We start from the raw sequence: 56247 nt of genomic DNA on the forward strand, positions 1-56247 counted from the left end.
ACGGCGACCGAACTCGCCCGCGAGCACGCGATTTCGCCGCCGGCGATTACGACCGAAGGGGCGCGCTCGGTGCTGAAGCGCCTCTGTGAGGACGCGGGACTCGAGGTCGGCGGCGAGTACCTGACACCCAGCGGCGTTCGCGCTGAAACAGGTGGTGACGGTGACGAGACCGGCACCAGCCGTCAACGCGTGCGATGCGAAGCGACACGGTCGCGACCGACGCTACGGACGCCGAACGGAGAGCGCTCGATCGCGGTTCCGGTCGACGAGTTACTCGAGATCAACATACTCTCTCACAGCACGCGATCCAGTGGGCAGACGGACTCCGAATAGGAAGCAGTAGTAGCCCCAGTAGCAAGACTAGTAGACGCGGCCGACGGCGGACGGTGCACCGAGATCTGTTTTAGGATTAGGAGACGCGTCGCGAGACGTGGTCGTTCGAGAACTTCGAGTGACAGAAATTCGATAGAGAACCGTACAGAGGGGGGCGTCTACACCAGCAGCCAGATAATTACCGTGAGAATGATCGTCAACAGTAGGACCGTCGTCCCGATTCCAGCACGGAGGTGGATCGTCGATGGGCGGCCACCATCAGCGTGCTGGCGTTCCGGTACGTCGACCATCGGGAGCCGGCGAGCGGTTTCGTCGACGGCAAGCACTGGGTTGTTGCCGGCCCAGTAGCAGCGCTTGACGCCGCTGACGACGGCGTTGTCGACGGCAGCGTAGAGGTCGGTAATCGCGAGCATCGTGCCCCGGCCAAGGTAGTAGCCGGTCGGGTTCACGACCAACGACGGGTCGGAGTAGTCCATCTTCGAGAGCGGCTTGCGGATGAGTTTGAAGCCGATAACGGAGATGACGATCAGGATGAGAGCGTCCTGAAGGTGAGTGTCACTGTAGGGCTCGAGTTCGTTGATGGCCATGTCTGGAATACTGATCCCGTCGACCAGCGGCAACAGGTCGGCAAAGACCGGCCAGCCGATCGCCGGCAGTCCGAGCAGGACACAGGCACCACCGACGGAGAACATCGCGACCGTCTGGCCCGTCCTCGAGTCCTTGACTGTGTAGTCGGATGGGCCGTGCAAGAAGACGTAGTAGCCGAGCTTGATGAACGAGAGGAACGTGCCGATCGCACCGATGAACAGCAGCCAGTACAGCGCCTGGTACTCGCTGCCGCCGTAGTAGGCTGGATCGGCCGCGTCGAGCACCATCCCCTTGCTGATGAAGCCGCTGAAGCCGGGCACAGCGGTAATCGAGAGCGCACCGATGGCGAACGCGATTGCGGTCAGCGGCATCTCACGCCAGAGGCCACCGAGCTTGTAGAGGTCGTTCTCACCGGTTCGGTAGATGACGACCCCGACGGCCATGAACAGCAGGCTCTTGTAGAGCACGTTGTTGAACAGGTGCCCCATCGCGCCGGCGATCCCGATCGCGGAGCCGATTCCGATACCCGCGACCATGTAGCCAAGCTGTGCCTGGATGTGGTAGGACAGCAGCGCGCGCATGTCGTGCTGAAGCAGCGCGAAGACGACGCCGTAGACGGCCATCGCCCCTCCCATGTACGCGAGCAGGAGGTTCCCCTCCGGAATCGCGCGGTAGAGCACGTAGGCGCTCGTCTTCGTCGTGAAGGCCGCAAGGAACACCGACGCGGCGAAGTGCGGGCGCGGGTAGGTGTCCGGTAGCCAGGTGTGGAAGCCGACGAAGGCAACGTTCACACCGATGCCGAGCACCGCGAGCAAGAGCGGAATGCCGTCAGCGAAGCCGACCGTCTCTCCCGCTTCTGTGACCATAGCGAACGAGCCGACGGCGGCGTACTGTGCGATCACCGCGAACAGCACCAGGCTCCCACCGATACCGTGGGCCAGCGCGTAGCGGTAGCCCGCACGGACCGCGTCGCCACCGTACTGCCAGACCAGCAGCGTGCTCGTCAGCGCCATGATCTCCCACATGAACACCAGCACGAGCCAGTCGCCCGCAAAGGCCGCACCGAGCGCGCTCGCGACGTACGCCAGCGCGATGGCTGCCAGTTTGCGCGAGGCCTCACTCGAGTACGCGTAGATGACGGCGAAAGTGCCGAGGAAGCCAAGCGCGATCCCCATCATCCGGGTGAAGTCGTCGATGAGGAACGGGTGGATGTCCTGGAACCCGAGGAAGGTGCGGGTGAGGTGGGCACCTTCGGGTGCGAGCAGCGAAATTGCGACGACCGAAGCGAGGCTCAGTGTGCCGACCGCGAAGCCGAGGAGTCGCGGCAGAACGAGCACGAGCAGCGCGGCTGCGAAGACGATCAGCGGTGGATACGCGTAGGCCAGGATGTCGTAGGTTGCGTCGATCATATTAGGCTAGCACCTCCGCCAGAATCTCCTCGTGGGAGAGTGCACTCAGTTCGGACCACTCCATGCCGAAGACGCCCTCGACGATGTAGATCACGAGGTCGAGGAAGACCGCGTAGTCGGGGATCACGCCGAGCGTGACGGCACCGACAGCGATGACCGTGATCGGCATGAGCATGAGCCACGTGCTCTCGGAGAACGGCGAGTGCCGTGTCCAGCCACCTGGCGGCGCACCGCCGTGGTGGTCGTGGTGATCGCCGTGGTCGTGGTGGCCTTCGGCGTGATCTGCGTGTGCACCACGGTTACCTGGGACATCGGCGTCGCTTGGGTATTTGTCGACGGCGTACTCGTAGTCGTCGTCAGCCTCGTCCGCATCTGGCTCCGACTCGAGTGGTGTCCCAGCGCCAGCGGCCTCCGTTTCGCCAGCGTCGTCGTCGGCGGGGCGTGGCTGGCCGCTTGGGGGTTTGTCGTCGGTCTCATCGTCACCAGCTGCGCCCTCGTCTTCGTCAACCGGGTTCCCACCGTCCGTGGCCACCTCCTCACCGAAGTAGGACTCGCGCTTCCCGCCTGGCGGGAACTCGAGGAGCGGCTTGGCGTCGTGGCGGTCTTCGCTCTCGAAGAACGCGGTGTAGACGACGGGCCAGAGGTAGGCGATGTTGAGGATGCCTGAGAGGATCAGCGCGCTGGCGAAGAGCCAGTAGCCGCCGCCGACGTCGGCGGAGCCGATCAGCATGTAGAACTTGCTGACGAAGCCGGCGATGAGCGGCATGCCGGCCATGCCCGCCGCGCCGATAGCGAAGGCGGACATGGTCAGCGGCATCCGTTTTCCGATCCCGGCCATCTCGCTGACGTAGTCGGTGTGGGTCTCGACGTGGACTGCCCCTGCACAGAAGAACAGGGTGAGCTTCCCGAACGCGTGGGCGGGGATGTGGAACAGCGCCCCGAGGATCGCGAACGGATGGAGCATCGAGAGTCCGAGCACGATGTAGGATAGCTGCGCCGTTGTCGAGAACGCGAGCCGGCGTTTGAGGTGGTCCTTGCGTAGCGCGATGATACTGGCTGCGGTCAACGTAAAGGCGGCCAGAATCGCCACCGGCACGTTCAGCCCGACCTCACCGATACCCGGGACGTTGAGCGGTAGGTCGTGAATCAGCCCGGGTCCGAAGACCTCGAGGATGACTCGCGCCACCCCGAACGCACCGGACTTGACGACCGCCACGGCGTGGAGCAGCCCGGAGACGGGCGTCGGTGCGACCATCGCGTCGGCAAGCCACGAGTGAAGCGGCATGACGGCGGCCTTGACACCGAAGCCGGCGATCAGCAGGAAGAACGCGGCCTGTGCGAAGACGGGTTCAGCCTGTGCGGCCTCTGCAAGTGCGTCGATGCCGCCGGATTCGAACGCGGTCGTCGCGCCGTCGGCGGTCATACTGGTGAGCCAGTAGGTGAGGACCGTCCCGGCGAGCAGGAACACCCCGCCGCCAAAGAACGTGTAGGTGAGGTACTTGCGACCGGCGATCCGGGCCTCGTCGTCTTCGTTGTGTGCGACCAGCGGGTAGGTGACGAGCGACAGCAGCTCGTAGAAGATGAAGATCGTCACCAGGTTGCCGGCGAACGCGATACCGAGCGCGGCCGAGAGGCTGGCCGCGAACGAGGCGAAGAACCGGGTCTGGGCGTGTTCGTCCAGCCCGCGCATGTAGCCCGCGGCGTAGAACGACGTGAAGATCCAGAGGAAACTCGCGAGCAGTGCGAACAACATCCCGAGCGGGTCGGCGCGCAGAACGAAGTCGATGCCGGCGAGGAATTCGATACCGAGCGATTCCTGCAGGCTCCAGTAGTAGGTCGTGCCGTCCAGCACGTCCGGGAGCATACTGAGGATGATCCCGAACTTCGCCAGCGCGGCGAGGACGGACCAGCCCTCGCGGACGTTCGGATAGCGATACGACGCGATGATCAGTACCATCGCGACCGCCGAAACGAGGACGGCAGCGAGCGGTAAGATGGATTCTTCAGTCATTCGTTGAACACCTCCGTCGCGAACGGATCGAGAAGGTCGTAGAGTTCACCACCCGCGAATCCGAGCAGGACCGCGACGATGGCGGCGACGATAACGAGCGCGAGCATGCCGAACGAGACGGCGTCGGGGTTGCCGCGGCCGATGCGGCCAGCGTCAGTGAACGCACTGGCACCAACGTTGCCAGCAGACTCGTCACCGTGTTCGCTCCCGTGCGCGTCGTCACCGTCTCCACCCTCGTGACCACCGTCAGTCGCAACCGGACCCGACGGATGCGGTGATTCGACCGGCGTCGCCGGCGTGAAGTACATCTTCTCCAGCAGGCGGGCCGAGTAGGCGAGCGTCAGCATGGTGCTGAGCAGGATGACGGCCGCGACGGGCCACATCTCGGCCTGCACCGAGCCGACGGCGATGTACCACTTGCCGATGAAGCCGGCCGAGGGCGGGATGCCGATCAACGCGATCAGCAAGAGCGCCGTCCCGCCGGCGACGAACGGTCGGTTATCCGCAAGACCGGCGTACTCGTCGACGGTTCGCGCACCGTAGCTGACCGCGATCACGCCGGCAGCGGCGAACAGTCCGGCCTTTATCACTGCGTGACCGAGCAGGTGGATGATCCCCCCGATCAGGGCCGTCTCCGTGACGAGACCGAACGCCGCCACGACGAGACCGAACTGCGCGACCGAGGAGTAGGCGAACATCCGCTTGACGTCGGTCTGAATGACAGCGAGCGTGCTACCTGCGAGCACACTCAGACAGCCGACCGTGACGACGATTTCCGTCAGGTACGGCGTCGACGTGAGGAACTCCGGCCCGAAGACGGTGTACATCAGCCGTCCGAGCGCGTACGCGTACGCCGTCGAGACCAGCGCCGCGATGACTGGCGTCACACCGTCAGGCGCGTGCTGGTAGGCGTCCGGTTGCCAGGTGTGCAGCGGCCACTGGGCGACCTTCAGCGCGAAGCCGACGAAGATGAACGCGAACGCAGCCTGCATCAGGACGAGGTTCTGCCCGCCCTGCGCGAGCACCTCGGGCATAATCTCCGAGAGCACCTGCATGTTTAGCGTCCCGGTTGCCATGAAGATGAAGCCGACACCGATCAGGTACAGCGACGCACCGACAGTGCCGAGGATCAGGTACTTCAACGCCGAAACTGCCGACTCGGGACCGTCTCCGCTCGCGATCAGGGCGTAGGTTGCGAGCCCGACGATCTCGAGGAAGACGAACATGTTGAACACGTCGCCGGTCAGCGAGAGTCCGAGCAGGCCACCCGTCAGCAGCAGGTAGCCTGCATAGAACGTGTTCCCGCGCGGTCCACCGACGCGCATGTACGCAAGGACGGCCGTTGCGGTGGCAATTACCAGCAGCGCGATCAGCGTGGAGAACTCGTCTGCGACGAGTTGAATCCCAAACTCACGTGGCCAGCCGCCGAGTTCGTGGGTGACCATCCCCTCGCTGTAGACCGCACTCGCGAGGTACGCTGTCGCAGCGAGTAGTCCGGTCGTCGTGAGGGTGGTAACACCCCAGCCGGTCCGATCGAAGCGCAGGCCGAGCGCGATCGGAACGGTGGCCATGAGAATCGGCACCGCGACCAGCAGCGGCAAGATGAGATCGACGTTACTCATCGGCACGCACCTCCCGGAGGGTATCCTCACGGAGCGTTCCGTACTCCGAGTGGATCCGGACGATCAATGCAAGCCCGACCGCCGTGAGTGCAATGCCGACGACAATTGCAGTCAGCACGATCACGTGCGGGAGCGGACTGGCCATCGCGCCGGGGTCGCCCTCAGTCGGAACGATCGGTGCCGAGCCGCCCTCGACGTAGGCGACCGCGACGAAGAACAGGAAGATCGCCGTCTGGAAGAGGTTGACCCCGATCAGCTTCTTTACGAGGTTCTGGTTGGCGATCATCATGTACATCCCGACACCCATCAGGACGAACATCAGGGCGTAGGCGTAGCGCGAGGCGAGCAGTTCAATCATCGCGTCCCACCTCCGGACCCGTGTGAGACGAGTCGGTCTCGTTGCTGTGACGCTCGGGCGTAAACCCCGCCGCTGTCGCGAAGAACAGCGTGATCACTGCGCCGGCAACGATCAGTGCAACACCACCGACCTCGATGGCCTCCATGCCCCAGTAGTGTGCGATCCCGAAGGTGTCGGCGATCGCATCGTACTCGAGGAAGTTGCCGCCGAGAGCCATGGTGAACAGCCCGGTTGCGATGAAGATGGTGACACCGCCGGTGATGAGGCCGGCAACGAAGGAGTTTTTGACCCACTTTCGGGTCGGGTCGATCCCGAACGCGAAGGCGAGCATCAGGACGGTGACGCCGATGATGGCGCCGCCCTGGAAACTGCCACCGGGGGTGTCAGCCCCGTGGAGACTCAGGAACATCCCGTAGGTGAGCGTAAACGGTGCAATAATTCGAACGGAGGTCAGAATGACCTGACTCTCCGAGTAGGTATCTGTATTCGTGTTCGAATCTGGCTGCGACATTAGGTGAACACCTCCCGTTTCAGCACGAGCAACACGGCGATTGCGGCAGCGAAGACGACGACAGCCTCACCGAAGGTGTCGAACCCACGGTAGGAGGCGAGCACTGCGGAGACGGCGTTCTGTGCCTCAGTGTCACCGAACGTGTTCTCGATGTAGTAGAGCGACGGCGTCTCCGTGAGAACGCCCTGTTCGCCCCAGACTGGTGCGGACTCCGTGCCGACGGCATACATGTCGGGCAAGAGGGTCCCGAGCATCAGGACGAACGCACCGACGACGATGACCGCCGGGACGTTGACCCGCTCGAAGAGCCGATCCGTCGAGGGCCGCGTCGTGCGCGCGATGGTTAACAGCAAGAGGATCGTCGTCACGCCGGCACCGATTGCGGCCTCCGTCATGGCGACGTCAGGTGCGAGCAAGAACGTGTAGAGAATTGCCATCCCGAGGCTGTAGGCACCGAAGACGACGATTGCGGAGAGGACGTCTCTGAACAGTGCCGTAGCGACGGCTGCCAGCACGATGAAGAGTGCAAGCGTGTAGGCGACAGCGGTTCCGATCATTGTGACTCACCCTCGTCTGGGGTCGATGGATCCGGTTCGACGTCGACCTCTGTCTCCTCAGTCAACGGGACGATCCCGGACTCGGCCGCAGAGCGTGCGATCGCGTGTGCGGCCGTCGGGTTCGTGATGAACACGAAGAACAGCAACAGCACGGCGTAGATCGCCATGCTGTCCCAGCCGAGTGCGAGCGCGACGGCCGCAAGCGCGAGTCCCGCGCCGAGCGTGTCCGTCTGGGACGCGGTGTGGGCTCGCGAGTAGATGTCTGGCAGACGAATCACGCCTACTGCAGAGACGAACGTGAAGAACAGTCCGAACGCGAGCAGGACGATGATGGCCCAGAATCGAACCTGTTCGATCACAGCACACCACCTCGCTCGACGGTGAACTTCGAGATGGCGATCGCCATCAGGAAGTTAAGCAGCGCGTAGATCAGGGCGATGTCGAGGAACCACGGCTCTCCGAGCCCCGCTGCAAGCAAGGCCAGAATAACGACCGTGTTCGTCCCGAGCACGTTCACCGCCAGCAGTCGGTCCTGGGTCGTTGGGCCGGCAACGGCGCGGTAGAACATCATGATCGCCAGGACGACGAACAGCGCCGCCGTGACGAGGAAGATATCGTTGAGCAAGTCTGCAGTCACAGTTCGTCACCTCCGATAATTTCCGTATCGCCGCGCTCTTCCGGCGTCGGAATACGAGCGCCCCGCCGTCCGTGGAAGACGAAGCGAACGGCACGCTCCAGTGACCCCTCGAAGAGATCCTCCCGAGCCGTCGGGATCAGCGTGTGAATAATCAGGCGCTGGTCGTCCGCTCGAACCGTAAGCGTTCCCGGCGTCAGCGTGATGCTGTTCGCAAGCGCGAGCAGCGGGAGTCCGCTCCGAACCCGCGCGTTGACCCGGGTCATCGTCGGCTCGATCGGCATCGAGGGCCGCAAGATGACGAGCGAAATCGCGAGATTCGCCTTCACGATCTCGAAGAGAAGATACGGCACGTAGGCTGCAAACCGCAGCGTCCGGACCGGCGACCCGATCCGGTCAAGCGGGAACGCGAACGTCACGTGTGCAAGCGAGACGGCGACGATTCCGGCGACTGCCGCACCGGTGACGAGATCGAACCAGTACGTTGGATCCCCGAGGACGAGATAGAACCCATAGGAGATCCAGAACATCGCGAACATCTTGTCAAACCGCTCGGCCCCGTCACCGACCAGTCGCTCGTGGCGTGCGGGTCGTTCGACCGGTGCTTCGTTGTACGCCAACCCGACGCTCTCGAGTTCCCGCTCGAGTGGCTGGAGCATCTGTGCCGTCGTCCCCGGCTGGTACTCCGGGTCGAGCACCAGACGATCGATGTCGTTCGCCGCGGCGTACGAATCGAACGTCCGTGCGTAGTCACGCGGCCCGAACAGATACTCGTCCTCGCCGAGCACGGCCGTTTCGATGTCGATCGTCGTGCTCGTCGAATCCGCGCTCGCGTCCTCTCGGACCCAGCTCTCGGCCTTCGAGAGCAGTTTCTCGGCCTCCTCCGTCAACGACTGCCCCTCCGGCATCTCCATATCGTGGGGCAGTGCGACGACGAGGTGGAACTCGAGTGTCTCTGCCTCGCCGGGACACGATTGGACGGCGTACCCAACCGTCTGTCGGACGGTGACCGTGTCAGACAGCGGTATGAGCACTCGTTCAGCCGCCACGGCGCAACCCTCCTTGTGACCGTCGTTGGATACTCATGGCTCTTGTTGGTAGTCGAGTCAAGCGGTAGCCATAGGAAAACGATTTCGTTATCTGCCGGTTGGCGCGCTGTTTCGAGTGGATTTCCCACGACAATAGTTCAGAAGAGTATCACGTCATGTGCCATGTGACCAATCAGTCTGGATTGAGATGGGAGGTGTTTGGAAGAGAGGGTGTGGAAGGGAGGGTGTGGAAGAGAGGGTGTGGAAGGGAAGGGAGGACACAGAACACACTGCTGCACCCACTGGTGTGGTATGACATAACACTTTTAACGTGAAGCGGAAACGGTTCATTCAATGGCTACACTTCTGCGTGACGCAGTACAGCTTACCGAAAGCCAACAACTCGTCCGCTCGAGCATCGGCGATATCTGCGCTGACTTCGACCACGAATACTGGCGCACGCGCGCTGAGACGGGCGAGTATCCCCACAAGTTCGTCGACGAACTCGTCGAGCACGGCTGGATGGGGATTCTCGTTCCTGAAGCGTATGGCGGCGCTGGCATGGGAACCCAGGAGACGGTCGTGATGATGGAGGAAATCGCCGCGAACGGCGGCGGCTTCAGCGCGGCTCAAGCGGTCCACGGCGGCGTCTACAACTCCGTGCCGATCGTGGAGTACGGCGGCGAGGACCTGAAATCGAACCTGCTCCCGCGAGTCGCCGACGGCGAGGCCTCGATTCAGGCCTTCGGACTAACAGAACCGAACGCCGGCTCGAACTCGACGGCGATCGAGACGCGCGCTGAGGCGAGTCAGGACGGCGACGAATACGTCATCAACGGCCAGAAAATCTGGACCTCTCGGGTCGATGTCTCGGATTATCTCGTGCTCGTCGCACGCACCACGCCACTCGAGAACGTCGAGAAACGAACCCAGGGTATCTCGATGTTCCTGGTGGATCTCGAGGATGCCTACGATCAGGACGCCCTGGATATCGAGTCGATTCCGAAATCGGCGAGCGACTTCGTCCACTCCTACGAACTCTGGTTCGACGACTTACGCGTGCCCGCGGAGAACCTTATTGGCGTCGAGGGCGAGGGCTTCTACCAGGTGCTAGACGGGCTCAACGAGGAGCGACTCGTGATCGCCGCCGAGTGTCTCGGGTTAGGACGGCTGGCACTCGAGCGCGCGGTCCAGTACGCGACCGACCGCGAGGTGTTCGGCAACCCGATCGGCTCGAATCAGGCGATCCAGCACCCGCTTGCAGAGGCCTACGCGCGGCTGCAGGCAGCGAAGCAGTTGACGTACAATGCCGCGGATCGGGCGGCCTCAGACGAGAACGTCGACCTGGGAGCGTACGCGAACGCGGCGAAGTTCCTTGCGGCCGACGCGGCGTACCAGGCGGCCGACGCGGCGGTCCAGACCCACGGTGGGTTCGGCATCGCGACGGAGTACGACGTCGAGCGGTACTTCCGGGAGGCCAGACTGACGCGGCTGGTGCCGATCACCCAGCAACTTGCGCTGAACTATCTGGGTGAGAAAGTGCTGGGGCTGCCGCGTTCGTACTGACGCTGATACTGATCCTGTAATGACACTATACTGACACAGATTCCCATCGGAGAACGAGCACGACCCACCACCCACAACCCACCACCCACCACCGGATCCCACACCACCCACAAACACCTCCCGCCACCGGATCCCACACCACCCACAAACACCCCCCACACCCACCACCCACACCACACAAATGACAGACGACACCGAGACCGACTCCGACTCCGACTCCAACCCCAATCAGAACGAATCGACCGACAAACAGCTCATCTCCGGCTGGCACGGGCGCTACTACGAGGATTTCGACGTAGGGGATGTCTACAAACACCCCTTCGGACGCACCGTCACCGAGACGGACAACGTCTGGCTGACCAACGTAACGATGAACCTCAACCCGATGCACTTCAACGAGGCCTACGCCGCCGAAACCGAGTTCGGCGAACGCCTCGTCGACGGCACGTTCGTCATCGCACTGGCGGTCGGCATGAGCGTCATCGACGTCTCCGTCAACGCCACCGCGAACCTCGGCTACGATAACATTCGTCACCACAACCCCGTCTTCCACGGCGACACCGTCTTCGCCGAGAGCGAGGTTGTGAGCAAACGGGAACTCGAGTCCCGCGACCACGTCGGCATCGTCGAGACGGAACTTCGGGCGTACAACCAGCACGGCGACCTCGTGCTCTCACTCGAGCGGACGCCGATGGTGTTGAAGCGCTCGCACGCCGAGCCATCGGCCGCGGAGCCGCCGGGGTGGCCAGAGGGAATTGGCACCCAGCCGGAGGACTGCTAAGATGCAGGCACTCGACGATATCACGGTCGTCAGCCTCGAAAGCGGCATCAGCGCACCGCTGTGTACACGACTGCTCGGCGACTTCGGCGCGGAAGTCATCAAGGTCGAGCGCCCCGGACTCGGCGACGTCAACCGCCACTGGGACTCGGTGGTCTACGGCGATTCCTCGGCCCACGCCTGGGTCGACCGCAACAAGCTGAGCATCGAGTTGAACCTGAAGGCCGAGCGAGGGACCGACCTCTTTCACGAACTGGTCGAAGAGGCAGATGTCGTCGTCCAGAACTACTCACCTGGCGTCGTCGAACGCCTTAGCGTCGGCTACGAGGACGTCTGTGAGACCAACGAGGAGGTCATCTATCTCAACGTCTCGGGCTACGGGCGAGACGGCCCCTACAGCGACCGCAAGGCCTACGACATGGTCATGCAGGGCGAAACCGGGCTGATCCAGATGAACGGCTCGCCGGACGCGCCGGCCAAGATACCCCTGAGCGTCTGCGACATCAACGCGGCGACCTACGGCACCATCTCGACCCTGCTCGCGCTCTTCCACCGCGAGCGAACCGGCGAGGGGCAAGAGATCGACGTCACCATGTTCGGCGGCATGCTCTCCTGGCTGGGCTACTTTCCGCACAAGTACTGGCACAACGACGAACTGCCCGAGCGGATCGGGATGCGCCACCACCTGCTGACACCCTACGGTCCCCACGAGACGGCCGACGGCCAGTACGTCAACTTCGCGATTCTCAGCGAGGCCCACTGGGAAACACTCTGCGAAGACGTACTCGAGTCCCCCGGCCTGCTCGCAGACGAGCGCTTCGCAACGAACGAGCAGCGCGTCGAGCACCGCGACGTACTCGAACCCACAGTCGAGTCGCTCATCGCCGAGCAGCCGCGAGACTACTGGGCCGAACGCCTCGCGGACGCGGGCATCCCCTGGGGTGACGTCAACGAACTCGACGACGTTCTCTCGCACCCCCAGACCGAGCATCTCGACCTCGTGAAGGAACTCGAAACCGAGGAGGGGCCCGTCAAGTACGTCGATACCCCAATCGAGTTCGGGGCACTCGAGTTCGCCCGCGAGCCGATGCCCGACCTCGGTGAGCACACGGCGGACGTTCTGTCTGCACTCGGCTACGATGCCGACGAGATCGAAGCACTTCGGACAGCGGAGGTGATCTGATCGATGGCCGAGCGCAACCACGAGCACGCGAACGACAACGAGAACGAACGAGCCACGGCAGCCGCCGAGCTCGGCACGTTCGTCGCCGAACTCTCGGCTGCGGACGTCCCAGACGAGGCCCTTCGGCTGGCCGAGCGAGCGATCCTCGACACCGTTGGCGTGACGCTCGCGGGAGCGGACACCGAGGCCGCGACCGCAGCGCTCGCCGCTGTGGGCGACTCGTCGGGGAATGCGACGGTCATTGGACGTGAGGAAACACTCGGCCTCACGGACGCTGTCTTCGTCAACGCGACGGCCGGCCACGCACTCGACTTCGACGACGTCGCGCTGGCCGCGATGGACGGTCACCCGAGCGTCCCCATGGTCGCGCCGCTGCTCGCCGTCGGCGAGCGCGAGGGGGCAAGTGGCCGCGACGTGCTCACAGCGTACGCCGCCGGCTTCGAGGCCCAGTGCTACGTCTCGCGGCCGATCAGCCCCGGCCACTACGAGGGCGGCTGGCACGCCACGTCGACTATCGGCGTCTTCGGTGCCGCCGCGGCAGTCGCCTCGCTACTCGACCTCACTGCTGCGGAAACGACCCACGCGCTTTCGGTCGCCGCCTCGATGCCCGCCGGGCTCAAGCGGAACTTCGGCTCGACGACCAAACCGATTCACGCCGGACAGGCGGCTCGCTCTGGCCTAACCGCGGCGCTACTCGCAGCCGAGGGCGCGACGGCGGATCCGACCGCCATCGGCGGCAACCGCGGATTTGCCGACCTCTATCGCGGCGACGACGACCCCGATTTCGACCGCTTCCCCGAACTCGGCGAACGGTGGGCTCTCCTGACGGATGGTATCGACGTGAAGAAGTATCCCTGCTGTTACTACACCCACGCTGCGATTTACGCGGCAAGTGAACTCGCACGTGAGCAGCAGCTACAGCCCGAAGCCATCGATGCGGTCGACGTTACTGCCTCGCAGGGAGCAGCGGACGCGCTGCACCACGACGATCCACAGACCGGACTCGAGGCGAAGTTCTCGATGCCGTACCTGCTCGCCAGTGCGTTGGTCCGCCGGAGCGTCGGCCTTGCGGCGTTCGAGGCGAAGACCATCGCCCAGCCAGCAGTTCAGCAGGTCCGAAAGCGGGTGTCACTGACTGTCGATTCGGATCTGCCGTACGACTCGAACGAGGCACACGTCACGGTTCGAACGCGGTCAGGAGAGACGTACGAGAGACGACAGGAGCGGCCACCGGGGACCCACGAGGAACCGCTGTCGACCACAGCACTCCACGAGAAATTCAACATGTGTGCCGCGCACTCGCCCGAGGCGGTCGACACCGGGACGGCACGCGACGCGTTGAACAACGTTCGAATCGCAGGAAACGTCGCCGACGTACTCGAGTTGCTGTAGCAACGCTCCGGGACGTTTACGTATCGTCCGTTCGCAGTACTGGCAATGACGCTGTACTCGCGAGTTCGCCCCCTCGCGTTCAAACTGCCGGCCGAGACGGCCCACGACCTCGGGAAGCGAACGCTGCGGGCCGCACAGTCGACGCGACCGACGCGGGCGGCGCTATCGACTGCGTACCAGTACGACCATCCCGCACTCGAAGTCGACCTGTTCGACACCACATTTCCGAACCCCGTCGGCATCGCCGCCGGCTTCGATAAGAACGCCGAAGTAACGCACGCACTGGAGGCGCTCGGCTTCGGTTTCGTCGAGATTGGTACCGTCACCCCCTACTCGCAGGACGGCAACGACCGGCCGCGGCTATTCCGCCTGCGCGAGGACGAGGCGATGGTCAACCGTATGGGATTCAACGGGCAGGGAATGGAGGCAGTCAAGGCCCGACTCGAGGAAGACGGCACGCCGGGCTTCCCCCTCGGCGTGAACATCGGCAAGATGAACTCCTCGACCGAGCGCGAGGCCATCGAGGACTACCGGCGCGTCTTCGACCGCCTCTCGCCGTTTGCCGACTACGTCGTCGTCAACGTCTCCTGTCCGAACACGCCCGACGAGTTCGACGAGGCCTCGCCCGAGCACCTCCGGGAGATTTTCGAGACGATCGACGCGGAGAACGATTTGGACGTCCCAATCCTCGTCAAAATTGGCCCCGACGAACCCGAGGAGTCGATCCTCGACCTCGTCGACATCGTTCAGGAGTTCGACGTCGACGGAATCGTCGCCACAAATACGTCGACTGCGCGCGAGGGACTCGCCTCCGCAAAACGCGAGGAGTGGGGCGGCCTCAGCGGCAAACCCGTAGAGGGGCGCTCGACCGCAGTCATCCGGACGATTGCCGACCACACCGACGGCGACCTCCCGATCATCGGCGTCGGCGGCGTCGACTCCGCCGCGAGCGCCTACCGCAAGATTCGAGCCGGCGCATCGCTCGTCCAACTCTACACCGGCTTCGTCTACCAGGGTCCCTCGACCGCGAAGCGGATCAACCGCGGACTCGTGCGACTCCTCGAACGCGACGGCTTCACGTCGATCGAGGAGGCTGTTGGAGCCGAACTCGAGTGACCTGTAGACCTACGATCTGTCATACAATCAAAAATTTCATGCTCCAACGGCATATTTGCAGCACCGATATCTATGAATTTGAGACGGTTGGTAAAACCGCTGGTGATGGATACGTGCGTGTTGGGTGTGCTAACCGTCGCGCTCGTGTATGGTCTCACTCGTTCGGGACTCCTCATCGTCGGACTGGCTGGCCTTGGTATCATCTGTATAGCGGTCGGTGGCGGGACTGCTGGACAGGTCACTTCGGGTCAGTCTGGATACGGTGAGTATGGCGAGGTAGGAACGCCGGTCGATGATACGGGAATCTGGTCGGGAGTTTCCCCTGACGCTCCGTTCCAGGTACGACTCTTTTTTTACGGGGTTGGACTCGTTCTCTGGAGTCTCATCGTTCTTCGACTGTTTTCGTCGAACCTGCAGTGATCCCACGCCCACGCTGGAACGACTCCCCGCCCACCGTTCAATTCGCGCTCTGTATCGAATACGCGACTCGTGGCAGACAGCAAGTGGACCGACGGCTCTACTGGTAACCACTCTCACCAGCACTTCCGCTGAGCGTGTCAGACTGTTTGCTCTCTAATACGATTTCCCGGATTGTGGCTTCAGAACGCCTTTGTCGCCGAAGTAACCCGTTTTCGACTCAGGGCTCGACGAGTTCAGACTGTCGCGCCGCTTCTTCCGCTCGCTCGAACAAGTCGTCCGGTTCGTACTCGAGTAGCGGCTCGAGTCGGGCGTTGGTTTCGGCGCGGTCGGGGGCGACGCGGTTACAGCCGGCGTTGATCGTCGACTGGGTGAACGTGTCGATCTCGCGGGCTTTGGCGACGATGTCGGCTTTGTCCCAGGTGAGCAGCGGGCGGTGGATCGGCAGTCGGGTCACGCGGCTGGTGACGCCGAGGTTCTGGAGTGTCTGGCTCGATTTCTGTCCGACCGCTTCGCCAGTGACGATGCCGTGGGCGTCGACGCGGCTTGCGAGGTGTTCCGCCGTGCGGTAGAAGAAACGGCGTAGCGAGAGCATCCGGCCCTGTTCCATCGTCTCGACGAGCAGGTCGACGGTCTCACCGCCGGGAACTGTGTAGACCTGCATGTCGAAGTTGGGTGCGTAGCGCGAGAGCGTTCGGACGGTTTCCATCGCGCGGACCTCGTGGTCGATGCCGCCGTAGGCACCGAGATCGACGTACACCGGCACGATTGGGCTGCCGCGTCGCATCATTTCGTAGGCTGCGACGGGGGAATCGATCCCGCCGCTGATCAGCGCGATGACCGGCTCCTGGGCACCGAGTGGAAGTCCGCCCGGTCCCGGCACTTTCTCGAGGTAGATGAACGCGAAGTCTTCCCGAACCTCGACGCCGAAGGTGAGGTCCGGGTCGTCGAGGTCGACTTCGGGCTCGAACTCGTCTTCGACGGCGTCCCAGATGGCGGTGCCGCCCTCCCGGGCGAGGTCCTCGCTCGTGTAGGGGAGGGTCTTGTCGGCGCGGCGGGCGTCGACCGCAAAGCTGCCGCCGTCGTAGCACGCCTCGGCGGCCTCGGTGAGCGCGGCGCAGATTTCTCCCTTCGCGGTGTCGACGGTTCGGACGGCGCTTGCGGAGACGACGCCGAAGGCGTCCGCAGCGGTCGCCGTGGCGGCCTCGACGTGTTCTTCGTCGGTGTGAATCAGGGGTCGGTTCCACCGACGTTCGACCTCGCCGGGGATCGAGCGGTCCGCGAGGAGGGCAGTAAGATTCTCCGCGAGACAGTCCTCCATGTACCGCTTGACTGTGTTACTCTTGGTGTTGACGTCCCCGTGGCGGATGAGGACGGTATCGGCTCCCGGCAGGTGCATGGACAGCGCTATGAAGGCGCGCCATAAGGGGGTTACGAGCGACGATCGGTGACCGGGTCGGCGCACTCACCTCGACAGTGAGTCGGCTTTCTACCGCCGCTAACTGCTGAGCAGAAGGAGAGAAACTGCGAAACGCAACCGAAAGCGAATCGAATCGAGCGCCGAGTTAGAACGTCGTCAGTTCGCCGTCGATAACCTTTCGCGTAATGTCTGTGACGTTCGCGAGTTCGTCGTCGACGATCGCTTCGATCTCGTCCTGAACGTCTGCGAGTTCGACGTCGTCAGCCGTGACGACGTGGATGTCGGCGACGTGTGGCTCGTCGATCGGACGGCCGATCTGGGAGAGTAGGCGCACACGCATGTCGCGGATGCCGTCGACTTCGGCGACGACTTCCTCGGCGATCTGCGTCGAAAGCAGGTTGTAGATCTTGCCAATGTGGTTGACCGGGTTCTTGCCACTCGTCGCCTCCATCGACATGGAGCGATTCGGCGTAATGAGTCCGTTCGCGCGGTTGCCGCGGCCGACGGAGCCGTCGTCGCCCTGCTCTGCCGAGGTGCCGGTGACGGTGAGATAGATCGAGCCCTCCTCGTAGTCGTCGGCCGTGTTGACGTGGACGTTGACCTCCCGGTCAGTGTGCTCGGCCGCGACTTCGGAAACGAACTCGCGAACCGATTCGACGGCGTCTGCGTACGCATCGAGGTCCGCGATGTGCTCGTCGATCATCGCCGCCGCGACGGTAACATCGATCGTGTCGCCCTCGCGCTTGCCCATAATCTTCACGTCTGGGCCGACGTATGGGTTCTCGTCTGCGAACTCACCGTTCAGGCGCGCCTCGGCCTCGGAGACGATCTGCTCCGTCTCCGTCAGTGGTGCGTGACCAACGCCGAAGCTCGTGTCGTTGGCCATTGGGACGCTCACTTCGTCCTCCCCGAAGACGTCCTGCAGGTCACCACTCCCCTCACCGAGCTTCACGTCGACGACGATATCCTCGCCGTACTCGAGTTGCGGGATGGTCTCCTCGAGGTACTCGCGCGCTGCGCGCAGTGCGATCGTTTCGGTCGGGATGGTCTGACCCTCGTAGTGTTTGGTCGCACGACCGACGATCAGCAGATAGATGGGGTCGACGACCTCGCCGCCGCCGAAGGCGGGGGCGGCTTCGCCGGCGACGAGCTGCGTCTCGTCTGTGTTGAAGTGCAGCACTTCGCCGACACGGTCCAGATACTCGCGTGCGAGTGCGCCGGCAACGCTCTCTGCGACGCCGTCACAGATCGAGTCCGGATGTCCGATCCCCTTTCGCTCGACGATTTCGACCTCCTGATCTTCGACTGCCTGTCGGTCGATTGGCTCGACCCGAATGTTCCGCTCGCTCATTGCCGGCTCTAAACGGAGCGTGGTTCTATAACTTGCGGAAACAGATCAACGGCGGAAAATACCTGGCAGTTATCCACCGATCGACTGCGTTCGGCGGGCAATCGGGCGTTAGGCGTCAAGCAAGAGCCCGAGATACGAGGTCCGGAGCTGATCGTCAGGGTCGAGGCCGAGGGATTCGAGTACAGTGTACGCGCCGGCGCGGGCGGACTCGAGTTCGGTCTCGCTCTCGACCTCGGTTTCGACCTCGACGTACTCGCCGACGTCGTCGACGGTGTCGAGAGTAATTGTGAAGTCTGTCGAGAGAGTGGAGGCTGACTCTGTGGCGTCCGTCTCGGCGAGTTCGACCGTGTAGCGCTCGCGTTCCTTGCGAACCGTCGCGGCTGGCTCGAAGCCGAGGTTCGACAGAATCGTATCGAACGTTTCACCGTCACCGATGGCAGTTTCTGCCTCTTCGCGGGTCTTCGACTCGTCGTCGACGAGCGGTCCCTTGTAGGTGACGCGTGTGTCGCCGTCGTGTCCGTCGGCTCTGTTTTGATCCGAATCTGAACGACGTTCCCGCCGAATCCGGAGCGCTTCGTCCGTCTCGGCGAACGTCCGGTGTGGAGCATCGTAGTACGTGTCGGTCTGGATAACCGTTCCCGCCGGTGTCGCATCGAGTGCTGTGCTGTCGTCTTCGTCTCCGATTCCGTCGTCGTCCTCAGCATCGGTTCCGTCCTCGAGTAGCAACCGAACACGGTCGAGTTCCGCGGGCACCTTCACTTCGACCTCGTACATGGCCGTTCGAACGGGTAGCGGCCGTAAGTATCGGTCGTTCTCGTCGGTAGCCACAGCTACCAGTCGCCGCGTGGACGCGTTCTCGGGCCAAAGCGTCGTACTTAAATGTCGACGGCGGGACGTACAACGTATGACCGAGGAACAGGAGGCCGAGCTCGATGAGCAGGCCGATGACGTCGAAGCGGAAGCCGACGAAGACGCAACCGAAGCCGAGGGGCTTCAGGACGGCGACTTCGTCGAACTCGAGTACACTGCATACACCGCCGACGGTGACCAGCTGGTCGACACGACCGACCCAGAGGTCGCCGAAGAGGAGGGTGTCGCAGACCAGAACCAGGAGTTCAAACCACGCACGATCGTCCTCGGCGAGAGCCACATCTTCGAGGGTGTCGAGGAAGCCATCGTCGGCTCCGAAACGGGCGACACCGGCAGCGTAACGATCGACGCCGAGGATGCCTTCGGGGAGTACGACCCCGACAACGTCCAGACGGTCAGCGCCGAGAAGATCGACGAGGACGACCGCTACCCCGGTGCGAACGTGCAGGTCGACGGCCAGCAGGGCTACATCAGCACGATCATCGGCGGCCGCGCGCGTGTGGACTTCAACCACCCGCTGGCCGGCGAGGATGTCGAGTACGAGTTCGAGGTTCTCGACGTCGTCGACGACCGCGAACAGCAGGCTGCCGGCCTCTTCGAGATGTACCTCGGCCTCGAGCCAGAACTCTGGATCGAGACTGACGACGTCGAGGAGGAAGTCCCAGTCGAGCCTGACGAGGACGCAGATGAGGACGAAGACGCAGAGCCTGAGTTCGAGACTGAGGTCGTCGAGAAGGAGACGCTCTACCTCGAGGCCACGCCACAGATGACCATGAACCAGCAGTGGATGATGGGCAAGCAGCAGATCGGTCAGGACATCATCGACCAGATCGGTGTCGACCGCGTCATCGTCCAGGAAGTCATCGACGGCATGGGTGGCATGGGCATGCCCGGCATGATGGGTGGTATGGGCGGCATGGGCGGTGGCGACATCGAGGAAGCACTCGAGGACGCCGATGTCGACGCCGACGAGATCGTCGACGAACTCGAAGGCGCAGAAGAGTAACCCTGCGACCAGCGGTTTCAGTTCTTGCGGTTTCAGACAGTATCAGTCTCGACTGTGGTGGTTCCGCTGAGCCGAACGTCGGGTCTGTGTAGCGCGCAAACAGTGTCACTTGGAGCTGAAATCGCGGGAGCTGAGACCGATATCAGGACCAAGACCAGAAACAGGAACTAAAAATGGGGCGCGGGAACGGCGAACTCAGGCGATATCTCGACTCGTATCGATCGCCACCTCTTCAGTCAACTCGAGTTTGATCGCCTCGGTCGGCTGGCTGCCGCCGCGGAACTTGGGAACGGTGAGGTGGTTCTCGAGTTCGGCACCGGAGATTGCGGTCTGGAGATCGAAAACCGCGTCCGCTGCATGGAAGGTTCGAGACCGGTTCGTCGGTTCGTCGCCTTTCAGGCAGTGGAGGACGGCGATACCGTTTTTCTCGAGCATCTGAGTCTTGAGGTCGTTGAGGAACGAGATAAACTCCTCGCGGTCGGTGTGCTCGAGAACGTCCATGGTGTCGATGATCAGGTTCGCACCATCGGGAAGGGCGTTGATGAGTTTCCGTGTTTCCGTGATCGGGGCATCGCTGCCGACGTGTCGAATTGTCGGGTTGCCGACGTCAGACGGCGAGTTCTCGACGGCGTGGCGGACAGCATCGGTCGACCGTTCGGTCGAGAGATACAGCGTGCCACGTGCCGCGGTCAGCTCGTACAACAGGAGTTCCGATTGACTGGCGGGGGCTGCAGTGTACGCGACGAGACAGCCCGGCGGGAGCCCACCGTCGAGTTTTCGATCCAGCACGTCGATCCCGGTCTCCAGCCGTTCTACCATACGGATATCGTGTCTTTCTGTAGTTCGTGCATAATTCTTTGCCTTTGTAGTACTGTCACGCCAGGTGGTGAATCGAGACGGCGACGCGGAATGGTGGGATTCAAGAGGAATGCAAGAGCCAACACGAACGAATGCGCCACGATCACCTCATCACGAGCAAACAACTCTCGCGGGCGGACATCGAGACTGTCCTCGATCGGGCAGCCGAGATCGCCGACGATCCGGATGCCGTCGCCAACCGCCACGCGAACGCCGTGCTCGGCCTGCTCTTTTTCGAACCAAGCACACGGACGAAGATGAGCTTCGAAACCGCGATGAAGCGCCTCGGTGGCTCCGTCGTCGACATGGGCTCGGTCGAGTCCTCGAGTGTCAAAAAGGGGGAGACACTCGCGGACACCGTCCGCGTCATCGAGGGCTACGCCGACTCCCTCGTCCTTCGTCACCCCAAACAGGGAGCCGCCGCGATGGCATGCGAGTTCGTCGACGTCCCACTGCTGAACGCCGGCGACGGCGCGGGCCACCACCCAACCCAGACGATGCTCGACCTCTACACGATTCGAGAAAACGCAGGGCTGGACGACCTCACCATCGGCATCATGGGCGATCTGAAGTACGGCCGCACCGTCCACTCGCTGTCCTACGCGCTCACCAACTTCGACACACACCAGCACTTCATCAGCCCCGAGAGCCTGCAACTGCCTCGCGAAGTCGTCTACGACCTCCACCAGCAAGACGACACCCAGATCCGCGAACACGAGGCACTCGAGTCCGTCCTTCCCTCGCTCGACGTGCTCTACGTCACGCGGATTCAGCGCGAGCGGTTCCCGGACGAGAACGAGTATCAGAAGGTCGCCGGCGAGTACCAGATCGATCTGGAGACACTCGAGGACGCGAGTGACGACCTGACGATCATGCACCCGCTGCCGCGGGTCGACGAGATTGCGCCGGAAATCGACGAGACGGAGCACGCGGCGTACTTCGAGCAGGCACACAACGGGGTGCCGGTGCGGATGGCGCTGCTTGATCTGTTGCTGTCAGGAGGTGAGACCGATGAGTGACGATCACGATCATCACGACGGCAACGCGGACCACGAACTGCGCGTCAGCAAGATCCAGGACGGGACCGTCATCGACCACGTCCGCGGTGGCCAGGCGCTGAACGTGCTCGCAATTTTGGGCATCGACGGCAGTAAAGGCGAGGAGGTCTCCGTCGGAATGAACGTTCCCTCGGACCGCCTCGCGCGCAAGGACATTGTCAAGGTCGAGGGCCGCGAACTGAGCCAGGACGAGGTCGACGTACTCTCGCTGATCGCACCCGATGCCTCGATCAACATCGTCCGCGACTACGATGTCGTAGAGAAACACCGCGTCGAGCGTCCCGCCGTCGTTGAGGGTGTCCTCTCCTGTCCGAACGCAGACTGCATCACGACCGACGGCGAGCCGGTCACCTCTCGGTTCGAGGTACTCGATGACGCCGTCCGCTGTTCGTACTGCGAAACGATCACGCGCGAGGGTATTGCAGAACTGATCGATACGAACTGAGTGCCACCAGCGAGAGGTGGTGGGGCAGCAAGGCGGTGATCGGCGACGTGAAGGTGGAGTCCACTCTGTCACGTTGCCGCCGATTCTCGCTGTGCAAAAGAGGGGCCGAATACGATAGGTGTGCTATATTTTCACGAGGAGAGAACCGTCCAGAATAGCTAAGTACGAGCCGATCGATTGTTATGGTGTATATGTCACGCACGATTAAAGTCGTACTCGCCCTGGTCGTCATCGCCGTCCTCTGGAAACTTCTCAGCACGAGCGGCAGCGACATCGACGACGAGATCGAGTACGACCCCGTCGAGTAATCGACGCGACGTCACGCATAGTCTCACCAATAGTACACAACCGTTCGAGCGTCGACACGACTGCGGATCGGATCCCTTCCCTGATTCGTTCCGGTCCGTTCCGGTCCGCTCTGTTCCGGTCCGGCCGGTCAACGATCCCTGATCCTCGATCCCCGATCCTCAGTCCTCGATCCGAACGGCTTACAGGCACGGCGTCGTACGCTGCAGTATGTACGGCGTCGTCACTCGCAACGCTGAAGAAGTCCGGTGGCCGGAGTTCGACCGCGGATTCTACGAAGTCAAGGACGTGACCGGCCGGTCTGCCGACCCGATCGAGGACGGGGTGAACATGGTCTCCTGCTTCGGCGACAACGCGGCCGCAGATGCAGACCCGTCGCTCATCCCCGTCGACGATATGGGTCGTCCCGCAACCCGTGATCGAAAATACTTCGACTGGGCCTACATCTGCCCGTCTCGACAGGACTACCGCGAGGGCCTCCTCGAGATTATCGACGACTGCGTCGCGGCTAACGAGGACGTTCGACTCGACGACGTCGGCTTCCCTCGCGAAGGATACTGTCGCTGTGGCGTCTGCGAACAGGCCTTCGAGGCCAGCGAGTTCGACGACCGTCAGGCCTGGCGCGCCGACGTGATCACGGACTTCGTCGCCGAAGCCGCCGAGCGAATCCCCGGCCGCGTCTACCTGACGCTCTACCCGGACCCATACCCCGGCCACCTCTACGAACGTGCCGGGCTGGATCTCGACGCACTCGAGGAACACGTCGACGAGTTCGTCATCCCGCTGTACGATATGGCCTACGAGACGACCTACTGGCTCGAGACGATCGCGAAGGGATTCCAGAGTGCACTCGAGACGCCCTTCAGCATCGAGCTGTACGCGATCGATATCGAGATCGATAATTTGATTCACGCGCTCGAGGTGGCAGAACACTACGCTGAGGGAGTGTTCTTCGGGTACGAGGCATCGAACGCGCGAGCGGCGCTGCGCAGGCGACGTGCCGACGAGCGGGAAGGTGTTTCACACGGCGAGCCGCAGTAGAGTAGCACTGTTCTAGCACTTTAGCACTATTCTGGTGGCTCTGAGACGGGAAGAACGGAAATAGAGTCGAGTGACCTACCGGGTGTCGTCGCCGACGATGTCGTCATCGTCGTCGTCATCTAACAGCCCCTCGTCGTCGGTATCGTCGTCCATGAGGTCGCTGTCGTCGTCACCAATCAGGTCATCGTCGTCGTCATCGATGATGCCGTCGTCGTCCGATCGGCCGCGGCGGTCGTCATCGTCCATGAGGCCATCGTCGCCACGGTCATCGTCCATCAGACCGTCGTCGCCATGGTCGTCGCCGAGCATACTATCATCGTCTCGGTCGTCGTCTCCGATGAGGCTGTCATCATCACGGTCATCGTCCATGATGCCGCTGTCGTCTCCGCGACGGCTATCGTCGTCCATAATGCCGTCGTCATCGTCACCGATGAGACTGTCGTCATCCCGGTCATCGTCTCCGATCAGTCCGTCATCGTCGTGGTCGTCGTCACCGATGAGGCTGTCATCGTCGTGGTCGTCGTCACCGATGAGGCTGTCATCGTCGTGGTCATCATCGCCGATGAGGCTGTCGTCGTCTCGGTCGTCGTCCATCAACCCGCTATCGTCAGTCCGGTCGCCTCGACCGGTATCTGTGTCCGTCATTCCGCCCGACTCTGTCTCTCGTCCCGTACTGGTTCCAGCACCAGCACCAGCACCAGCACCAGCACCAGCACCAGCACCGGCACCGGCACCAGTACTGGTCCCTGGACCAGTCCCCGACAAATCACTCTGGAGATGAATCGCGTCGTCAGTCATCTCCGCAACTGCCGTCTCCTGCAACGGATACGCATCGTCGGTCCCGCCCCAGCCGAGTTTCGCCTTAATTGTGTCCGCGATACCCGGATCCGGTTCGACGTGTGCCGTCCCGTGTTCGACGTCGGCGACGATACCGACCTCGTCACCCGCCGCGTTCACAACCGTCTTTCCGACGTCGTCGTCTGTAAATTGTGGAGACATTGCACCAACGAGTATGTCAAACACGACCAAGATGGTGGTGCTTGCGCTGGCTTGCGAGTTTGCCACCAACGCGTGTCTCGGCCGCCCTCACCGCCACTACTTCTGTCATCATCCTTGCTCCTCTCGAGTACCGCGCTCATCAAAATATCGTACCGCTGGACAACACCTCGATACAAAACGAGAGGTCGCGTGCACGACCCCAACCGGACGTGGCTACTCGTTGAATGCAGGCTCTCGTCCTTCAAGGAACGCAGCAACACCCTCCTCGTGGGACTCAGTGGCGCGAGCGTGGACCTGCAGCAGATTTTCGTAATCCAGCGCCTCGTCCCACTGTCGACCCATATTCTCGTGCATCGCCTGCTTCATCATGCCGATCACGTCCGTTGGCCGACGGCCGAGTCGCTCGACCGTCTCCGTCACCCGTTCGTCGAGTTCGTCGGCCGGCATCGACTCGTTGATCAGATCGAGATCCGCCGCACGCTCTGCGTCGAAGAATTCACCGGTGAACGCGAGTTTCTTCGCAGCACGAAGGCCGATCAACCGCGGAAGCATGAACGTCCCGCCGGTGTCTGGAATGAGGCCAACGCGAACGAACGCACAGGAGAAGGTCGCATCCTCGGCCGCATAGGCAATGTCCGAGAGCGCGACGATTGCAAGGCCCGCACCCACTGCGTCGCCGTTCACCTTTGCTACGATTGGCACGGGACACTCGAGCATCGCCTCGACGACACGGCCGAACGTCTCGGTGACTTCCTCGTAGGCTTGTCGTGGCGGGTCGGGTTCGGCGGCCATCGCTTCAATGTCGCCGCCGGCACTGAACGCGTCGCCCTCGCCAGTGATGACGATCGCGTGATACTCCTCGGGAGTGGCGTCAGTGATCGTGTCCGCAAGCGTCGACGCGGTCTCGCGGGTGATCGCGTTGAGCACACCTGGGCGGTCGAACGTGAGTCGCAGAACGCCGTCGTCGCTGTCGATCTCCATAGTGGAGAGACAGAGACCTGACTCTTAATGGTGCTGTTCCGCGAAAATCGATGGCGCGTTGACGCGTCGACCCGCTGTCGCGCTGGCGTGCTGGCGCGCTACCAATCCCAGACTACTGGTGAGGGACTCGAGTACCGGCCGTTGTCACGAGTGCTGTTGAATGTGGCTGGGCGTTAGTCCGACGGCATCGGTGCCGTCGCGACTTCGTCTTCGGCGACGTTGAGTTCGGAGGTGACCAGCGCGCGATAGGCGCGTCGGAGGCGTTCGGACAGTGCCTGGTGAGAGATGTCGAGTTCCTCGGACAGTTCTTGCATCGAGACCTCGCGCGGAATCTCGAAGTAGCCGTGATCGATTGCGGCGACCAGCGTCTCGTACTGTCGGCTCGTCAGGCCACACTGAGAGTGGCTCTCCGACTCGAGATCGTAGAGGCGAACGATCGTCGGTGAGACGTCGTTGTCGACGAGTCGGTCGTACAGCGAGCTGACGTGATCGCGCTCGAGGACGCGAACGCTCAGGAGCCAGGTTCCGTTCGAGGCGGAGGCGCTGAGTACGGTTCCGCCCTCGTCGATGACGGTTTCGAAGACGTCGACCGTCTCCGGGTCGAACTCGATGTCGTACAACCAGCGGCCGTCATCGCTGTCGATCAGCGAGTACGCATCGACCGCCGACGAGGTTGCGAGCGCGTCGTCGATCATCTCTTGTGACGGTCCCGACAGCCAGAGGCTGTGCCCGTTCGAGGCGATAACACACTCCATCTCGCACGTGAGTGTGGGGACGGCCTCGAAGAGTTCGCCCAGTCCGGTACCCTCGGCCGAGAATTCGATGTCTGCGATCGATGTCATGGATTCGATTCAATCGTTAAACGGGGACGGCATTAACCGCATTTCCAAAGAGATTAGCAGCGACAGTAGTGACCGTCACTTCGTCTGGTATATAAACGTGAGTTACAGCCAGTTGGTTCGGAATTGACGTTGAAAACGGTGCCAGAAGGCGAAACAGGACTGTTTCGAGCAGACAACGGTTGTGTGCTGTACAGCTTGAAAGAACTCGGGCCGTTCTATCTATCGCAAGCGTGTGGCAGCGGTCGGCGGGAACCGCACGCAGGCGTTAGTGTGATCGACTCGCGAGGAGTGTTCCAGTATGACGATCGGTTGGGTGGAGGGCTTACGCCACCTATACGTAAATCCCCGGGCTGACCGTACGGAGAACGTGACGTCGAAGGATACGCACGAACGGAAGTGGAGTCGTCGACAGTATCTCACTGGAACGGTCGCAGGGATGGCCGGGATCGGCGGAGTGCTCTCACTCAGTGAGGCCGGGGCGGCACAAGACGGTGACCTCGCAGCACAGTACGACACTGTCGTCGATATCGTCGACGCTGGCGCGGACCCGACTGGTAGCGAATCGATCACTCCCGTTCTCCGGGACCACGTTGACGATAACACGCTCATCGAGTTCCCAGAGGGACGGTACTACATGGACGAACAACTCCGGTTCACCCGGTTCGAGAACGTCGGGTTTGTGGGAGACGGTGCGACGCTCGTCCCGGCAAACTTTCACGAGTTCGAGGGCCCGCAGTATCGTCTGTTCCGTCTCGGGACGAGCGACAGACCTGGTCGCAACCTTCGATTCGAGGGCTTCGATATCGATCAGACCGCGTCGGAAACGGGAATCAGGGTCATCAACGCCGAAGTCGAGGATGGGCTCCTTGTCCGCCACGTGACGGTACACGGAGTCCACGATAGCGGCACCTGGGGGCCAGGGCTGTTCAACATCACCGATCCGGAGGGTGAGGGGCTCGTCTACTGTTTCCACGCACCAGACGGTGCCGTCCACGTTGATGAGACGCCGAACGCGGGCAACATGTGGCGTGGCGCCACCGGATTCGGGATCAATCAGCACCACCGTGGCACGCTCGTCTTCGAGAACTGTATTCTGGGTGGGTTCCCGGACAACGGCCTGTACGCCTCGAACGAGACCGGTCGAATCGGCGTTGATGGCGGCCACTACCAGAACAGCGGGACCGCATCCATCCGTCTCAGCGGGACCACCGGTGCAATCAGAAACGCGACGATCACCGTCAACGACGACCCGCACGACTCGGCGGGCCAGCACGCAATTCGAATCGACCGCGGCGAGGAGTTCCACATCGAGGGCGTCGAGATCGACATTCCCGAACCGAACGGCGATGCGATCAGGGTGATGAATCCCGTCGACGAGACGACCATCTCGAACACCGAGATCAGTATCGGCGCGCAGCCAAACAACGGTATCCGACTCGACCCCGAAACGGGGCCGGCGATTATCGACGACGTCACCGTCGATATCGACGGGAGTGCAAATGCTTTGCGACTCCTCGGCAGCGACGGCGGTGCGGTCGACGTCTCCGGCCTTCGGGTGACGGGTGATGCACCTGGCACGACGCTGCGGCACGCAATCTTCTGTGAACGGCACTCCTGTGAGTTTACCGGCCTCGATGTCGAACAGCACGGCACGACCCGCCGTCGCGGGATCGAACTTCGTGGCTCCGACTATCGGCTCGCCGACAGCGAGTTCGAAACGACGGATACGCCGATCGTTCTTAACGGTGCGAGCGACGTTACTGTCGAAAACTGTTACGCAAATCCGGCGTCGGACGCGTATTCGCTTCGAATCACGGGCGATTCCGGTGGCGTCCAGTTGCCGGCCAACGACTTCCCTGCGGGTGTTCGGGACGACCGGTAAGTCGGCACTGCCTCGTGAGCACTCTCGTATTGGCTCGGATCTGGCAATTCAAACAGTGACTATGGCGAGAACGCGGGCCGGGCGCGATTCTGAACGACACCCAGAAATGCTCGCTTCGCTGTGCCTTTCTGGTCTCCTTCAAATCGCGGTCGCCGCTCTGCTCGTCACGAATTGTTCCTCGCAGAAAGCGGGCCGGGCGCGATTTGAACACGCGACCGTCTGATTAAGAGTCAGACGCTCTGCCGGACTGAGCTACCGGCCCTTCACCTTCGACTTTTTGTCGACTGGTAAAATACGTTTCCCTTGAGTTGCGTTGTGACAGAGAGCGCCACGCTCGATCACGGTCGATCCATCGAGATGGATATACACACTATCACGACGTCACAATCTTCGGGAAGGTTAAGTGCGGTCGGTCCGACCACACGTTCACATGAGCACGGGGGTTACGATTTCGTCGATCTCTGACTACGCTATCTTGGGTTGTGGGAGCGTCGGCTACGCCGTCGCGGAAGAACTCGTCGAACAGGGGAAGGACGTACTGATCGTCGACCGCGACGAAAATCGCGTCGAATCGCTCCGCGATCAGGACCTAGACGCCCGCACAGCCGACATCAGCGAACCCGAGGTCGCCGACCTCGTCGACGACCGCGACGTCGTCCTCATCCTCGCCTCCGACGTCGAATCGAACAAGCAAGCCGTCGAACACATCCGCGCCGACAACGACAACCAGTTCGTCGTCGCCCGAGCAAGCGACCCCGTCTCCGGCGACGAACTCTCTACCCTCGGCGCAGACATCGTCATCAACCCCTCCTCCGTCATCGCCGAATCCGCACTCCGCGCACTCGAGTCCGGTGAACTCGAGTACAACGCTGGCAAACTCGCCCAGTTGGTCGAGGAGACGGGAACGCGGCTGGCGATCATCACGCAGGACAGCCCGGATCCGGACTCGATTGCGAGCGCGGCGGCGTTGCAGGCGATTGCAGATCATCTCGGCGTCGAGTCGGATATCATCTATCTGGGCGACGTGGGCCATCAGGAGAATCGGGCGTTCGTCAATCTGCTCGGCATCGACCTCGTGCAGTGGGACGAAATCGAGGATCGGTCGGTCTACGACAGTGTCGCGCTGGTCGATCGTGAGACGTCAGCCGAACTCGATCTCTCCGTTGATGCGGTGATCGACCACCGTGAGGCAGACCAGGAGTTCGAACCCGAGTTCGTCGACATTCGCCCGAATATGTCCTCGACGTCGACGATTATGACGAAGTACATCCAGGAGTTCGATATGAACGTTTCCGAGGAGGTTGCCACCGCCTTGCTCTACGGCATCCGCGCGGAGACGCTGGATTTCAAACGCGACACTACCCCCGCCGATCTGACGGCCGCAGCGTATCTCTATCCGTTTGCGAACCACGACACCCTAGAACAGGTCGAGTCGCCGTCGATGTCGCCCGAAACGCTCGACGTGCTCGCGGAGGCGATTGCTAACCGCGACGTGCAGGGGAGTCACCTCGTCTCGAACGCAGGGCTCGTCCGCGACCGCGAGGCACTCACGCAGGCGGCGAGTCATCTCCTGAATCTCGAAGGCGTCACGACGACGGCCGTCTTCGGCATCGCGGACGAAACCATCTTCCTCGCGGGCCGCTCGAAGGACATTCGCATCAACATCGGCAAGGTGTTAGACGACGCCTACGGCGAGATGGGTGAGACTGCGGGCCACTCGACACAGGCCAGCGCAGAGATTCCGCTGGGGATCTTCACTGGGATCGAAATCTCCGAGGATACGCGGGATACGCTGCTTGATCTGACCGAGGAAGCGGTCAAGCGAACGCTGTTCGATGCGATGGGCGTCGACGGTACCGAAGGGGCGAACGGGAGTTAGCGTTCAGGCGACCAGTTCGGTTTCTTCTTCGTCGGGGTCGCGGACGCGCTCGACGACATCGTTGATCAGGATGACGTCACCGACCGCACGCACCCAGCGGTAGGGTACGATGACGCCCTGCCCGGTCGCGGACTCCTCGGCGAACAGTTCAGTGTTCAGGTTGCCGAGTGCGAGTCCGGTGACGGTCTGGCCGTCGACGTTCAGTTGCAGGTCCTCGACTTCGCCGACGAAGACGCCGCTGTTCGAGTAGACCTCGCGTCCGACGAGAGAGGTGATCTCCTGGTGAGTGTTGTTGCCGTCCATGTCTGGGCACATGCGCGGCGTGCTCTTAATTGTTGGTCAGACGCGACAGTTGGCTGTAGCGACTAGATACGAGATCGTTCATATCGAGCTATAGAACCACTCACTCGGTATGCTATATCCACGGCACTGCCGTGTGGGGATCGCTGGAAGAGAGTGAGAGACGAGAAACTTCGGGCCAGCACTGGGATTGTGCCAGTGGCGATGTTCACTCTGGTACCATCGAGAGTGGCTCTGCCGTGTCGGCGAGCGCGGCGATCTGGTCGCGTGCCCACTCACACGCGACGGGATCCTCGTTGACGAGCAATCCACGAGGTTCGGCGTCTGCATCACAGATGAGGACGATCGTCAACGGCGTTGGTATGGATTTTGAGTCAGTAGCTGTTGGTGTTCTGTCACCATCAGTGTCATTCTTACGGCCACTACTACTGCCACTATCACAGCCACTGCCAGGACCACTACTACTGTCAGTATCGCAGCCACTGCCACGACCACAGCTACTGTCACTCTCAGTATCGACATCAGTATTGGCCTCGGTATCAGAATCGACCAGAATGAGGCCATACGACGGCGTCTGTGGCGCTTCACGCAAGACGAGGCGGCCAGTCGAAAGCGCACTCGCGGTCCCCTCCCGGAACGTACAGAGCAACGTCTGGATCGCCGACGCGGGCGCAGTCACCTCGATCGATTGGGCATCACCAACCGCAGTGCAGTAGGCACTCGCCAGACAGTGCGTCGGTCCCGGTGCCACCACCTGGTGGCTCGTGCCCGTTTGTAACAGCGCCTCGAGTGTACGCTCGAGTACGTCCACTGTCTCTCCCGCCTGGCTTGGCATCGTCCCTGGTCCCTTCCCTGTCCCAGTTTCGCCCGTGACCTGGCTCTTTGACTCAGACTCAGACTCAGACTCAGACTCGGACTCGGACTTGGACCCAGACTCAGACCCAGACCCAGACCCAGACCCAGACCCAGACCCAGACCCAGACCCAGACCCAGACCCAGACCCAGACCCAGACCCAGATCCAGACTCAGACTCGGACCCGGACTCAGACTCGGACCCGGACTCAAACAACTCGAGTACCACCTCATCAGGAAGCCAGTCAACGAGCTGTGCTGGCTCGGTCGAGGTCGTGATTGGCGTCGCGCCATCGACGACGCGCCAGCTTAGATCTTCGGTTGGCGGGAGCGACGCGAGTAACTCGCTCGTCCGCGTTACCTGATCGAAACGGGCAGACAGTCGGGTGAACGATCCGAGCGCGAGGTCGCCAGCGACAGTCAACTGGTACTGACAGCACCCGTCGCTGGTCGTCTGGTCGACCAACGCGGCATCCTGCAGCTCCGAGAGTCCCCTATCGACCGTCGACCGGGACACCTCGAGTTCGCTCGCGAGTTCGGACGGGCGAGCAGGGGCCGACGAGAGCCGCCGGAGCAGGGGTTCGCGACGACGAACGACGGCGAACAGCCCGTGGTCACTCACCATAATCGACAGGTGTGTTCGACACGGAGATAATGGTGGTGTTTGCTGGGACGGGAGGGATGAAGGCAGTGTTCTGACGCCGACCACTTATGAATGAGCGACAGATATATGTGTGTGTGACAGAGGGTGAGCAGTACATCGACGAATGAGTGTATAGGAGTCGACTTTGAATACTCGTGTGCCGGGGTGCCTCTGACAAACCGGCAGTGTTCGGTGGGTAGGCTGCCCGACTACGCACCGACATTTTCGTTTCGGGCGGCTCCAGATCAGGTCGACATCGACTCGTAGAGATCATCGAGCGCCGCGTGGTCGGAGAGCAGCGTCTTCATCTGGTCGACGGTAGCCGCGTCTCGAGTCCGACCGCTGCGGACGATGTCTTCGGCGCGTTCGACCGTGGTGAGCGTATCCGTCTGGATCGAAATAATCGGGAGTCCCTTCTCGGCCGCCTGCCCGATGACCGCACCGGACGGACGGTGGCCGCCGGTCAGGATGAGACAGCGAACGCCGGGGGCCTCGAGTGCTGCCGTCTGAATCTCCGCCCGGTCGCCGCCGGTGATGACGGCTGCGTCCTTCGTCCGGCGGAAGTAGCGCAGCGCGCTGTCGGCACCCATCGCGCCGACGGCGAAGCGCTCGACGTAGGCGTCAGCGCCGTCCTCGACGAGCAGTGTGCCGCCGAGTTCGTCCGCGAGCGTTTCGACAGTGACGCCTGAGAGCGACCGCTCGCTCGGAACAATGCCGAAGACAGTCACGCCACTGGTTTCGAGGAACGGCACGACATCCGTCTCGAGTTGGTCGTAGGCTGCATCGGTGACGTTGTTGAAGACGACGCCGACGAGTCGGTCGCCGAAGGCGTCGGCAGCGGCCAGCACGTCGTCGATGTCACCGGGGGTTTCGTAGGGGGCGACCAGCAGAACGCTGGCGTCGAGCAGCGCGGCGATGTCTGGGTCGGTAAGGTCGACAATGCCGCCCACGTCGTAGCGACCGCCACCTTCGACGAACATCCGGTCGCAATCGGCGGCGAGGCCCTCGTAGGCCTCGACGATCCGATTCTGGAGTTCGCCGGCGTCCTCGCGGCTGCGGATGGCCTGTTCGATGAACGTCGGTGAGTAGACGACGGGTTCTAGGTCGTGCATTTCCGCGTCGAGGTCGAGGAGTTCGCGGGCGAGCATGGGATCCTCGTCGAGCGTTTTGCCGACGTTGCTCTGCAGACGCGTCCCCTTGGGTTTCATGTAGCCGACCTGCTCGCCGCGGCTCTGTGCGAGGCGGGCGAGTGCCATGGTGATCGCGGTTTTGCCGGTGCTCTCCTCGAGTGAGGCGACGAGCAGCGTGTCGGCATCCGTTTCGGGTGTGGGACCGCTCGTCGACCTGGTTTCAGTGGTCGTGTTGGCGGTCTCGGTGGTGTTGCTGTGGTCGGTAGTGTCAGTGTCAGTGACGGGATCGGTGTCGGTGTCGGTGTTGGTTGCAGCGTCGGTGTTGGTGTTGGTTGCAGCGTCGGTGTTGGTGTCGGTATCAGTATCAGTATCGGTCATGACAGTTCCTCCGTATCGACGGTCAGTCGCAGATCGATCGCCTGTACCCCTTCAGGTCCCGCAACGAGCGGGTTCACGTCGAGTTCCAGAATCGCCGGGAAGTCGGTGACCAGTTGCGAGAGTCGCTGGATCGTCTCGACGATCGCGTCCACATCGGCTGGCTCCCGCCCGCGTGCGCCGCGCAACAACGGCGCAGCCCGAATTTCGTCGACCATTTCGCGGGCCGCGTTCTCGCCGATCGGTGCGACACGAACCGACGTATCCTCCAGAATCTCGACGAAGATGCCGCCGAGCCCGAACAGCAAGAGCGGGCCGAACTGCGGATCGCGGTTCACCCCGACGATGGTCTCGGTCGTCCCCTCCAGATCGAGCATCGCCTGTACCTGCACGCCGAGGATGGTCGCGTCGGGCTGGTAGTTGCGCGCCCGGGCGACCACGTCCTCGTAGGCGTCGTACACCTCGTCGTCGCTCACGCCGATTTTCACACCGCCGATATCCGACTTGTGAGTGATATCCGGGCTCACGATCTTCATCACAACGTCGCCCTCGATCGCTTCGGCAACCTCGCGAGCACGAGCCGGGTCGTCGACGATTTCGCCCGGCGGCGTCGGGATGCCGTAGGCGTCGAGCAACGCCATCGACTCGATCCCGAGTCGGTTGTCGTCCCGGCGCTCGACTCGTTCGAGAATCTCGCGTGCCCGCTCGCGGTCGACGTCGAACGCTGCGGGCTCGTCACTCGTCCGCTGGCCAACGTCTCGATAGCGCGCGAGCGCGTTGAGTCCGCTGACAGCACGCGCTGGATCGAAGTAGTTCGGAATGCCGAACTCGCGGAGCACCGTTTCGGCCGCTCTGGCCCGGTCGCCACCCATCAGACTGGTGACGATCGGTTTTTCGAAGTCCTGGCGCTTTTCGATGACGACCTCCGCGAGTTTGTCGTACTTGATCACCGCCGTCGGCGCACTGACGACGACCGCCGATCCGACGTTTGGATCAGCGAGGGCGATCTCGAGTGCCCGGCCGAAGCGGTCGATGTCTGCGTCGCCGATGGCGTCGATCGGATTGTAGACGTTTGCCTCGTCGGGCATCGCCTCCTGCAGTTTGTCGATTGTCTCGTCGGTGAAATCAGCCATTCCCAGCGTCGAGTCACCGACCGCGTCGGTCGTGAGTACGCCCGGACCGCCCGCGTTCGTTACGACGGCGACGCCGTCCGACTCTGGCGCGGGCAGCCCGGACAGCGCTCGCGCGGCGTCGAACAGTTCCTGGACGGAACTCGCACGGATGACACCAGCCTGCTCCAGCCCGGCCTCGTAGGCGCGCTCGCTGCCCGCGATTGCGCCAGTGTGTGATGAGGCAGCCTGCGCGCCGGCGTCGGTCCGGCCCGACTTGACGAGCACGATTGGCGTCTCCTCGGTGACCTCCCGGGCCGTCCGGATGAACTCGTCGCCGGCGTCGATATCCTCGAGATAGCCGATGATCACGTCGGTTTCCGGATCCTCTCCCCACTCGCGGACGAAGTCCGTCTCGTCCAGGATCGTCTTGTTGCCGAGCGAGACCACGTCCTGGAAGCCGATCCCCTGCTCGTTCGCCCAGTCGAGGACCGCTGTGATGAACGCCCCCGACTGACTCATGAAGGAGATCGACCCGTCACGGGCGCTCTCCGGGCCGAACGTCGCGTTCATGCTCACCGGTGTCGACATGACGCCCAGGCTGTTCGGGCCGACGACGTTGAGGTCGTACTCCGCTGCAATCTCGCGCAACTCTGCTTCTCGTCGTGCCCCCTCGCCGCCGCTCTCGGCGAACCCGGCCGTGATGACGACCACGTGTTGTGTACCCACCTCGCCGATCTCGCGGATCGTCTCGAGTACGGCCGGCGGCGGCACGACGACGACGGCCAGATCGAGTGGCGGTGCGCTGGCGACGTCTGGATACGCCTCGAGGCCGAGCACAGTCTCGTGGCTCGGGTTGATCGGAACGACCTCGCCGACGAACTCCTGGTGGAGGTTCTCGAGGATCGCGCGGCCGACCGCGCCCTCGCGTTCGGTCGCACCGATCACGCCGACAGTCTCGGGGGCGAACAGCTCGGATAACCGTCCCATCGGTCGAAGTGTCGACGGCAAGGGAGGTAAAACTGCACCCGGCTTCCCGCGGGGTGGGAGAAGGGTTAGATAAGAGATGAAAGTGGGGGAACAACAGAGTGGGCGCTCGCGTCAGTGCATCGAAATTGCAGCCGTCGACCGGTCTGAGACGACGATCGCGAGCAGGTAGATCCCGATAGCGGCGACGATGATGGAGCCACCGGCCGGGAGGCCCTGGCTAAACGCGAAGGCGAAGCCAGCCACGATCGAGAGTTCGCCGAACAGGATCGAGAGGTACAGCGTCTCACGGAAGCTCTGTGCAACCTGCGAGGCTGCGGCGACGGGGATGACGAGCATCCCGGCGACGAGAATTACGCCGAGGACCTGCATCGCGCCGACGACGACCACGGCGGTCATCACGACGAGCAGAGTGTTGTACCGCGTCACGTCGAGCTGGGCGACGCGAGCCGCCTGTTCGTCGAACGTGATGAACAGCAGCTGTTTGTACGTGACTGCGACGACGGCGACGACGGCCACGGTGAGCACAGCCATCAGCCGAGCGCCTCCAGCGGTGACGACACCGAGGCTTCCAAAGAGGAAATTCTCAATTTCGACGGCGATAGCGACGAAGCCACGACCCCAGCTAATCAGTAACGTCCCGACTGCGAAGCTCCCCGTGAGCATGATCGCAATCGGAACGTCACCGTACGTGCTCGTATGCTCCGTGAGCCACTGGACGCCGAGTGCGCCGAGCACGCTCACGACAAGTGCGATGAGCAGCAGTGATCCGTCCCAGCCAGTCAGTCCCGAGAACAGGATGCCAACTGCAATGCCGGCGAACGCGGTGTGAGCGAGCGTCTCGCCGATGAGTGCCATCTGCCGGTGGACGAGATACGTACCGACCAGCGGCGCGACGATGCCGACCAGGATTCCCGTCGCAATCTGTCGCCAGACGAACGCATGCTGGAAGAGGTTCGACCCGATCACGTAGTCCAGCCACATACCGGCGATCAGCACCTGCTCGAAGAGCAACTCCGCGGCTGGGCCGATTCCCGTTACCGTGTACGCCGACTCGAGTGACGGATGCAGACCCGCGAGCGGATAGTGGCGGAGCCAATCGATGAGCAGAAACCCGATCAGGAGCGCAGCAACTGCGCCGACGAGCGCGATACCGGTGAGTTCGGCGCGCCGACGGAGAGAGCGTGGCGTATGGCCTCGTCGGCTCTCCTCCTCGCGTGGCGTCGCGTGTGCTGGCGACGGTGTGTCAGCAGCCGGATTCGTGTTCGTCTTCGACTCCGAATCCGTACCCGACTCCATATCCGACTTAGACGGCGACTCTGTCCCGGTCATCAGTGGTGGTGGTGCACGACAGTTCCCGTCGCGCCGTAGGCTTCACTCAGCGCATCGCTCTCGACGAACGACTCCGTGTCGCCGTGATGATACAGCTCTGTATTGATACAGGCGATACGATCCGCGCGGTCCGTGACGACACCGATATCGTGCTCGATCAAGATGATCGCGATGCCGTCGTCGTTCAGCGACTCGAGTAGCTGGTAGAACGCGTCCCGAGATTCGGCGTCGACGCCGACGGTCGGTTCGTCGAGCGCGAGCAGGTCCGCCTCCGAGGCGAGCGCGCGTGCAATGTAGGCCCGCTGGCGCTGGCCGCCGGAGAGTTCGTTGACCCGCTGTTCTGCGAGGTCCGTGATGCCGACCGTCTCGAGTGCCTCTTCGGCGATGGCCTCGTCGTCGGCGGAGAGGCGGGAGTGGCCGGCGTGGGCGAATCGGCCCATACGGACGCACTCGCGGACGGTGACGGGCATCGTGCCGCCGCGGCTGGTCGCCTGCTGGGAGACGTAGCCGATGCGGTTGCCCTGGTCGAAGTCGTCGACAGGCTGGCCGAACAGTTCGACCGAGCCCTCATCCGGGGAGAGCAGGCCGAGCATGAGATGAAGGAGTGTGGTCTTCCCCGACCCGTTCGGGCCGATAAGTCCGAGAAAGTCCCCCTGATCGACGGTCAGACTCACGTCCGAGACGGCGGGCTGTTCGCCATAGGAAAACGATACGTCCTGGCAGTCGACGACCGAACTCACTGTAGTCTCACTTCCTGTTGGGCGGTCCGTGCGTTTAGTTCTTCCAGTTCGCGATTGCGGCTCCGGGTGCAAGTATGCAGTTCTGATTGGCTGAGTGCGGACAGAGCGACAGCCGGGAGGGATTGATTCGTGGCCACTGCGATCACTCCGCCTCGAGTGCCTTCCGAAGCGCGGGCAGGTTCAGTTCCTCCATCTGTTCGATCCAGCCCCAGTCCTGCTCGTTCCACTCGTCGGTCGTCCCCTCAGCAGGGCTGATCGCCTCGGCCTCGGTCGCCTGGCTGTTCTCGAGGAGGTGATCGACCTCCCGAGGCACGTCACCGTTGGTGGCGTCGAACGGATCGTAGAGGATCGTCTCGATACCCCGTTCGTCGATCAGGTCGATCGTATCCGCCAGATCACCGGTCGTAACCTCTGCGTCGGGCGAGATCGTCGTCGGCGTGTGGATCTCGAAGCCGTATCGCGTTTCGAGGTACTGGAACGAGTCGTGGCCGGCGAGGACGGCGATCTCTTTCGTCGCCTCGTCTGAGAGGGTCTCGAACTGCTCGTCAACTGCATCGAGACGGTCGATGTAGTCTGCCGCGTTCTCCTCGTACAACGATGCGTTGTCCGGATCTATCTCCGCGAGGCCGTCCGCGATCGTCTCGACCATCTGCTGGGCGATCACCGGATCAGTCCAGACGTGCGGGTCATAGAACTCCGGCACGGAGTCGTCCTCGACCGACGGCTCGTCGACGACGTCGGCGGTCATGTTGTCCGCGCTCGTATCCCAGATCACCTCACCGTCTGCGACGAGTTCGAAGACGACGCGCGTACGGCCGGTCTCGAGGCCGTGGAAGACAATATGATCGCCCTGTGACTCGATCTCGACGACGTCGTCCGCCGCGCCCTCAGTCACTCGAGCGTCGATCCGGAACGGTTCGTCCTCGCCGAGCGGGAGGACACGATCTTCGTCGTCCGTGAAGACACCGTCGACTGTGGCGTAGTCGTCGACCGGGACTTCGGGAAGGTTTCCGTGCCAATGGTCTCCGTGCCAGTAGGCGACCTCGGCGTCCGTTCGCCGGTTGTAGACGTCGAACTCCGCGACCGTGACATCGCTCGGATCGTACTCGGCGTCGGTGTCGGGCTCCCGATCACCGTCCTCGCTTCGGGCCGGAATGAGACTGGACTCGAGTCCCTCCATTGCATCGATCAGCCTCACGTCGCTGCCATCGGCTTCGATATCCGCAGCGACGTTTTGCGCCCACGAGAACTCGGCGGTGTCGAGATAGATGAAGACGTTCGAACTGACGATGTCGCGACGGAGATCCGCAGGTGGTTCCCAGCCGTGGCCCATCTCGCCGGTCTGGATTGGATTCTCGATCTCGAGTGCGTCCCCGCTGATATGCTGTGCCCAGTCCCAGAGCGCGAAGAACGCGGCGTAGCCGCCTTCGGACTCTGAGCCACCATCTGGTTCGCTCAGACAGCCGGCCCCAGCGGCGAGAGCGGCGGCCCCCGCCCCGGCCGTGAGCACCGAACGACGTGACAGCTTCATAGCTATGAGTACGGTCGGTCGAATAAAAGGATTGTTATGGGACCTCGTTATTTTAATAACACGCCGGCATCTGATCGGGGGTGGTTAGTAACGACGGTGCGGGAGAGACACCGTCGGTGCAGGCTGGTGGAGCAAAACAGAAGCGCAGCGGGTTTCGGGCGATGACTTCAGCGGCCGTCAGCAGTTATAGTAGCCACTGCAAGTCAATACACACCTGATCGCCAGCCTGCTCGGCGATCAGTGTGTGAATAGTTGCAGTTGTTACTATAGTTTTGCTGCATTCGCGGCCGTCTCGGCGGCCATCGGGAGCGCAGGTCAACGAACCGATTCAGTGTTCGTGATCGTCGTCGTGGTCGTGGCCGTCGTGGTCGTGGCCGTCGTCGTCGTGGTCGTGGTCATGATCATGGTCATCATCGTCGTGATCATGGGCATGATCATCATCGTCGTGATCGTGGTCGTCTATATCGTCGACAACCTCGACCTCAAGCGCAGGCGACTCCCAGTCAGCGTGATCGCCGTGCCAGATCTGGAAGACGATATCGGTGATCCCCGTTTCCTCGCCGGTGATGTGGAGGTGGTCGCCGTGTGACTCGAGGTCGACGATCTCCTGTGCGCCGTCTGCCAGGCGCGCGTTGAGCGTGTACTCCTCGTCGTCACCGAGGGCGATTTCGTCACCGTGGTCGTCTTCGACGTGTGCTTCGACCGAGAGGTTGTCGTCGTCGGGCACGAGCAGCGGGTCACCGTGCCAGTGGTCGCCGTGGACGTACACGGCAACGTCGTCAGTATCGCGGTCGATGACCTCGAACGTCTCGATGTCCATGTGGTCATGGTCATGATCATGGTCATCATCGTCGTGATCGTGGTCATGATCATCATCGTCGTGATCGTGGTCGTCATCACCGTTGTGGTCGTGGTCGTCGTCTCCGTTTCCACCGTCGTCCTCTTCATCGTCGCTCAGGCACCCGGCGAGGCCGAGCACACCGAGCGAACCAGTGGTTGCGAGCAACGAGCGGCGTGTCGTATCACGTGGATCAGTCGCCATTGTTAGTGTCTACTCACCCAATACCACTGATTAGTAATTAACCCACTGGTTTTGTTAAACGCGGCGTGGAAGTCCTAGGTCGCCACAGACAACGGCGAGGCGTCCGCATACCGCCGTAACCGATCCGGATCGATCGGAAACACCGCTTCCGGCGTCCCCGCCGCCGCCCAGACCGTCTCGTACTCGAGTAGCGTCTCGTCGATCACGACGGGAACAGACCGGTCGTGGCAGAACGGCGGGACGCCACCGATGGACCAGCCGAGTTCCTCGCGGATGCGGTCGGCGTCGGCCATGGAGACGTCGTCAGCGGCCGCGTCGAACGCCTCGGCGAGCGCGGCCTCGCTGACGCGGTTTGCGCCACTGGTGACGGAGACGACAAGCGAGCCGTCGACGTCGAAAACGAGCGAACTGGCGATCTGTGCTACGTCGCAGCCGACGGCCTCGGCGGCGTCGGTTGCTGTTTTCGTCCCTTCGGGGAACTCCTCGACGGCTGGATCGAAGTCGAATTCGGTGCGTGCCTGTGCTGTGAAAGACTGTGCGCGTTGATGCATCGCTCATTGAAGCGATTTCCGGGAGTTTGCAAAAACATTGCCCAGTGTTGACGTCCTACAGTCGTCCAGGTGTGGGCATGCGCTGCGAGGACGAGCAAGCGACGTCAGTTCTCGAGTCCGATCTGCATTCGAACGCCGTCGAGCCGGTGGTATTCCGGCTGCTGGTTCGGATCGTCGGTTCGGACCACCTCGAACACGTCGAATCGGATTACGAGCCGCCCCGGTGCAATCGTCGCCCGAAGAATCGGCCCGCAACTCGTCAGGACCACGTAGGGCGGCGCAGCCACAGGCTGTGCCTGGAGCTCGTATCCCGTCGCATCTACCGCTGACGCGAGGACCGTCGGAAGGGTCTCGAGTACGCCGGCCGACTCGAGTTCGCTCCGGAGGGAGTCGACGAGGGTATCGGGGCTCGTCGTTCGGGCGGTGTCCCAGTCGCGCGTGACGCGCGTTGCGCAGTCGTCGATAGCCGCGATTGTATCGGCGTGCTCCTCGCGGAGATGGCGTCTGGCGGCCCGGACTGGGTGAGACACGGTGTGATAGGCGTGGTGAAGGAACGTACTAAGCTCTCCCGATTTGGACGGCTACTGCAGAACGGGCGGAACCTGACCGACTCAGTCGCTCCGCCGTTCGACGACACCGATTCGGATCGAATCGACGTTCGAGAGCACAGTCTCGAGACGTTGTTTCCACGGCGGTTCGTCGACCGACTCGAGTTCGCGCTGCAGTTCCGAGTTCTCCGTCTCGAGGTCTCTGGTGAGTGATTCCAGGTGGCTGACCCGGTCTTCCAGCCGGTACCGCCGGGATCGCTGTGCCGCGAGATCGTTTCGAAGCTGTGCGCGCTCGCGCTCGAGGCGCTCGATGCGATTTCGGAGCCGCTCCCGTTCGCGCTGGGTGTCGTCGACGAACGCCTCGCGATCCGTGGCGGCGATCGACGTCTGTGAGAGCGACTCTTCGTCAGTGGGCTCGAGTCGACCCGTTCCGACTGCGTTGATCACCGCACCGACGAGCAGGATGAGGCCGCCGAAGTAGAGCCACGTCAGGAGCAACAGGACGGCTCCGACGGGACCTGCCGCCTCGGAGTCGCCGGCGAAGGAGACGTAGACATGAAAGAGCGACTGGAGGACAGTCCAGCCGATCGCAGCGACGACGACGCCCGGCAGCACCTCGCGGGCGGTAACATCGACATCGGGAAAGTAGTAGAACATCGGCAAGAACGCAATCGACAGGATAACGACGAGAATCAGCGGACTCACCAGTCCGAGGAACGGAATATCCGGGAAGAACGCAAGCAGTAGACTTGCCGCACTGGCTGCAATCAACGCACCACCGATCGCACCGAGAACGAGACCGGCATCACGCAGTTGCTGGACGAACGAGCCCGTCCCGCCCGCCTCGTAGATTTCGGAGAACGCGGTGTCGAGTCCCCGGAAGATTTTGAGCGCACCCCAGACGAGAACGACGACGCCAATGAGTGTCGATCCCGCAGTGGCGGGCGATTCTGCGATCGCATCCTCGACCATCATCTGTCCGCTTTCAGGTAGGAACTCTCCCGTCGACGTCGCAACCTGACTCGCGAACTGTTCATCGCCCAGAATTGTAACGACGAAGAAAATGAGCACGAGTAGCGGAAGTAACGAGATAAACGCCTGGTAGGCAATTCCCGCGGCCATAAACGGCACGTTCTTCTCCTGAATCCCTGCGACGACAGTTTTCCCAAATGAGACCGCGTCCCCAAAGTCGGTTGCCATACCTCCGGTACAACAGCACCGCAAATAGGTGGTTTGCCTGGGTTCGCACGGCGCGAGCGGCCTGTCTCAGCGCTAGTCGCGGTTCGAACGCTCCGCACGGAACTGCACAACCGTCTCGTGATCCGGCATCGCCGTCATCGCACCGCGCTCGGTCGTCGTTATCGCAGCGACAGCACACGCGAACTCGAGCGCCGCAGCGATCGAAACGCCATCGCGCAGCGCCGAAATCATGCCTGCCACGAACGCATCACCCGCTCCAGTCGTGTCCACCGTCTCGACCTCTCTTCCAGCGTTCTCGACCACGAGCGGCCCTGAACCGGACTCCTGCTCTGGGTCGGTCTCCACCCACGGCAACTCCTCGCTCTCCACACCATCTGTGCCCTCTCCGCTGCTTACAACCGCGACGGCACCCTCACTCCCACGCGTGACGAACACCGTCTGCGGACCCGCAGCCTGCGCGAGTACGTCTTCGCCGAGCGCCGCCGGCGTCTCCCCCTCGAAGCCGAGCAACTCGAGTTCCCCCGCCGTCGCCTTGCACACGTCAGTCGCCGCGAGCGCCTCCCGACAAACCCGCCTGAACGTTTCTGGCGACTCCCAAAGTTCCAGCCGCGCGTTCGGATCGAACGACACGGTACAGCCGGCGTCGGCGGCCCGGTTGACCAGGTCAAGCGTCGCCGTCCTAGCGGGTTCGGTCGCCAGGGTGACGCCGCCGACGTGAACCCACTCGAGTGCCGCGAGCGTCTCGTCGTCGATCCGCCCGGGTTCGAGGCGGGTGTCTGCGGTCCCATCGCGGTAGAAGGTGAATTCGCGGTCGCCGGTGTCGTCGTGGGTGACGAACGCGAGGCTCGTCTTCGCGGCTGGATCGAACTCGAAGTAGCGCTCGGGCAGACCGTGGTCGGCGAGTGTCGCAGCGAGAAAGCGACCGAACGGATCGTCGCCGACGCGGGTCCAGAACAGCGGCGGGGAGTCGAGGTGTGCGAGGCCGACGGCGACGTTCGCGGGTGCGCCGCCGGGCCGCCGATCGAACCGATCGACATCGTCGAGCGGGCCGCTCTCTGCCGGCAGAAAGTCGACGAGCGTTTCGCCAGCAACGAGAACAGAGGGAGCAGTCCGCATGTGCGTACTCAGTTCGACGTGCCCTATCGGCGTTCCGGTCCCTGCCGGGTTCAATCCGACCACCGATTGTCAATCGGATAGTATATTATGCTGTGATTGTAACCTGTGGGAACATGCGTACTTCGTTCCCGCGACGCCGGTTGCTCGCGACGACCGGTACGATCAGCGCCCTCGCCATCGGTGCCGGCTGTCTCGACGATTCGGATTCAGAGTCCGATCCCGATTCAGAAGAGCCAGCCGACTCCGAAACGGAGTCGGACGACACCACGAACGGCACCGACGACTCGACCAGTAGCGTCTCGGCAGCTACCGATCTGCGCACACAGTTCCAGTGGCTTCCGGCCGCAGTCGACGCGGACAAAGACGTGACCATCCACTACGCCGATCTTACTGCAATCCGAGACCACGAGTCCGAACTCAGTGACGACTTGCGCGAGTCGACGCAACTCGAGTTAGCCGACCTCGATATCGGCAATATCGACCAGTTTGGCGATGCAACGGCGATCGATGCCAGCCTCTCGTTCGGCAGCAGCAGCAACGCAGCGAACGTCGCGTTCGGCGGTTCCTTCGAGCCGGACGCTGCCGATGCGGAGCCGACGGAGACCGTCGGCGAGTTCAATCTCTTCGAACACGAGAATGGAACTCTCGCTGTCTCCGAAGAGTGGCTCCTCGCCAGTGATCCCGACGGACTCGGCGTCGAGACACTCCTCGAGGCCGGCCGCGAGGAGACGGAACTGCTGGTCGAGACGGACGAGACAACCGCGACGCTGGCGGGGGAACTCGAGTCCACCACCATCGCAGTCGGGCGGGTGACGGGAGCCGACGCGGCTACCGGCGAACTGGCGGCAGTCGGTCACGGTGCGACACTCGACAGTGAGACCTCGACTGTCACGTTCGTCGGGGTTACTGCCGACGGTGACGATCCCGATTCGCTCCGCGAGGAACTCGAGCGCTCGGGTGGCGGGCTCGAGGACTTCACGGTCGAAACGACGGAGTCGACTGCGGTGGGGGAGGGGACCGTTCCAACGGACGAGGTCCAGTTGCCCTCGCTTGGGCAGTCGGTCGAGCAGGAAGTGCAGGCCGGTGTCTCGATCGACGTTGACCACGGGGAACAGATGGCCGAGGTGTTCTTCACCTCGAGTGGAACCGCTGAGTATGTCGAGGTCGAGGATGATCTGAACCAGTCCAAGAGACTCGATGAGGTCGGTGACCGTGTAACGCTGACCTACGACGAGGGAGACGAGACGACCATCCGAGTGATTGCTGTTGCCGGTGACAGGAAGACGGTCGTCATGACAGAGGACATCTCGCCCTCATAGTCGTTTCTTCGTTCATTTCCGCATCCGTCTCGGTGAAACGGAATACAACGAAGTTGAGTGATTCAGACATGGACCATTCGAAGCGTCTTGGTATCCGGGCCGCACTCGCAACTGCTTTGCTGGGTGCCACCCTCCCGTGGATCAGAGTCAACCCGCACGCTGAGGCACAACTGCTGACCTACATCTCGGGAATGGGCTCCGGCCTCGAGACGTACGGCTTTCTTGTCGTCCCGCTCGTCCTCGTCACGTTCGCCGGGACGGTACTCGAGTACCCCTGGATCAGTACCGGCCCGTTCCGTGCGGGTGTCGGGGGTGCAATGGTTGCGCTCCCGCTGTGGTTCAGTTGGTGGACCGGCTACGGCGTGAGTGGGTCGCTCATTATGGGGAGCGGCGTGTACGTGACGGCCGTCGGCGGCGTCGTGCTTCTCGTGCTGGAACGGCGGGCCCTGAGTCGGTTTGTACCGGGATCGGGGTAGGTGGCCCCAGGCCGGGACTGGGACTATAGTAGCCACTGCAAGTCACTGCACACCTGATCGCACGACTGTTGTGCGATCAGTGTGTAACTAGTTGCAGTTGTTACTATAGAACAGGTATTGCTACGACGTTGACCAGTACTCGAGTACCGCGAACGATTCGCGTGCTCGGAACAGAAGTGACGAGAACGGTGTGGCCGAAAACAGTGAGCGTGTGGGGGGAGACGAGAGAGACCGGCGGCAGCGACGCGGACAGCGAAGACGGCGCGGACGGGCGCGAACAGGCGCGGACGGCACAGACTGCGCGATTAGAGGATAATACTCTTTGTGCGCAGCATCTCGTGAATCGAGGCGTCGAGCCCTTCGCGACCGGTACCCGAGTTCTTGTTACCGCCGAAGGGAATGTCACCGAGGCCGTGGGATGGCGCGCCATTGATGCGAACCGCACCTGCGTCGACGAGGTCGGCGAGGCGCATCGCGCGGTCGTAGTCAGCGGTGAAGACGGCGGCGTCGAGCGCCAGGTCGGAACCGTTAGCGAGGTCGACAGCCTCGTCTTCGTCCGCGAAGGTCGTGACGGCGGCGACGGGGCCAAATTGTTCTTCGTCGACGATACGGGCATCGTGGGGAACGTTCGCCAGCAACGTCGGTTCGAAGAACTGGTCGGCGAGTTCGTCCGGCACGCCCTCGGGGGCACGGCGTGCTCCGCCGCGGACGAGATCAGCGCCCGTCTCGACGGCGTCGTCGACGAGTTCCTGGACCCACTCGGCCTGGGACTCACTGATGAGCGGGCCGAAGGCAGTGTCCTCGTCGAAGAGGTCGCCCGCGGCCCAGGAATCCATCGTCCGGTCGATCCGTTCGACCAGGTCGTCGTGGACTGATTCGTGTGCGAGTACGCGCGAGACGGCGGAGCAGCGCTGGCCGGCGTACTTCAGCGAGCCTTTGACGCAGTTGCCTGCGACATCGTCGAGGTCCGCGTCGTCGAAGACGATTGCGGGCGCGTTGCCGCCCAGTTCCATGTGGAGATTGGCCATACCACTTTCGCGGGCGATATGCTTGCCAGCCCCCGAGGAACCAGTCATCGCGATGGCGTTGATCCGATCGTCACCGGACAGCAGATCACCAATCTCGCTGACGTTACCCGGGAGGAAGTGGAACGCACCGTCCGGAATACCGTCGACCTCACTGATGACGTCGGCGAGGATCGCGGCCGAAATCGGCGTCTTGCTTGCCGGCTTGAGCAGGACGCTGTTCCCGGCGGCAAGCGCAGGAGCTACCTGCAGCGCCGTCGTCGCGAGTGGGTAGTTGTACGGCGTGACACACAGCACTGCGCCGATTGGCTCGTGCTTGACGATTGCCTGCCAGCCCTCGTGGCTCGCAGTCGAGCCCTCGCGGAACTCGCCCTTGCTGACGATATTTCGTGCCTCCTCGGCCGCGCGGTCGAATCGCTTTGCTGCCTGCTCGACCTCACCGCGCGCCGAAGAAATCGGCTTGCCCGCTTCGCGGACGATCACTTCGGTGAGTTCTTCCTCGCGTTCGCGAAGCCCGACCGCAATCTGTTCACACCACTCGGCACGCTCGACGACCGACGTCTGACGCAGTTCCGGCTTGATTTCGTGGGCCGACTCGAGTGCAGTCCGTACCTCCGCTGGACCGGCGGCGACGACCTGGGCGAAGGTCCCGCCGTCGGCGAGGTCCGAGACAGACAGGGCGTCGTCGGTCTCGAGCCACTCGCCGTCGACGTAGATTCGCTCCCGTCGGTGTGCAGCTCTCGTTGCCATAGGAATGCCTTGGAAGGCCACACTGAAAATCTTTACTCAGTCTCGAAAAAACAGTGCGGGTTCACCCTCGGGTCGGATAGGGGCCCTGGCAGGCAAAGGAAATATTAAGCTCTGAGATCAAACTATCTTTCCCAATATACAAAGAATTGTTTTGCCTTGGGGAAACCTTTAAGGAGGATGCCGGTGTAGCATCAGACGAGATGAGTACCCAGAAGACCGTCCGTCAGTCGGCAGACACCGTCGAGGAGAACGAACTCCGTCTCGAGCAGGAGAAGGCCGAACAGATCGTCGACGCACTGAACACCGAACTCGCGAACTCGTACGTACTGTATCACCAGCTCAAAAAGCACCACTGGGTCGTCGAGGGTGCCGAATTCCTCCCGCTGCACGAGTTCTTGGAAGAGGCCTACGAGCACGTCGAGGAAGGTGCCGACGTCATCGCTGAGCGCGCTCAGGCGCTCGGTGGCGTTCCCGTCTCCGGGCCAACGAACCAGGAGCGACGCGCGACTGTCGAGTTCGAGGGTGAGGACGTCTACGACGTCCGAACGATGTTCCAGAACGACCTCGAGATGTACGGTGACATCATCGAGTCGATGCGCGACAGCATCGAACTCGCCGAGAACCTCGGCGACTACGCGACCGTCGAAATCCTCCGCGAGATTCTCGTCACGCTGGAGGATGACGCCCACCACTTCGAGCACTACCTCGAAGACGACACGCTGGTGCTCGAAGAGGCGACGAAGTAAGCAGGCGACCGCGTCGACGAAGGCGGACTTGTTTTTGCGGTAGCGAACACATCATTTTTCACGCCACATACGACCGGCCCACAGCGTGTCGTGCTGTGTCTCGCCAACCTCGAATCACAACTCGCCGCTCACGGGAGAGAACTCGATGCCGTCCTGCAACTCACGATTTACTTACCGACATGGCTGCGTACGACGAGATCAACGCGGTCTACGAGCAACACTTCCAGGAGAGCGATCCAGCGCAGACGACCGTCGGCGTCTGTGAACTTCTCGGCGGTGCATCGGTAACGCTCGATGCCGTCACTGCACTCGAGTAGCACTCGAACCAGAAGCCACTGGGTCAAGAGACGTCACTGCTAAAATGCTGAAATCGAGACCGACACCCAGTGGAAACTCACATCAGCAGAATCGGGCACCGAACTCGAGATGAAACTTGAATTAGGGGTCGAGATCGACGGTCAGATCGGTCGCGATCCAGCCATCAGTGTTGTCTCGTTCGGTGAACACGATCTTTCCGGGGCGCGTTTCGTGACAGGAGACGATTGCAGTTGGCTGCTCGGGTTCCGCGTCGGCATCGGTATCCACGTTACGGGCGGGCACGTCCATCACGAGAAGTTAGGTGAGCCTAATTCTAAAAAGGTTTTGGTCAGCCTAAACCTTGGCGGGTTGAATAGTCATTCGAGCCTGAACGCGGCGAGACAGAGTAACGCACTGCCAGGGATGCACTGGCAGAGGTAGTATCAAACGGCCGGCCGGCGAACGATGTCACATGGAGTTCGACGTCATCCAGGGTGACATCGCCGCACAGTCCGCAGACGTACTCGTCAACGCCGCCGGCACCAGCCTCGAGATGGGGTCCGGCGTCGCCGGCGCACTCCGCCGACGCGCCGGTGACGAACTCAACGACGAGGCGGTGGAGAAGGGACCCATCGACCTCGGCGAGGTGGCAGTCACGGATGCCTACGACTTAGACGCCGAGTACGTCATCCACGCCGCCGCGATGCCCCACTACGGAGACGGCGAGGCCACCGAAGAGAGCATCCGCGACGCGACACGGAACACACTCGAGTGCGCGGACGAACTCGAGTGTGAGTCGCTCGTCTTGCCGGCCCTCGGTTGCGGTGTCGCAGGGTTCGAACTGGAAACAGGAGCGTCGATTATCGGCGCGGAGTTGGGGACGTACGAACCAGAAACACTCAGCGACGTTCGATTCATCGCGTACAGCAACGAGGAGTACGAGACGCTTCGGGCGGCGACGGGGAAGGCGGAGCAGTCAGAGATGAACGAAGAGCGTGAAGCAGATCGATAAAACCGCGAACAAGAAGCCGAACAGCGTCAGGACAGCGACAAGCCGCGAACCTCGACCGACTCGCCCGCTTCGACGCGGCCGATGAGTTGGCCGTCCGTCTCCGCGACGAGTGCCTCGGCTCGCTCCTCGGGGAGCGCGACGACGAACCCGGTTCCCATGTTGAACGTCCGGTGCATCTCCTCGTCAGTCACGTTGCCCTCCGCCTGTACGAACTCGAAAATCGGCTGTGCCGGGAGCGGGTCGTCGACCACGTACTTCCGGTCACCCATCCGCAGGAGATTCGTCCAGCCCCCGCCGGTCACGTGGGCCGCGGCGTGGACGCTGTGCTCGTGCATGGACTCGAGTAGGTCAGTGTAGATGCGGGTCGGGCGCAGGAGTTCCTCGCCGATGGTTCGGTCGGTGTCGTGTGGGAATGGATCGTCGTAGTCGTGGTTTCGGGTGACGGCTTCGCGAGCGAGCGTGAGCCCGTTGGAGTGGATGCCGTTGGAGGCGAAGCCGACGAGCATGTCCCCGACCTGTGCGTCGCCGTCGAAGACGTCGTCCTTGTCGGCCAGACCGACGCAGGTCCCCGCGAGGTCGAAGCCCTCGACGACGTCGGGCATGACGGCGGTTTCGCCGCCGAGCATGGTGAGGTCGGCCTGTTCGAGGCCGACGGCAAGTCCCTCGCCGATTTCGTTAGTGAGCGTTTCGTCGGGGTCGTCGATCGCGAGGTAGTCAACAAAGCCGACGGGGGTGACGCCGGCGGCGACGAGGTCGTTGACGTTCATCGCGATGCAGTCGATACCGATCGAGGAGGCGTCGTCGACGGCTTCAGCGACGAGGAGTTTCGTGCCGACGCCGTCGGTGGCGAGCGCGAGGTAGCGGTCGCCGATGTCGAGGAGGCCGGCGTACTCGGTCGTGAGGTCGCTGCCGAAGGCCTCGAGGAGCGCGGCGGTTGCGTCCTCGCTGGCCTCGATGTCGACACCGGTGTCGGCGTAGGTGAGTTGGTCCGAATCGTCACTGTTCCCGTCGTCCGCAGGCGCTGTCATGTGGGAACGACCGCGCGGGGTGAGCAAAAGGTCACCGGTCCGTCGAGAGCGACGGCGCGAATCGACGTTGGTCGCCGATGGGCGATCAGAACAGCCCGACGAACAACACGACATAGCCCGCAAGCAGGACGCTCGGCACGAAGACGAGCGCGAAGACCCCCTTGTGCCAGTCGTAGACCGACTTGCCGTCGAGCGGTCCGAACGGGATCATGTTGAACGCGGCCAGGAAGAGGTTGATCCAGACGCCCATCTGGCCGATTACGCCGAGAATCCCGGGAAAGAGCATCAGCGGGAGGAACATGAGCGCGAGCAGGTGATTGGTGATCGGTCCAGCCAGCGCGATCATCGCGTTCTCCCGGTCGGTGATGCGACCGCGGTGGTAGACCGCTCCCGGCGCGGCGAAAATAAAGCCGATCAGGGCGCTCATAATCGCCAGGAAGAGCATCTGGTAATCCGCGCGGAACTCTGCGAGCTGGCCGTACTCGATCGCGACCACCTTGTGCGCCAGTTCGTGCAACAGGAAGGCAACGCCGACGGTGACGAAACACAGCCCGACCATCAGCGCGAAGTAGCCGACCGAGAGATCGAACCGGTGAATCGGCGCGAATAACAGTGCGAAGGCGACGCTCAGCGTCACCCAGGCAATCGCGAGGTCGAACAGCTCCTTGTCGCTAAAGGACAGGGAAGGTTCGGGATGGTGGGTTCGGACGCTCACGAGAGGGCCTCCAGGATCAGCTCGAGACTGTTTTCGGCACCCTGGAACAGCTCACCCATCAACGCGTCGACGCCACCGAACTCGGGGCCTGCAAGCCACGGCAAGACGATCAGTGGGAACAACACAGTCGCGATCAGGCTCCCGATGTTCGTCAGCGCGACGATCATGATGAGTCGGAACAGCGGCACATTGAACATGTCCTCGAGTGCGTCGCTGATCGGGCGCTCGGTGTCGCCGGCGATTTCGTTCAACGTCTGGATGTCGCGGACGTTGACCGGGCGGTGTCTGAGTTCGACGTAGCCGGCGAACCAGCCGGGTGCGAGCAGCGGGTTGATGCTCGTCAGCCAGGCGACCGCGCCGCCGACGCCGGCGCTGGTCCAGCGTGCGCCGGCGAGTCGCGCCAGCGTAAACGCGAAGATGCCGTTAAAGAGGAACCAGGCGGCGAACAGCTGAAGCAGGAAGGTGTTCTGGACGCCAGCCATGATCAGCAGGAAGAAGAAACCGAAGAAGCCGAGCATGATCAGGTAGCCGAACACCTTCAGTGGCGAGAAGCGACGGCTCGAGGCGGTTCCCGTCAGCGACTCCATCTGAGGAAGCTCCGAGGGGTTCTCGAGATACCGTTCGATGCCGGCTTTGTGGCCGGCACCGACGACGGCCACGACATCGTAGCCGTGTGAGCGGAGTTCGTGGAGGTTGTGGGCGATATAGGCGTCGCGTTCGTCGATCAGCGCGTTTGCACCGCGCGGGCTGAAACGGCGGAATTCCTCCATCATCGCGGCGACGACGTCGCCGTCGGTCATCTCCTCGATATCCACCTCGTCGATGTCCTCGACGTCACCGCCCAGTGAGTCGAGAATGAGTCCGAGGAGTGCACCGATGGCGACGCCGACACCAAGTCCAGCCAGCATGCCAACGCCGCCGCGAATCGAGTAGACGCCGGCGTTTTCGAACGTCGCTGCAGAGGCGGGTCCGACGAACGTCTCGGTCGCGACGAGTGCGAGTGCGCCGACGATCCCGACGCCGATTCCGACGAGGACGCTAGCCGAAAAGCCGTTTAGCAGGTCGCCACCGTAGCGGTCTGCGGCCTGAATGGATGGAATGAACAGCAGTCCGATGAACGCGCCGGCGGCGGCTCCGAGTCCGACAGCGCCGACGTATTGGAGCGTCGCGGTCTGGCTGACGCCGAGCAAGAAGAGGTCACCGAACCCGAGGAAGGGGGCAAGAAATGCAGCAAAGACGAACCCAAGCAAGAGACCGGCGACGGCACCGAAGGTGAGGCCGATCGTTCGGGGGTCGGTGATTCCGAGGGCAAGCCCGCCGACCATCTTGAGCTTTTCCGAAAACGAGAGGCGACTCCAGAAGCGCTGAATCGTTATCTGAATGTCGCGGTCGACCAGCGAGACGCCGCTGTCGTTTCGTTCGGCGGCCTCGATCGCGGCGCGCATGTCGGCACCGGGTTCGATATCGAACTGGTCGCCGAGTCGCGACTGGACGTACGAGAGCATCCAGTAGGCGAGAAACTGAAAGACGGTGTTACCGGAGAGAAGGTCCTTCGCTTCGATGTCGTCGGGCGTTCCGCCCTGCATCTGGCGGTATCGGCCTTCGTCGAGTTCGACGGCAACCACGTCGGGCTCTTCCCGATCGACGGTTTCGTGGACGTCGTCGACGCTCGCCTGGGAGACGTGAGCCGTCCCGAGAACGTGAACAGAGCCGTCTGCATCCCCGTCAGGATCCGGGTCTGCAGCCGTCTCCGTGACGGGATCGGGGGGCTCCGGCACGTCGGCGTCGCCTGCATCACTCATTACCGGGTGTAACTCGGCCGCGACTTTTACCAGTATCGAACTGCGCGGTGGTAGCGAGTCACAGCGAGTGACCGTCAACAGCATCGACCATACAGGAACAGTGTGGCAGATACCAACGTGACTGAAAGCACCACACACAGGCACCGATGACGGCAAGACTGATTGCTCTCGTACGGAAAGAACGGGCAATGACCGACCTTATGGAAACCCTTATCGAGAACCGAGAGATGGTCCAGCCGAACCACGCCAACATGCTCGAGTCCGCCCACGGTGGTAACGTCATGAAATGGATGGACGAGGTCGGCGCGATGTCGGCGATGCGCTTTTCTGGGGAGACCTGCGTCACGGCCCGCGTCAACCAGATGAACTTCGAACGCCCGATCTCTGTCGGCGATACGGCTTACATCACGGCCTACGTCTACGATGCTGGCGAATCCAGCGTCCGCGTTCGACTCGTCACCGAGCGCGAGGACCTCCGAACGCGCGAACGCGAGAAGACGACCGAATCCTACTTCGTCTACGTCGCAATCGACGAGAACAACGACCCGACGAGCGTTCCCGAACTCACCGTCAGCACCGACGAGGGTGACCGACTCCGGAAAAAGGCACTCGACGGCGAACGCGACTGAGACGAGACGCTACTTCCTACTCGAACCGAATCGTCTCTTCCTGCGGATCGATCTCGACCCAGCCACCGATTGGAATCGGTGTCGTCGGCCACGTATGGCCAAAGTCGACGTTGGTAACGACCGGTGCATCCGGGTTGTACCGCGCGAACACGTCCTCGATCACCTGTCGCTGTTGGCTGCGATAGGCCTCGCGTTCGTCGGCCGGCCGATCCTCGAGATGCGTCCGTGCTGGCGGCCGCCCGACGAGCGCGCCGGCGAAGCGCTCGAGTACCCCGCGCTCACCGAGCGCCCGAAGGACACCCGCAACCCAGTCGGCGTCCGGCAGTTCCTCGGACGTCTCGAGTACGAGCACGGTGCCATCGAGGGCGGCCTCGTCCGGGAGGTACTGGTCGACGATGAACTGCTGGTCGAGGATTTCGAGACAGCCACCCCAGAGGCGTCCCGAAACGGGGTCGTCGCCGCCGGCCCACTGCCAGCCGGGGTTCGGTTCGGTTCCGCGGGGCTCCTCGAGTTGCTCCGGCGTCGCCCAATCCCCGGTTTCGTCCGTGAATTCCGCGGCAGGACGCAGCTCTCCAAGTGAGTCCGCAAAGAACGCTCGGTCGGTGTACTCGATCGTGTGCTCGAACAGGTGCCCGTCCATCGCGAGTTCGGTCATCACACACGGGCCGTAGTAGGAGGCGATGCCGAGGTTCCACAGGTAGAGTGCGAGATTCGTGTTGTCGCTGTAGCCGTAGAACCGGGTCGGGTTCTCCCGGAGGACGTCCGGATCGAGGTGTTTCAGCACCCGGATCTGATCGTTGCCGCCGATGACCGTGATAATCCCCGCAATATCCGGATCTTCGAACGCGTCCATCACGTCCCGAGCCCGCTCTTCGGGGTTCTCGAGTAGATACTCGGCGTCGCGCGTCGCCGTCGGATACTCGACTGGTTCGAGGTCGAACACCTCACGCAGGCGCTCGAGTCCAAGGTCGTAGACCTCACCGAAGTCGGTGCGCCGATTCGACGCCGGTGCCATAACTGCGATCCGATCGCCGCGCTCGAGTGGTGGCGGTGTGACGAACGTATCTGGCCACCCGTTCTGTTCCGTCTCCGAGTCCATACCACGTGACTGACCAGTTGGTTGTAAAACTCTTTCCCAGGTGTGAGACAGTTGGTCATCCAGACTGTTTGCCAGTCATCCTCTGACCTGTCTCGTCCCGTCTCGTCCCGTCTCGTCCCGTCTCGTCCTGTCTCGTCCTGTCTCGTCCTGTCTCGTCCTGTCTCGTCCCGTCTCGTCCTGTCTCGTCCCGTCTCGCTCCGTCTCGTTTCGCCCAGTTCTCGCCACGCAGCGACACCAGCAGTCTCAGAACAGCAACCTCACAATAGCGAACTCAGAGCAACGACTCAACATCTCCGAGCGACTCGAGTACGTGGTCTGGCGCGAGGTCACCCGTCGCGTTCTCGACATCGGACCGGTCCGTAATCCCCGTCAGCACTGCGGCGGTCGTCATGCCAGCCCGATTCCCGAGCGCGATGTCCGTATCGAGCCGATCGCCGACGACGAGCGTTCGCCTGGGATCGCTCTCGAGTCGCTCGAGTGCAGTCTCCGCAGCGATCGCGGAGGGCTTGCCGAGAATCGCATCGGGTTCACGGCCCGCGACGGCCTCCATCGCGGCCAGAATCGAGCCCGAACCGGGCATCGAACCGCCGTCGACGGGAATCGTTACATCGGGGTCGGTGCCGTAGAACGGCGTCCCGTTCTCGAGTGCCCGCAGCGATTCCCACAGCGTTCCGAAGGAGAACGACGTGTCGAACGAACCGAGGACGACCTCGGCGTCGTCGGGGTCCGTCGTTACGGTCACCCCCGCCGCTGTGAGGATGGACTCGAGTGCATCCGAGCCAACGAGGTACACCACCTCGTCGGGATGGGTGTCGGCGAGGTAGGAGGCAGAGAGGGTTGCGGACGTGAGAATGTTGGTCGGATCGACGTCGATGCCGTGCGGTTCGAGGCGGTCGCCGTAGTGGTCGGTGCCGGTCGTGGGGTTGTTCGAGACGAGCAGTCGATCACAGCCGGCGCGCTCGAGGGCGTGAATGCCCTGGTCTGCACCGGGGATGAGGGCCCCACCGCGGACGATCGTGCCGTCGACGTCGAGAATCGCGGCCTCGTAGTCAGTCATTGACCGGAAAGAGGGGCGAAGCGTGGTTCAGTGTTTGGATCGGTGAGTCGTATCGTGGCCGCAAGGCGCGGGTGACCACCTGACACAGGCCGGCTACGAGCGCTCGAGCGAGAGTTCGGAGGTTTCGACGTCCGACTTTTCGGCGCGTTCGTTGGCGTCGATCAGCTGGTCGAGTTGACGTTCGAACTCTGCCTCAGTGAGGTCGCCGGCGGCGTAGCGTTGCTGGAGTGTCGTCACCGGATCTGTTTCGGCCTCGTCTGCTGCAGTCGCTGTTGCTGTATCGCGTTCGGCGGCCTCCTGCTCGCGTTTGCGCTCTTTTTCTTTGGAGCGCTCCATGAGGTACCAGACGAGCACCACGCTAAGCACGAGCAGTGCCGTGATGGCGAGCGCGTACA

Annotated in this window: 55 protein-coding genes and 1 tRNA gene (2 of these 56 cut by a window edge); 18 read left to right on the forward strand and 38 right to left on the reverse strand. The window is 62.6% G+C overall.

What is annotated here, in order from left to right; genetic code table 11:
* Positions 1 to 333, forward strand: partial view of a tyrosine-type recombinase/integrase gene (locus tag NMAG_RS16665; RefSeq protein WP_004267816.1) — the final stretch only. It extends 879 nt beyond the left edge of the window; the window shows 333 of its 1212 coding nt (coding positions 880-1212); the start codon falls outside the window, past its left edge; the stop codon is at positions 331 to 333.
* Positions 334 to 491: 158 nt separating this feature from the next.
* Here the strand turns inward: NMAG_RS16665 and NMAG_RS16670 are convergent, their stop codons facing one another.
* The 9 genes from NMAG_RS16670 to NMAG_RS16710 form a co-directional block, all read right to left on the reverse strand.
* Positions 492 to 2330, reverse strand: coding sequence for a Na(+)/H(+) antiporter subunit D (locus NMAG_RS16670; protein ID WP_004267815.1), 1839 nt, complete (start codon positions 2328 to 2330; stop codon positions 492 to 494).
* 1 nt (position 2331) lies between these two features.
* Positions 2332 to 4341: a proton-conducting transporter transmembrane domain-containing protein gene (locus tag NMAG_RS16675; RefSeq protein ID WP_004267814.1), complete on the reverse strand. Its 2010-nt coding sequence runs from the start codon at positions 4339 to 4341 to the stop codon at positions 2332 to 2334.
* Positions 4338 to 5963, reverse strand: coding sequence for a proton-conducting transporter transmembrane domain-containing protein (locus NMAG_RS16680; RefSeq protein WP_004267813.1), 1626 nt, complete (start codon positions 5961 to 5963; stop codon positions 4338 to 4340). The genes NMAG_RS16675 and NMAG_RS16680 overlap by 4 nt, the downstream gene beginning before the upstream one ends.
* Positions 5956 to 6321: a cation:proton antiporter subunit C gene (locus NMAG_RS16685; protein ID WP_004267812.1), complete on the reverse strand. Its 366-nt coding sequence runs from the start codon at positions 6319 to 6321 to the stop codon at positions 5956 to 5958. Before NMAG_RS16685 ends, NMAG_RS16680 begins: the two co-directional genes overlap by 8 nt.
* The gene (locus tag NMAG_RS16690; protein ID WP_004267811.1) at positions 6314 to 6832 is read right to left on the reverse strand and encodes an MnhB domain-containing protein; all 519 of its coding nucleotides are present in this window, start codon (positions 6830 to 6832) and stop codon (positions 6314 to 6316) included. Before NMAG_RS16690 ends, NMAG_RS16685 begins: the two co-directional genes overlap by 8 nt.
* Positions 6832 to 7389: a DUF4040 domain-containing protein gene (locus NMAG_RS16695; RefSeq protein ID WP_004267810.1), complete on the reverse strand. Its 558-nt coding sequence runs from the start codon at positions 7387 to 7389 to the stop codon at positions 6832 to 6834. Before NMAG_RS16695 ends, NMAG_RS16690 begins: the two co-directional genes overlap by 1 nt.
* Positions 7386 to 7748, reverse strand: a complete 363-nt coding sequence (gene mnhG, locus NMAG_RS16700; protein ID WP_004267809.1) for a monovalent cation/H(+) antiporter subunit G — start codon at positions 7746 to 7748, stop codon at positions 7386 to 7388. The genes NMAG_RS16695 and mnhG overlap by 4 nt, the downstream gene beginning before the upstream one ends.
* Positions 7745 to 7960 carry a cation:proton antiporter gene (locus tag NMAG_RS16705; RefSeq protein ID WP_394295540.1) on the reverse strand — a complete coding sequence of 72 codons (216 nt, stop codon included), beginning with the start codon at positions 7958 to 7960 and terminating at the stop codon, positions 7745 to 7747. The genes mnhG and NMAG_RS16705 overlap by 4 nt, the downstream gene beginning before the upstream one ends.
* A 62-nt stretch (positions 7961 to 8022) precedes the next feature.
* A complete protein-coding gene (locus tag NMAG_RS16710) occupies positions 8023 to 9072 on the reverse strand; it encodes a monovalent cation/H+ antiporter subunit E (protein ID WP_004267807.1) in 1050 nt (349 codons plus the stop codon).
* Positions 9073 to 9405: 333 nt separating this feature from the next.
* Between NMAG_RS16710 and NMAG_RS16715 the strand changes: the two genes are divergently transcribed.
* The 5 genes from NMAG_RS16715 to NMAG_RS16735 all read left to right on the forward strand — a co-directional run bounded on the left by NMAG_RS16715 (position 9406) and on the right by NMAG_RS16735 (position 15086).
* Positions 9406 to 10617: an acyl-CoA dehydrogenase family protein gene (locus NMAG_RS16715; RefSeq protein WP_004267806.1), complete on the forward strand. Its 1212-nt coding sequence runs from the start codon at positions 9406 to 9408 to the stop codon at positions 10615 to 10617.
* A 181-nt stretch (positions 10618 to 10798) separates the two neighbouring features.
* Positions 10799 to 11398, forward strand: a complete 600-nt coding sequence (locus NMAG_RS16720) for a MaoC family dehydratase (RefSeq protein WP_004267805.1) — start codon at positions 10799 to 10801, stop codon at positions 11396 to 11398.
* A 1-nt stretch (position 11399) separates the two neighbouring features.
* Positions 11400 to 12578: a CaiB/BaiF CoA transferase family protein gene (locus NMAG_RS16725; RefSeq protein ID WP_004267804.1), complete on the forward strand. Its 1179-nt coding sequence runs from the start codon at positions 11400 to 11402 to the stop codon at positions 12576 to 12578.
* 3 nt (positions 12579 to 12581) lie between these two features.
* Positions 12582 to 13970 carry an MmgE/PrpD family protein gene (locus tag NMAG_RS16730; protein ID WP_004267803.1) on the forward strand — a complete coding sequence of 463 codons (1389 nt, stop codon included), beginning with the start codon at positions 12582 to 12584 and terminating at the stop codon, positions 13968 to 13970.
* 45 nt (positions 13971 to 14015) lie between these two features.
* Entirely contained in the window at positions 14016 to 15086 is a 1071-nt protein-coding gene (locus NMAG_RS16735; protein ID WP_004267802.1) for a quinone-dependent dihydroorotate dehydrogenase, read from the forward strand.
* 637 nt (positions 15087 to 15723) lie between these two features.
* On the opposite strand, the gene NMAG_RS16745 is transcribed toward NMAG_RS16735, so the two are convergent.
* The 3 genes from NMAG_RS16745 to cyaB form a co-directional block, all read right to left on the reverse strand.
* A complete protein-coding gene (locus NMAG_RS16745) occupies positions 15724 to 16902 on the reverse strand; it encodes a tRNA sulfurtransferase (RefSeq protein WP_004267800.1) in 1179 nt (392 codons plus the stop codon).
* Between the two features lie 166 nt (positions 16903 to 17068).
* Positions 17069 to 18274 carry a methionine adenosyltransferase gene (locus tag NMAG_RS16750; protein WP_004267799.1) on the reverse strand — a complete coding sequence of 402 codons (1206 nt, stop codon included), beginning with the start codon at positions 18272 to 18274 and terminating at the stop codon, positions 17069 to 17071.
* Between the two features lie 108 nt (positions 18275 to 18382).
* Positions 18383 to 19048, reverse strand: coding sequence for a class IV adenylate cyclase (gene cyaB / locus NMAG_RS16755; protein ID WP_012996838.1), 666 nt, complete (start codon positions 19046 to 19048; stop codon positions 18383 to 18385).
* 130 nt (positions 19049 to 19178) lie between these two features.
* Between cyaB and NMAG_RS16760 the strand changes: the two genes are divergently transcribed.
* On the forward strand, positions 19179 to 20150 hold the full coding sequence (locus NMAG_RS16760) for an FKBP-type peptidyl-prolyl cis-trans isomerase (protein ID WP_004267797.1): 972 nt from the start codon (positions 19179 to 19181) through the stop codon (positions 20148 to 20150).
* A gap of 195 nt (positions 20151 to 20345) precedes the next feature.
* On the opposite strand, the gene NMAG_RS16765 is transcribed toward NMAG_RS16760, so the two are convergent.
* Positions 20346 to 20969 carry an RAD55 family ATPase gene (locus NMAG_RS16765; protein ID WP_004267796.1) on the reverse strand — a complete coding sequence of 208 codons (624 nt, stop codon included), beginning with the start codon at positions 20967 to 20969 and terminating at the stop codon, positions 20346 to 20348.
* Between the two features lie 131 nt (positions 20970 to 21100).
* Here NMAG_RS16765 and pyrB point away from each other — a divergent pair, with 131 nt between their 5' ends.
* The 3 genes from pyrB (at position 21101) to NMAG_RS16780 (ending at position 23858) form a co-directional block, all read left to right on the forward strand.
* On the forward strand, positions 21101 to 22027 hold the full coding sequence (gene pyrB, locus NMAG_RS16770) for an aspartate carbamoyltransferase (protein ID WP_004267795.1): 927 nt from the start codon (positions 21101 to 21103) through the stop codon (positions 22025 to 22027).
* Entirely contained in the window at positions 22020 to 22511 is a 492-nt protein-coding gene (pyrI, locus tag NMAG_RS16775; RefSeq protein ID WP_004267794.1) for an aspartate carbamoyltransferase regulatory subunit, read from the forward strand. Before pyrB ends, pyrI begins: the two co-directional genes overlap by 8 nt.
* A gap of 516 nt (positions 22512 to 23027) precedes the next feature.
* A complete protein-coding gene (locus tag NMAG_RS16780; protein ID WP_004267792.1) occupies positions 23028 to 23858 on the forward strand; it encodes a hypothetical protein in 831 nt (276 codons plus the stop codon).
* 75 nt (positions 23859 to 23933) lie between these two features.
* Here the strand turns inward: NMAG_RS16780 and NMAG_RS16785 are convergent, their stop codons facing one another.
* From NMAG_RS16785 to NMAG_RS16795, 3 genes are all read right to left on the reverse strand, one after another.
* Positions 23934 to 24857: a hypothetical protein gene (locus NMAG_RS16785; RefSeq protein WP_004267791.1), complete on the reverse strand. Its 924-nt coding sequence runs from the start codon at positions 24855 to 24857 to the stop codon at positions 23934 to 23936.
* A gap of 213 nt (positions 24858 to 25070) precedes the next feature.
* Positions 25071 to 25838 (reverse strand): enoyl-CoA hydratase/isomerase family protein, encoded by a 768-nt coding sequence (locus NMAG_RS16790; protein ID WP_004267790.1) that lies wholly within the window; start codon positions 25836 to 25838, stop codon positions 25071 to 25073.
* 173 nt (positions 25839 to 26011) lie between these two features.
* Positions 26012 to 26680, reverse strand: coding sequence for a helix-turn-helix domain-containing protein (locus NMAG_RS16795; RefSeq protein WP_004267789.1), 669 nt, complete (start codon positions 26678 to 26680; stop codon positions 26012 to 26014).
* A gap of 367 nt (positions 26681 to 27047) precedes the next feature.
* On the opposite strand from NMAG_RS16795, the gene NMAG_RS16800 reads away from it, so the two are divergent.
* Entirely contained in the window at positions 27048 to 28562 is a 1515-nt protein-coding gene (locus NMAG_RS16800; RefSeq protein WP_004267788.1) for a hypothetical protein, read from the forward strand.
* A gap of 188 nt (positions 28563 to 28750) precedes the next feature.
* On the opposite strand, the gene NMAG_RS16805 is transcribed toward NMAG_RS16800, so the two are convergent.
* Positions 28751 to 28824, reverse strand: a tRNA-Lys gene (locus NMAG_RS16805).
* Between the two features lie 168 nt (positions 28825 to 28992).
* On the opposite strand from NMAG_RS16805, the gene NMAG_RS16810 reads away from it, so the two are divergent.
* Positions 28993 to 30441, forward strand: coding sequence for a DHH family phosphoesterase (locus NMAG_RS16810; protein WP_004267787.1), 1449 nt, complete (start codon positions 28993 to 28995; stop codon positions 30439 to 30441).
* Between the two features lie 3 nt (positions 30442 to 30444).
* Here the strand turns inward: NMAG_RS16810 and NMAG_RS16815 are convergent, their stop codons facing one another.
* The 12 genes from NMAG_RS16815 to NMAG_RS16870 form a co-directional block, all read right to left on the reverse strand.
* Positions 30445 to 30756, reverse strand: coding sequence for a PRC-barrel domain-containing protein (locus NMAG_RS16815; RefSeq protein ID WP_394295566.1), 312 nt, complete (start codon positions 30754 to 30756; stop codon positions 30445 to 30447).
* A gap of 193 nt (positions 30757 to 30949) precedes the next feature.
* On the reverse strand, positions 30950 to 32218 hold the full coding sequence (locus NMAG_RS16820; RefSeq protein WP_004267785.1) for an ArsR family transcriptional regulator: 1269 nt from the start codon (positions 32216 to 32218) through the stop codon (positions 30950 to 30952).
* Positions 32219 to 32481: 263 nt separating this feature from the next.
* Positions 32482 to 33744: a phosphotransacetylase family protein gene (locus NMAG_RS16825; protein WP_004267784.1), complete on the reverse strand. Its 1263-nt coding sequence runs from the start codon at positions 33742 to 33744 to the stop codon at positions 32482 to 32484.
* Entirely contained in the window at positions 33741 to 35840 is a 2100-nt protein-coding gene (locus NMAG_RS16830; protein ID WP_004267783.1) for an acetate--CoA ligase family protein, read from the reverse strand. Before NMAG_RS16830 ends, NMAG_RS16825 begins: the two co-directional genes overlap by 4 nt.
* A 111-nt stretch (positions 35841 to 35951) precedes the next feature.
* A complete protein-coding gene (locus tag NMAG_RS16835) occupies positions 35952 to 37169 on the reverse strand; it encodes a metal ABC transporter permease (RefSeq protein ID WP_012996841.1) in 1218 nt (405 codons plus the stop codon).
* The gene (locus NMAG_RS16840; RefSeq protein WP_004267781.1) at positions 37169 to 37909 is read right to left on the reverse strand and encodes a metal ABC transporter ATP-binding protein; all 741 of its coding nucleotides are present in this window, start codon (positions 37907 to 37909) and stop codon (positions 37169 to 37171) included. The genes NMAG_RS16835 and NMAG_RS16840 overlap by 1 nt, the downstream gene beginning before the upstream one ends.
* 142 nt (positions 37910 to 38051) lie before the next feature.
* Positions 38052 to 39440: a metal ABC transporter substrate-binding protein gene (locus tag NMAG_RS16845; RefSeq protein ID WP_004267780.1), complete on the reverse strand. Its 1389-nt coding sequence runs from the start codon at positions 39438 to 39440 to the stop codon at positions 38052 to 38054.
* Positions 39441 to 39768: 328 nt separating this feature from the next.
* Positions 39769 to 40482 (reverse strand): hypothetical protein, encoded by a 714-nt coding sequence (locus NMAG_RS16850; RefSeq protein ID WP_004267779.1) that lies wholly within the window; start codon positions 40480 to 40482, stop codon positions 39769 to 39771.
* 74 nt (positions 40483 to 40556) lie between these two features.
* Positions 40557 to 41033: a YbaK/EbsC family protein gene (locus NMAG_RS16855; RefSeq protein ID WP_004267778.1), complete on the reverse strand. Its 477-nt coding sequence runs from the start codon at positions 41031 to 41033 to the stop codon at positions 40557 to 40559.
* A 104-nt stretch (positions 41034 to 41137) separates the two neighbouring features.
* Positions 41138 to 41563 (reverse strand): hypothetical protein, encoded by a 426-nt coding sequence (locus NMAG_RS16860; RefSeq protein ID WP_004267777.1) that lies wholly within the window; start codon positions 41561 to 41563, stop codon positions 41138 to 41140.
* Positions 41564 to 41644: 81 nt separating this feature from the next.
* Positions 41645 to 42781, reverse strand: a complete 1137-nt coding sequence (locus tag NMAG_RS16865; RefSeq protein ID WP_004267776.1) for a YihY/virulence factor BrkB family protein — start codon at positions 42779 to 42781, stop codon at positions 41645 to 41647.
* A 72-nt stretch (positions 42782 to 42853) separates the two neighbouring features.
* Complete coding sequence (locus tag NMAG_RS16870) at positions 42854 to 43897, reverse strand: carbohydrate kinase family protein (protein WP_004267775.1); 1044 nt, start codon at positions 43895 to 43897, stop codon at positions 42854 to 42856.
* Between the two features lie 113 nt (positions 43898 to 44010).
* Here NMAG_RS16870 and NMAG_RS16875 point away from each other — a divergent pair, with 113 nt between their 5' ends.
* Positions 44011 to 45216 (forward strand): hypothetical protein, encoded by a 1206-nt coding sequence (locus tag NMAG_RS16875; RefSeq protein ID WP_004267774.1) that lies wholly within the window; start codon positions 44011 to 44013, stop codon positions 45214 to 45216.
* 68 nt (positions 45217 to 45284) lie between these two features.
* Positions 45285 to 45692 (forward strand): hypothetical protein, encoded by a 408-nt coding sequence (locus NMAG_RS16880; protein ID WP_004267773.1) that lies wholly within the window; start codon positions 45285 to 45287, stop codon positions 45690 to 45692.
* A gap of 305 nt (positions 45693 to 45997) precedes the next feature.
* Here NMAG_RS16880 and NMAG_RS16885 read toward each other — a convergent pair whose 3' ends face one another.
* Entirely contained in the window at positions 45998 to 47467 is a 1470-nt protein-coding gene (locus NMAG_RS16885) for an aldehyde dehydrogenase family protein (RefSeq protein ID WP_004267772.1), read from the reverse strand.
* Positions 47468 to 47667: 200 nt separating this feature from the next.
* Here NMAG_RS16885 and dpsA point away from each other — a divergent pair, with 200 nt between their 5' ends.
* Both dpsA and NMAG_RS22215 read left to right on the forward strand, forming a co-directional pair.
* The gene (dpsA, locus tag NMAG_RS16890; protein ID WP_004267771.1) at positions 47668 to 48213 is read left to right on the forward strand and encodes a DNA starvation/stationary phase protection protein DpsA; all 546 of its coding nucleotides are present in this window, start codon (positions 47668 to 47670) and stop codon (positions 48211 to 48213) included.
* 179 nt (positions 48214 to 48392) lie between these two features.
* The gene (locus NMAG_RS22215) at positions 48393 to 48530 is read left to right on the forward strand and encodes a RidA family protein (protein WP_004267770.1); all 138 of its coding nucleotides are present in this window, start codon (positions 48393 to 48395) and stop codon (positions 48528 to 48530) included.
* 121 nt (positions 48531 to 48651) lie between these two features.
* On the opposite strand, the gene NMAG_RS22220 is transcribed toward NMAG_RS22215, so the two are convergent.
* Positions 48652 to 48819, reverse strand: a complete 168-nt coding sequence (locus NMAG_RS22220) for a DUF7331 family protein (RefSeq protein ID WP_004267769.1) — start codon at positions 48817 to 48819, stop codon at positions 48652 to 48654.
* Between the two features lie 163 nt (positions 48820 to 48982).
* On the opposite strand from NMAG_RS22220, the gene NMAG_RS16895 reads away from it, so the two are divergent.
* On the forward strand, positions 48983 to 49522 hold the full coding sequence (locus NMAG_RS16895; RefSeq protein ID WP_004267768.1) for a macro domain-containing protein: 540 nt from the start codon (positions 48983 to 48985) through the stop codon (positions 49520 to 49522).
* 26 nt (positions 49523 to 49548) lie between these two features.
* On the opposite strand, the gene purM is transcribed toward NMAG_RS16895, so the two are convergent.
* From purM to NMAG_RS16910, 3 genes are all read right to left on the reverse strand, one after another.
* Positions 49549 to 50550 (reverse strand): phosphoribosylformylglycinamidine cyclo-ligase, encoded by a 1002-nt coding sequence (gene purM / locus NMAG_RS16900; protein ID WP_004267767.1) that lies wholly within the window; start codon positions 50548 to 50550, stop codon positions 49549 to 49551.
* 85 nt (positions 50551 to 50635) lie between these two features.
* Positions 50636 to 51265, reverse strand: coding sequence for a zinc metalloprotease (locus tag NMAG_RS16905; RefSeq protein ID WP_004267766.1), 630 nt, complete (start codon positions 51263 to 51265; stop codon positions 50636 to 50638).
* A complete protein-coding gene (locus tag NMAG_RS16910; RefSeq protein WP_004267765.1) occupies positions 51262 to 53067 on the reverse strand; it encodes a TraB/GumN family protein in 1806 nt (601 codons plus the stop codon). Before NMAG_RS16910 ends, NMAG_RS16905 begins: the two co-directional genes overlap by 4 nt.
* A 188-nt stretch (positions 53068 to 53255) precedes the next feature.
* On the opposite strand from NMAG_RS16910, the gene NMAG_RS16915 reads away from it, so the two are divergent.
* Positions 53256 to 53696, forward strand: a complete 441-nt coding sequence (locus tag NMAG_RS16915; protein ID WP_004267764.1) for an acyl-CoA thioesterase — start codon at positions 53256 to 53258, stop codon at positions 53694 to 53696.
* Between the two features lie 16 nt (positions 53697 to 53712).
* Here the strand turns inward: NMAG_RS16915 and NMAG_RS16920 are convergent, their stop codons facing one another.
* From NMAG_RS16920 to NMAG_RS16930, 4 genes are all read right to left on the reverse strand, one after another.
* Positions 53713 to 54795, reverse strand: coding sequence for a S66 family peptidase (locus NMAG_RS16920; protein ID WP_004267763.1), 1083 nt, complete (start codon positions 54793 to 54795; stop codon positions 53713 to 53715).
* Positions 54796 to 54870: 75 nt separating this feature from the next.
* Complete coding sequence (locus tag NMAG_RS22225; protein WP_160165663.1) at positions 54871 to 55020, reverse strand: hypothetical protein; 150 nt, start codon at positions 55018 to 55020, stop codon at positions 54871 to 54873.
* 46 nt (positions 55021 to 55066) lie between these two features.
* Complete coding sequence (locus NMAG_RS16925) at positions 55067 to 55852, reverse strand: HAD-IIA family hydrolase (protein WP_004267762.1); 786 nt, start codon at positions 55850 to 55852, stop codon at positions 55067 to 55069.
* Between the two features lie 93 nt (positions 55853 to 55945).
* A protein-coding gene (locus NMAG_RS16930) for an SHOCT domain-containing protein (RefSeq protein ID WP_004267761.1) crosses the window boundary here: on the reverse strand, positions 55946 to 56247 show its 3' portion. Its footprint extends 109 nt past the window's final position; the window shows 302 of its 411 coding nt (coding positions 110-411); its start codon lies off the right edge, out of view — the gene reads right to left on this strand; the stop codon is at positions 55946 to 55948.

This window comes from Natrialba magadii ATCC 43099, from assembly GCF_000025625.1.
GTDB lineage: Archaea > Halobacteriota > Halobacteria > Halobacteriales > Natrialbaceae > Natrialba > Natrialba magadii.

What these genes read in the sequence shown, in the direction of transcription:
- NMAG_RS16810 (WP_004267787.1), top strand. Translation starts at nt 28,993, where the DNA reads ATGAGCACGGGGGTTACGATTTCGTCGATCTCTGACTACGCTATCTTG.
- NMAG_RS16875 (WP_004267774.1), top strand. Translation starts at nt 44,011, where the DNA reads ATGCGTACTTCGTTCCCGCGACGCCGGTTGCTCGCGACGACCGGTACG.
- pyrB (WP_004267795.1), top strand. Translation starts at nt 21,101, where the DNA reads ATGCGCCACGATCACCTCATCACGAGCAAACAACTCTCGCGGGCGGAC.
- NMAG_RS16685 (WP_004267812.1), bottom strand. Translation starts at nt 6,321, where the DNA reads ATGATTGAACTGCTCGCCTCGCGCTACGCCTACGCCCTGATGTTCGTC.
- NMAG_RS16880 (WP_004267773.1), top strand. Translation starts at nt 45,285, where the DNA reads ATGGACCATTCGAAGCGTCTTGGTATCCGGGCCGCACTCGCAACTGCT.
- NMAG_RS16850 (WP_004267779.1), bottom strand. Translation starts at nt 40,482, where the DNA reads ATGGCGACTGATCCACGTGATACGACACGCCGCTCGTTGCTCGCAACC.
- purM (WP_004267767.1), bottom strand. Translation starts at nt 50,550, where the DNA reads ATGACAGCGCCTGCGGACGACGGGAACAGTGACGATTCGGACCAACTC.
- NMAG_RS16750 (WP_004267799.1), bottom strand. Translation starts at nt 18,274, where the DNA reads ATGAGCGAGCGGAACATTCGGGTCGAGCCAATCGACCGACAGGCAGTC.
- NMAG_RS16830 (WP_004267783.1), bottom strand. Translation starts at nt 35,840, where the DNA reads ATGGGACGGTTATCCGAGCTGTTCGCCCCCGAGACTGTCGGCGTGATC.
- NMAG_RS16895 (WP_004267768.1), top strand. Translation starts at nt 48,983, where the DNA reads ATGGAGTTCGACGTCATCCAGGGTGACATCGCCGCACAGTCCGCAGAC.
- NMAG_RS16705 (WP_394295540.1), bottom strand. Translation starts at nt 7,960, where the DNA reads ATGATGTTCTACCGCGCCGTTGCCGGCCCAACGACCCAGGACCGACTG.
- NMAG_RS16675 (WP_004267814.1), bottom strand. Translation starts at nt 4,341, where the DNA reads ATGACTGAAGAATCCATCTTACCGCTCGCTGCCGTCCTCGTTTCGGCG.
- NMAG_RS16885 (WP_004267772.1), bottom strand. Translation starts at nt 47,467, where the DNA reads ATGGCAACGAGAGCTGCACACCGACGGGAGCGAATCTACGTCGACGGC.
- NMAG_RS16780 (WP_004267792.1), top strand. Translation starts at nt 23,028, where the DNA reads ATGTACGGCGTCGTCACTCGCAACGCTGAAGAAGTCCGGTGGCCGGAG.
- NMAG_RS16820 (WP_004267785.1), bottom strand. Translation starts at nt 32,218, where the DNA reads ATGGTGAGTGACCACGGGCTGTTCGCCGTCGTTCGTCGTCGCGAACCC.
- NMAG_RS16785 (WP_004267791.1), bottom strand. Translation starts at nt 24,857, where the DNA reads ATGTCTCCACAATTTACAGACGACGACGTCGGAAAGACGGTTGTGAAC.
- NMAG_RS16725 (WP_004267804.1), top strand. Translation starts at nt 11,400, where the DNA reads ATGCAGGCACTCGACGATATCACGGTCGTCAGCCTCGAAAGCGGCATC.
- NMAG_RS16765 (WP_004267796.1), bottom strand. Translation starts at nt 20,969, where the DNA reads ATGGTAGAACGGCTGGAGACCGGGATCGACGTGCTGGATCGAAAACTC.
- NMAG_RS16865 (WP_004267776.1), bottom strand. Translation starts at nt 42,781, where the DNA reads ATGGCAACCGACTTTGGGGACGCGGTCTCATTTGGGAAAACTGTCGTC.
- NMAG_RS16920 (WP_004267763.1), bottom strand. Translation starts at nt 54,795, where the DNA reads ATGGACTCGGAGACGGAACAGAACGGGTGGCCAGATACGTTCGTCACA.
- NMAG_RS16680 (WP_004267813.1), bottom strand. Translation starts at nt 5,963, where the DNA reads ATGAGTAACGTCGATCTCATCTTGCCGCTGCTGGTCGCGGTGCCGATT.
- NMAG_RS16790 (WP_004267790.1), bottom strand. Translation starts at nt 25,838, where the DNA reads ATGGAGATCGACAGCGACGACGGCGTTCTGCGACTCACGTTCGACCGC.
- NMAG_RS22220 (WP_004267769.1), bottom strand. Translation starts at nt 48,819, where the DNA reads ATGGACGTGCCCGCCCGTAACGTGGATACCGATGCCGACGCGGAACCC.
- NMAG_RS16715 (WP_004267806.1), top strand. Translation starts at nt 9,406, where the DNA reads ATGGCTACACTTCTGCGTGACGCAGTACAGCTTACCGAAAGCCAACAA.
- NMAG_RS16815 (WP_394295566.1), bottom strand. Translation starts at nt 30,756, where the DNA reads ATGTGCCCAGACATGGACGGCAACAACACTCACCAGGAGATCACCTCT.
- NMAG_RS16690 (WP_004267811.1), bottom strand. Translation starts at nt 6,832, where the DNA reads ATGTCGCAGCCAGATTCGAACACGAATACAGATACCTACTCGGAGAGT.
- NMAG_RS16760 (WP_004267797.1), top strand. Translation starts at nt 19,179, where the DNA reads ATGACCGAGGAACAGGAGGCCGAGCTCGATGAGCAGGCCGATGACGTC.
- NMAG_RS16795 (WP_004267789.1), bottom strand. Translation starts at nt 26,680, where the DNA reads ATGACATCGATCGCAGACATCGAATTCTCGGCCGAGGGTACCGGACTG.
- NMAG_RS16925 (WP_004267762.1), bottom strand. Translation starts at nt 55,852, where the DNA reads ATGACTGACTACGAGGCCGCGATTCTCGACGTCGACGGCACGATCGTC.
- NMAG_RS16870 (WP_004267775.1), bottom strand. Translation starts at nt 43,897, where the DNA reads ATGCGGACTGCTCCCTCTGTTCTCGTTGCTGGCGAAACGCTCGTCGAC.
- NMAG_RS16735 (WP_004267802.1), top strand. Translation starts at nt 14,016, where the DNA reads ATGACGCTGTACTCGCGAGTTCGCCCCCTCGCGTTCAAACTGCCGGCC.
- NMAG_RS16745 (WP_004267800.1), bottom strand. Translation starts at nt 16,902, where the DNA reads ATGCACCTGCCGGGAGCCGATACCGTCCTCATCCGCCACGGGGACGTC.
- NMAG_RS16835 (WP_012996841.1), bottom strand. Translation starts at nt 37,169, where the DNA reads ATGACCGGGACAGAGTCGCCGTCTAAGTCGGATATGGAGTCGGGTACG.
- NMAG_RS22215 (WP_004267770.1), top strand. Translation starts at nt 48,393, where the DNA reads ATGGCTGCGTACGACGAGATCAACGCGGTCTACGAGCAACACTTCCAG.
- NMAG_RS16825 (WP_004267784.1), bottom strand. Translation starts at nt 33,744, where the DNA reads ATGACCGATACTGATACTGATACCGACACCAACACCGACGCTGCAACC.
- NMAG_RS16720 (WP_004267805.1), top strand. Translation starts at nt 10,799, where the DNA reads ATGACAGACGACACCGAGACCGACTCCGACTCCGACTCCAACCCCAAT.
- dpsA (WP_004267771.1), top strand. Translation starts at nt 47,668, where the DNA reads ATGAGTACCCAGAAGACCGTCCGTCAGTCGGCAGACACCGTCGAGGAG.
- NMAG_RS16730 (WP_004267803.1), top strand. Translation starts at nt 12,582, where the DNA reads ATGGCCGAGCGCAACCACGAGCACGCGAACGACAACGAGAACGAACGA.
- cyaB (WP_012996838.1), bottom strand. Translation starts at nt 19,048, where the DNA reads ATGTACGAGGTCGAAGTGAAGGTGCCCGCGGAACTCGACCGTGTTCGG.
- pyrI (WP_004267794.1), top strand. Translation starts at nt 22,020, where the DNA reads ATGAGTGACGATCACGATCATCACGACGGCAACGCGGACCACGAACTG.
- NMAG_RS16855 (WP_004267778.1), bottom strand. Translation starts at nt 41,033, where the DNA reads ATGCATCAACGCGCACAGTCTTTCACAGCACAGGCACGCACCGAATTC.
- NMAG_RS16695 (WP_004267810.1), bottom strand. Translation starts at nt 7,389, where the DNA reads ATGATCGGAACCGCTGTCGCCTACACGCTTGCACTCTTCATCGTGCTG.
- NMAG_RS16910 (WP_004267765.1), bottom strand. Translation starts at nt 53,067, where the DNA reads ATGAGTGATGCAGGCGACGCCGACGTGCCGGAGCCCCCCGATCCCGTC.
- NMAG_RS16915 (WP_004267764.1), top strand. Translation starts at nt 53,256, where the DNA reads ATGACCGACCTTATGGAAACCCTTATCGAGAACCGAGAGATGGTCCAG.
- NMAG_RS16670 (WP_004267815.1), bottom strand. Translation starts at nt 2,330, where the DNA reads ATGATCGACGCAACCTACGACATCCTGGCCTACGCGTATCCACCGCTG.
- NMAG_RS16845 (WP_004267780.1), bottom strand. Translation starts at nt 39,440, where the DNA reads ATGAAGCTGTCACGTCGTTCGGTGCTCACGGCCGGGGCGGGGGCCGCC.